Source organism: Kitasatospora sp. NPDC096140, from assembly GCF_040303045.1.
Taxonomy (GTDB): domain Bacteria; phylum Actinomycetota; class Actinomycetes; order Streptomycetales; family Streptomycetaceae; genus Kitasatospora.
In genome coordinates, this window is sequence record NZ_JBEOUW010000010.1 from 1 (window position 1) to 55,279 (window position 55,279).

Consider the following 55,279-nt stretch of genomic DNA (forward strand, 5'->3'; position numbering starts at 1 on the left):
CCGACTTCCCGCGCCACCCGGCCCGGCGCCGCGTGCCCCGTGCCCGGCGCCCGGCGCCCGGCCCGCAGCCCCACGGCTGCCGGCCGCGCGGGCGCCGGCCCCCGGGTCAGAGGAGGGGGGTGAGCCAGCGGCGGAGGAGCTCGGTGTAGTGGTCGGGGGCGCTGTTCCACAGGGTGCCGTGGTCGGCGCCGGGGAAGGCCTGGAGGTTGACCACGTCGGGGCGGGCGGCGGCGAGCCGCTCGGCGCTGTGGAACGGGGAGACCCGGTCGTCCGGACTGTGCAGGAGCAGCGTCGGGACGCGCAGGTCGGCACCCTCGGCGATCCGGGAGAAGTCGGCGAGGTCGACCCCGGTGCGGCCCCGCGCGGCGAGGACACCGAGTTCGGCGGCGGCGCCGCGGAAGCCGAGCCGTTCGGCGTCGCGGCGGGCGGAGCCCGGCAGGTCGAGGACCGGCGAGTCGAGGATCAGACCGCTGATGGCGTGGGCCCAGGTCGAGCGGGCCGCGGTCTGCAGGACCACCGTGGCGCCGACCGACCAGCCGTAGAGGATCACCCGGCTCGCGCCGTTGTCGAGCGCCAGCCGTACCGCCGCCTCGACGTCCCGCCACTCGGTCTCGCCGAAGTGGCTGTACCCGTCCGGGGAGGCCGGGGCTCCCTCGTCGCCGCGGTACGTGACGGCGAGGACGGGCAGGCCGAAGCGGTCGAGGACGGGCAGCACCGGGAGGGTCTGCTGGCGGTCGGCCTCCGGGCCGTGGACGAGGATCACCCAGGTGCCGCGCTTGCCGTCGAGGTGCCAGGCGGGGAGCGCGCCGAGTTCCCCGTCGGCGGAGGTGTCGGTGTAGGCGAGGCCGAGTGCCCGGGTGGGGTCGCCGAGGTGGACGCGGGGGGTGAAGCGGACCTCGGTGCCGGGGGTGAGCGTGCCCTGGTCGGCGCGGACCAGCCGACGGGTGACGCCCTGCTCGTCGCTGTGCAGGACGTCCTCGACGACGGCGTGGCCGTTGTCGCCCCACTCGACCGCCCAGCGGCCGGGGTGCAGGCTCTCCGGACTGCGGGTGAAGGTGACCCGCCCGGCGCCGACGCTCCGGACCACGACCGGCCCGGACTCCCGCCCGGACTCCCGCCCGGCGGTCACCGGACGGACCATCCGCTCGGAAGCCCGACGGCCGATCACCAGGACGACGGCCCCGGTTCCGACGGCGGCGGCCGCCACGACGGCAGCGGTTCCCCAGCGCATATCGTTCCCCGCTCTGTTGGTCTCGGACCGGACGGTGTTCGTGCACCAGTCCACCGGCGCCCCGCCCGCGCGGCCACCGGGCTGACCCGTCCGGGGCACGGCCTCCGGATCCGCACCCGCCGTCGGAGGGCCGGCCGCCTCCCCTTGTTACGCGGTCGGCCCGGTGGTGCCCGTTGTCACGCGGTCGGCCCGGTGGTGCCCGCGGTGTCGAGGAGGTGCCAGAAGCGGGGGGTGAGGGATCCGGCGGCCGGGGGCGGTGCGGTGCGGGCGGTGGCGCCCCAGTGGGTAGGGACGTGGTGCTCCTGGTGGAGGGCGGCGAGGGCGTCGGCGAGGGCGTCGGCGGGGGCGGGGACGATGCGGGCGAGGGCGCGGAGGTGGGGCTGCCAGCGGCCGGTGACGCACTGGCGGAGGAGGTGGTCGAGCGCCTCCCCGCGGCCGGTGGCCTCGACGAGTTCGGGCAGGCCGAGGCCGAGGACGTCGGCGAGGGCGCGGGTCTGTTCCTCGTCGCCCTCCCAGCGGTCGGTCAGTTCGGCCTGCCGGTAGGAGCCGAGGGTGGTGCCGGTGCGCTCGGCGACGGCCGCCTGGCCGAGCTCACGGGCGACGCGGTGGTCGCGCAACCGGACCGGACGGGTGTCCATCAGCTGGGCGGCGGGGCACCAGAGGGCGCGGGCGAGGGCGATGAACTCCGCTTCGCCGGGGCGCAGCTCGCCGCTCTCCCAGGCGAGGACGTGGGCGGGCAGCAGCCGTACGCCGTGCGCGGCCAGGCCCTCGGCGACCTGTTCGGGGGTGAGGCCGAGGGCGGCCCGGTGGGCGCGGGCGGCTGCGGGCGAGAACGGCACCGGGGGCGGGGCGGCGGGGGGCTTTCTGCGACGCATGCCACCGAACGCTAGGCGCGGACCACGGCGCGACCCCAGCGACCGAACCCACGAAGCGGCCGGCCCGGGGGCGGTGCCGCGCTGGGCGATCCCACAGCTCATCGGCCGCCGTCCCGTGTGACCAACCCCTCCGTGACCTCGGTTGACTCCCGGTTCGGCCGCGTGATGGGATCCTGGGGCCAATCGGAGGCATGGAGAGGAAGCCGGTGCGAGTCCGGCGCGGTCCCGCCACTGTCACCGGGGAGCACGCTCGGAAATCTCGCCACGGCGGGCCGTCAGAAGCCGCTGGAAGGCACCGGGGGTGCGTCCGACCCGGAAGCCAGGAGACTCTCGCCCCCGCTACGTCGATCCAGGGCGCGGACCCTGAGTGAGGACACGCACGCGATGCAGGCTGCCCCGCCCGGCCGGACTCCGAACTGCCTTCCGCCGAGCCGTCTCCCGATGAGCCGCCTCTCGATGAGTCGCCTTCCGCTGGGCTCCCTCTCGTTGAGCTGTCCCTCCATGAGCCGCCTTCCGGCGTGCGGCCGGTGACCGTCCGTCCTGCGGCCGGCCGCCGCTGGGGCCGCGCCGCCGCGTTCGCGGTGGGCGCCGTCGTGGGCTACGCCGCCGACGCCCGCTTCGCCGACCCGCGCCGGGGCCACCCGGTGGCCGTCTTCGGCAGCGCCGCCACCCGCCTGGAGCGGCGGCTGTGGCGCGACGACCGGGCGGCCGGGGCCGGGTACACGGCGCTGTGCGTGGGTACGGTCGCGGCGGGCGCCCTCGCCCTGGACCGTACCGTCGGCCGGCGACCGCTGGGCCGGGCCGCACTGGCGGCGGCCGCGACCTGGACCGTGCTCGGCGGCACCTCGCTGACCCGGGAGGCCCGCGCCATCGGCCGCTCCCTGCAGCAGGGCGACCTGCGGGCCGCGCGGGAGCGGCTGCCGCACCTGTGCGGGCGGGACCCGAGCGCGCTGGACGAGCAGCAGATCGCGCGCGCGGTGGTCGAGTCGGTGGCCGAGAACACCGCCGACGCCGTGGTGAACGCCCTGGCCTGGGGCGCCCTGGCCGGCACGCCCGGGCTGCTGGCCTTCCGCGCGGTGAACACCCTGGACGCCATGGTGGGCCACCGCTCGCCGCGCCACGCCCGGTTCGGCTGGGCCTCGGCCCGGCTGGACGACGTGGCGGGCTGGCCCGGCGCCCGGCTGACGGCCCTGCTGACGGTGGCCGCCGCCCCGCAGCCGCGGACGGCCTGGCGGGTCTGGCGGCGCGACGGCTCCTCGCACCCGAGCCCGAACGCCGGTCAGGCGGAGTCGGCGTTCGCCGGCGCGGTGGGCGTGCGGCTGGGCGGGACGCTGCAGTACGGCGAGCGCGTCGAGCACCGGCCGGTGCTCGGCGGGGAGCTGCGGCCGGTCACGGTCGACGACATCGAACGGGCCTGCACGCTCTCCCGGCGGGTGGGCGCGCTGGCGCTGGGTACGACGGTCGCGGGGCACGTCCTGCTGCGCGCGCTCCGTGGGAAGAGGGGAAGGGCATGACGAACGCGCTGCTGGTCGCCGGGACGACCTCGGACGCGGGCAAGAGCGTGGTCACCGCCGGCATCTGCCGCTGGCTGGCCCGCCAGGGCGTGCGGGTCGCGCCGTTCAAGGCACAGAACATGTCGTTGAACTCCTTCGTCACCGCCGACGGCGCCGAGATCGGACGCGCCCAGGCGATGCAGGCGCAGGCCGCCCGGGTGGAGCCGGAGGCGGCGATGAACCCGGTGCTGCTGAAGCCCGGCGCGGACGGCCGCAGCCAGGTGGTGCTGCTGGGCAGGCCGGTCGCCGAGGTGGGCGCGCTGGACTACCGCGAGCGCAAGCCCGTCCTGCTGGAACGCGCCCTGGAGTGCCTGGCCGATCTGCGCAGCCGCTACGAGGTGGTCGTCTGCGAGGGCGCCGGATCGCCCGCCGAGATCAACCTGCGCGACCGCGACATCGCCAACATGGGCCTGGCCACGGCCGCCGGGCTGCCCGTGGTGGTGGTCGGGGACATCGACCGGGGCGGTGTGTTCGCGGCGATGTACGGCACGCTGGCGCTGCTGTCCGCGGAGGACCAGCGGCACGTGGCGGGCTGGTTCGTCAACAAGTTCCGCGGCGACGCGCGGCTGCTCGCGCCCGGCCTGGAGATGCTGCACGGGCTGACCGGCCGTCCGGTGCTGGGCACCCTGCCGATGCTGCCCGGGCTGTGGCTGGACGCCGAGGACTCGCTGGACCTGTCGACCGTGGTGGACCGGGTCGACGGGCGCGGCCCGGTCGGGGCGGACGTGCTGCGGGTGGCCGTGGTGCGCTTCCCCCGGCTGTCCAACTTCACCGACGTGGACGCGCTGGCGCAGGAGCCCGGCGTCCTGGTGCGCTGGGCCACCAGGCCGGAGGAGCTGGCCGACGCCGACCTGGTGGTGCTGCCCGGCACCCGGGCCACCGTGGCGGACCTCGCCTGGCTGCGCGAGCGCGGCCTGGAACCGGCGCTGAAGGCGCGCGCGGCGGCCGGGCTGCCGATCCTCGGGGTCTGCGGCGGCTACCAGATGCTGGCGCGCGGGATCGTCGACGAGGTGGAGTCCAAGGCGGGCGCCGTCGACGGGCTCGGCCTGCTGCCGACGCAGGTGCGGTTCGGCGTCGAGAAGGTGCTGGCGCGGCCGGTCGGCGAGGCGTACGGCCGGCGGGTCGTGGGCTACGAGATCCACCACGGGGTGGTGACCGTGGAGGGCGGCGACAGGTTCATCTCCGATGACCGGGGGCAGAGCCTGGACGGCTGCCGGGCGGGCTCGGTCTGGGGCACGACCTGGCACGGCGTGCTGGAGAACGACGGCTTCCGCCGCGAACTCCTGCGCGAGGTCGCCGACCTGGCCGGGCGGGCGTTCGTGCCGGCCCCGGACACCTCGTTCGCCGAGGCGCGCGAGGCCCGGCTGGACCGGCTGGGCGACCTGATCGAGGAACACGCGGACACCGACGCGCTGTGGAAGCTGATCGAGGGCGGGGTGCCGGCGGCCGGATCGCTGCCGTTCCTGGCGCCCGGGGCACCTGGGAGTGACGCATGACTGACGTCCGCTATCCGTTCACCGCGATCGTCGGCATGGCCGACCTGCGGCTCGGGCTGCTGCTGAACGCGGTCTCCCCCGCTGTGGGCGGCGTGCTGGTGCGCGGCGAGAAGGGCACCGCGAAGTCGACCATGGTGCGCGCGCTGGCCGGCCTGCTGCCGTCCATCGCCACCGTTGAGGGCTGCCGCTTCGCCTGCGACCCGGCCGCGCCCGACCCGCAGTGCCCGGACGGGCCGCACTCCGCCGCCGTGAGCCACGAACGGCCGTCCCAGCTGGTCGAGTTGCCCGTCGGCGTGGCCGAGGACCGGATCGTCGGCTCGCTGGACCTGGAGCGCGCACTGGCCGAGGGCGTCAAGGCGTACGAGCCCGGACTGCTCGCCCGGGCGCACCGCGGCGTGCTGTACATCGACGAGGTGAACCTGCTCCAGGACCACGTGGTGGACCTGCTGTTGGACGCCGCCGCGATGGGCCGCTCGTACGTCGAGCGCGAGGGCGTGTCGGTGCGGCACGCGGCCCGCTTCCTGCTGGTCGGCACGATGAACCCGGAGGAGGGCGAGCTGCGGCCGCAGCTGCTCGACCGGTTCGGCCTGACCGTCGAGATCGCCGCCACCCGGGACCCGGCCGAGCGCGCCGAGGTGGTCCGGCGCCGGCTCGCGTACGACGCGGACCCGGCCGGCTTCGCCGCGCGGTTCGCCGAGGAGGAGCGGGCGCTCGCCGAACGCATCACCGCAGCCCGGGAGTTGCTCCCCAAGGTCGAGCTGACCGATGTGGCGCTGCGTCAGATCACCGCGGTGTGCGCCGCGTTCGAGGTGGACGGCCTGCGCGCCGACATCGTGATGGCCCGCACGGCCGTCGCGCTCGCCGCCTGGGACGGTCGCACCGAGGTGCTGGAGGAGGACGTCCGCCAGGCCGCCCGGCTGGCGCTGCCGCACCGGCGGCGCCGCAACCCCTTCGACGCTCCGGGGCTGGACGAGGAGCAGCTGGAGCGGACGCTGGAGGAGCACTCCCAGGGCGACGACGATCCGGAGCCCGAGGGCGACGGCCCGGGCCCGGAGGGCGGCCCCGAGGGCGGCCCCGACGGCGGCGGCCCGGACGGCGGCGGGGCGCCCGAGCCGTCCGCCGACGGCGCACCGGAGGCGCCCGCGGCGGACGGACCGGACGGACCGGACGACGCGGAGCAGCAGCCGCAGCAGCCCGTCCCGACCCAGCACCCCTCCCCCGCACGGGAGTCGGCGCCGGTCGCGGCCGGGGACCCGTACCGGACCAAGCTGTTCACCGTCCGCGGCACCGGCCACGGCGCCCAGGGCCGCCGCTCCCCCGCCGAGACCAACGGCGGCCACACCATCCGCGCCCGCCGCCCGCAGGGCGCGCTCGGCCGGCTCCACCTGACCGCGACCCTGCAGGCCGCCGCGCCGCACCAGGTGGCGCGCGGGCGCAGCGGCCGGGCGCTGGTGCTGCAGAAGGACGACTTCCGCGAACAGGTGCGCCAGGGGCGGGAGTCCAACCTGGTGCTGTTCGTGGTCGACGCCTCCGGATCGATGGCCGCCCGGCAGCGGATGACCGCCGTCAAGGGCGCTGTACTGTCCCTGCTGATGGACGCCTACCAGCGGCGCGACAAGATCGGCATGATCACCTTCCGCGGCACCGGCGCCGAGCTGGCGCTGCCGCCCACCTCCTCCGTGGAGGTCGGCGCGGCCCGGCTGGAGTCGCTGCCCACCGGCGGGCGGACCCCGCTGGCCGAGGGGCTGCTGCGGGCCCACGAGGTGCTGCGGGTCGAGCGGCTGCGCGACCCGAGCCGCCGCCCGCTGCTGGTCGTGGTGACCGACGGCCGGGCCACCGGCGGGCGCGACGCGCTCGCCCGCTCCCACCGCGCGGCCGCGCTGTTCGCGGCGCAGGGCACGGCGAGCGTGGTGCTGGACTGCGAGTCCGGCCCGGTCCGACTGGGCCTGGCCCGCACCCTGGCCGGGCAACTCGGCGGCACCGCCGTCAGCCTGGACGAGCTGCGCGCCGAGGGCGTGGCCTCGCTCGTCCGCGAGAACCGTCCCACGACCGTCCGCGACAACCGCGCGACCACCCTGCGAAAGGCGGCCTGACCCATGCCCAAGGGCGTCCCCGAGAGCGTCCCCGACGACGGCCTGACGACCCGTCAGCGCCGCACGCTGCCGATCACCGCCGTGCACACCGGCCCCGGCAAGGGCAAGTCCACGGCCGCGTTCGGCATGGCGCTGCGGGCCTGGAACCAGGGCTGGCCGGTCGGGGTGTTCCAGTTCGTGAAGTCCGCCAAGTGGAAGGTCGGCGAGGAGAACGCGCTGCGCGTGCTCGGCGCCTCCGGCGAGGGCGGCACCGTCGACTGGCACAAGATGGGCTCCGGCTGGTCCTGGATCCAGCGCTCCGCCGAGCAGGAGATGACCAGCGAGGAGGCGGCCAAGGAGGGCTGGGAGCAGGTCAAGCGCGACCTCGCGGCCGAGACCTACCGCTTCTACGTGCTCGACGAGTTCACCTACCCGATGCACTGGGGGTGGATCGACGCCGACGAGGTGGTGTCCGTGCTCAAGGACCGCCCGGGCAGCCAGCACGTCGTCATCACCGGCCGGTACGCCCCCGAGGCACTGACCGACTTCGCCGACCTGGTCACCGAGATGACCAAGGTGAAGCACCCCATGGACGCCGGCCGCAAGGGCCAGCGCGGCATCGAGTGGTAGATCGAGTGGACCGTTGAGCACAATCCCCCGCCTCGTCGTCGCCGCACCCTCCTCCGGCGCCGGCAAGACCACCGTCGCCACCGGCCTGATCGCGGCGCTCGCCGCGCGCGGGCTGGCGGTGTCGCCGCACAAGGTCGGCCCGGACTACATCGACCCGGGCTACCACGCGCTCGCCGCCGGGCGCCCGGGCCGCAACCTGGACGCCTTCCTGTGCGGGCCGGAACGGATCGCGCCGCTGTTCCTGCACGGCGCGGCGGGGGCCGACGTCGCGGTCGTCGAAGGCGTCATGGGCCTGTTCGACGGGGCCTCGGGGCGCGGCGAGCTGGCGTCCACCGCGCACGTCGCCAAGCTGCTGCGGGCACCGGTGGTGCTGGTGGTGGACGGCTCCTCGCAGTCCCGCTCGGTGGCCGCGCTGGTGCACGGCTTCGCCTCCTGGGACCCGCAGGTGCGCCTGGCCGGGGTGATCCTCAACCGGGTCGCCTCCGACCGGCACGAGCACCTGCTGCGCGAGGCCCTGGAGGAGGGCTCCGGCGTGCCCGTGCTGGGCGCGCTGCGCCGCTCGGCGGCGGTCGCCACGCCGTCCCGCCACCTCGGGCTGATCCCGGCGGTGGAGCGCTCGGCGGAGGCACTGAAGGCGGTCGCCGACATGGGCGACCTGGTCGCCTCCTCCGTCGACCTGGACGCTCTGCTGGAACTCGCCCGCACCGCGCCCGACTTGGACGCCGAACCGTGGGACCCGTCGGCCGAGGTCACCCCGGTGGCCGGGCGGCCGCGGATCGCGGTGGCGGGCGGCGCGGCGTTCTCCTTCTCGTACGCCGAGAACGCCGAACTGCTCGGCGCGGCAGGGGCGGAGGTCGTCCCGTTCGACCCGCTGAACGCCACCGCGCTGCCGGCCGGGACGGCCGGGCTGGTCATCGGCGGCGGCTTCCCGGAGCTGTACGTACGGGAGTTGAGCGGGAACGCCGCACTGCGCTCGGCCATCGCCGCGTTCGCCGCCTCGGGCGGGCCGATCGCCGCCGAGTGCGCCGGACTGCTCTACCTGGGACGGGAGTTGGACGGCCTGCCGATGTGCGGCGTGCTGGACACCGGCGCCCGGATGACCGAACGCCTCACCCTCGGCTACCGGGAGGCCGTCGCGCTGCACGACTCGCCGCTCGCACCGGCCGGCACCCGGCTGCGCGGGCACGAGTTCCACCGGACGGTGTGCGAACCGGGCGCGGGCGAACACCCCGCCTGGGGCTGGCACTTGCCGACCGGGCCGCGCACGGAGGGCTTCGCCGGGAGCAATGTGCACGCCTCCTACCTGCACCTGCACTGGGCGGGGGCTCCCGCGCTGGCGTCGTCCTTCACGGCCGCGGCGGCCGCCCACGGCGGCAGACCGTAGGATCCGCCCATGCATGTGATCGTCCTCAACGGCGGCTCCAGCTCCGGCAAGTCGAGCATCGCCCGCTGCCTGCAGGAGCTGCTGCCCGAGCCGTGGCTGCACCTCGGCGCGGACACCATGGTCGACGCGCTGCCGCCCGCGCTGCGTGACGGCGGCGAGGGCATCGGCGGCCTGGACGGCGGGGACGGGACGGTCGAGGTCGGGCCGGCCTTCGCCCGGCTGGACGCCGCGTGGACGATCGGGGTGGCGGCGATGGCCCGGGCCGGCGCCCGGATCCTGGTGGACGAGGTGTTCCTCGGCACCACCGCCTCGCAGGCCCGCTGGCGGGCGGCGCTGGACGGCCTGGACGTGCTCTGGGTCGGCGTGCGCTGCGAGCCTGCGGTGGCCGCGGCCCGGGAGGCCGCACGCGGCGACCGGGTGGCCGGGATGGCCGCCGCGCAGGCGGAGGCGGTGCACGCGGGGGTCGCATACGACCTGGTGGTGGACACCTCACGGGCCTCCGCCGCCGAGTGCGCCCGCACCATCGCCGCGCGGGTGGGCGCGGCGCAGGCCTGACGGCGCAGCCCGGACCCGACGGCGCGGCCGCCACGGGGTGGGCCGCCATGGGGTGGACCGTCATGCGGCGGGCCGTCATGCGGCGGGTGGGCGCCGCGCGGGCCGTCGCGGCGTGGGCCGGCGCCGCGTCCGTCCGGTGGCGCCGGATCAGTCCCGGTCGAGCAGCGAGGCGAGGTAGCGCGCCGTCTCCTCGCGCAGTTCCTCCGGCACCGGCGTGCGCAGGTGTCCGCTGCCGGCCGTCGCATTGAACAGCACCCCGTCGCACCAGCGGACCAGCCGCCGGGCGTCGGCCACCGGATCGACCGAGCCGCACCGGGCGAGCAGGGCGGCGGCGATGTCGGCGAAGCGCGCGCCCAACCGGTCGTAGACGGCGCGCAGTTCGGGCCTCCGGGTGGCCTCCAGGGCGAGTTCGAGGCGGGCCAGGGTGACCTGGCGTCCGGTGGTGAGCGCCTGGAGGAGCAGGTCGGCGCCGACCCGTTCGAGCAGTTCCCGGGGCGAGGCGTCGGCCGGGGGCTCGCCGGTGAGGACGGGGTGGTCCTCGGTCTCCCGCGCGACGATCCGGACCAGCGCGACCTCCAGCAGGGCGGCCCTGGTCCGGGCGAGGTTGGAGGTCGATCCGGCAGGCAGCCCGGCCTCCTCGTCCACGGCGCGGTGGGTCAGCCCGCGCAGGCCGCGTTCGGCGATCAGGGTGATGGCGGCGTCGGCGATCAGGGTCGGGCGCGGGGGTGTCATGGGTCCGATCATGGCCTTTCTCCTCGGACGATCCCAACCCACTACGGCAGCAGTCCATCGGAACTACATGTGTAGTACGGTACGCACAGCGGCAACTACAGCCGTAGTGTGAGCGTCGGAGAGGAGCCCATCCATGGGCAGGCACCAGGCGATCGTCATCGGCGGCGGCATCGGCGGGCTGGCCGCCGCCCTCGCCCTCCACCGACAGGGCGTCCCCGTGACCGTCCACGAGCGCGCCGCCTCGCTCGAACCCGTCGGCGCCGGACTCGCCCTCGCCCCCAACGCCCTGCGCGCCCTCGACCGGCTCGGCGTCGGCGCACGCCTGCGCTCCCTCGCGAACAGTCACCCCGCCGTCGGCCTGCGCCACCCCTCCGGCCGCTGGCTCGCCCGCACCGACACCGCCACCTTCGAGGCCTGCTTCGGCGACACCATCGCCGCCGTCGCCCGCGCCGAGGTCATCGCCGCACTGGTCGACGCCCTCCCGGAGGGCACCGTCCGCACCGACTCGCCCGCCTCGCTCGTCAGCCCCGGAAGCGCCACCGAACCCGCCGTCGTCCGGACCCCGGACGGCGAGCGGTCCGCCGCACTGGTCGTCGCCGCCGACGGCATCCGCTCCGCCACCCGCGGCCTGCTCTTCCCCCGGCACCCCGGCCCCCGCTACAGCGGCTTCACCACCTGGCGCACCATCGTCACGCCCGCCCGCCGACCGGCCGCCGTCGGCGAGGTCTGGGGACGCGGACGGCTCGCCGGGGTCGTCCCGCTCGCCGACGACCGGGTCTACGTGTACGGCGCCGCCCTCGCCCCCGCCGGCGCCGCGGCCGCCGACGGCGACGAGAAGGCCGAACTCCTGCGCCACTACGGCACCTGGTGCGCCCCCGTCCCCCAACTCCTCGCGCTCGCCGAGCCCGACCGCGTCCTGCGCCACGACGTCTGGGACCTCGCCGACCCCCTGCCCGCCCACCACCTCGGCCGGGTCGCCCTCCTCGGCGACGCCGCCCACGCGATGTGCCCCTTCCAGGGCCAGGGCGCCTGCCAGGCCATCGAGGACGCCGTCGTGCTCGCCGCCCCGCTCACCCCCGCCACGGACCCCGTCACCACCCTCCCCGCCTACACCGCCGCCCGGCTCCCCCGCACCACCACCATCGTCACCGGCTCCCGCCGCATCGGCGACCTCGTCGCCCTCCGCACCCCCGTCGCCACCCTGCTCCGCAGCACCGCCCTCACCCTCGCCGGCCTCCTCCCCGCCCGCGCCCTGCTCAGCCGCTCCGCCCGGACCTACGACTGGCAGCCGCCCGCCCTGCGCGGAGCGGCCTGAGGAGCGGCCGAGGCGTGGCGGCGACGACGCTCCGCGGTGCACGCGGCCGGGCGGCGTACGGCCCGTGGGCCGGGCGGCGGACCCGGCCGGGGAGCCGTCAGACGCCGTTGCCGAAGGGGCCGCCGCCGACGGTGCCACGCAGGGCGTCGGCGCGGCAGCAGGCGGCGCAGCGGAGGCGGGTGTAGATCGTCACCGCGCCCATGAAGACGTCCTCACGACCGTCGGCCGGGGACGGGGAGGCGGCGGGCCCGCCGCAGTCCAGGCAGGGGCGGTGGGGGCGGGCGGCGACGGAACAGGCCCGGCAGATCAGGTGGGTGGGGCACTCGGCGTGCACGACGACGGGCTGGGGGCCGCCGTCGAGCAGGTGGTCGCACCAGGTGCAGGACCGGTCCTCCTGCGCCGCCAGCATCCGGGCCCGGATCTCCCGCTGCCACGGGGCGGCCTGCTACAGCGGGACGGTCACCGGCGGGCCCCACCCGGCGGCGGCGAGCCACCGGGCGCCCTCCGCACCGGCCGCCCGCAGCTGGTCGCCGACGGCGATGTCCCTGGGCGTCCTGTCCTTCATCGGGCCTCTCCTCCGGTGCGGTTCCGCAGGGTCCGCAGGCGCGGGCTCCGTGGGGTCAACGCAGCCGGGCGGCCACCGGACACGCACCGCTGCCCGACGCCCGGCCCGGGTCGGGTGCCGGGTGCCGGATGTGTGGGTGCCGGGCGGCCGGGGCTCAGTCGAGGAGCGGCTCGGTGTCGCCGTGCGCGACGAGGAGCTTGCGCAGCAGCCCGTCGAGCTGGGCGCGCTCGTCGTCGTCGAGTGCGGCGAGGATGCGTTCCTCGTTGTCGACGTGGCCGGCCAGGGCGCCGTCGATGAGGTCCTTGCCCGCCGGGGTGAGGCGGATCAGGACGGCGCGGCGGTCGTCCGGAGAGGGGTTGCGCTCGACCAGCCCCTTGGCGCTCAGCCGGTCGACCCGGTTGGTGATGGCGCCGGAGGTGACCATGGCGGCCTTGAGGAGGGCGCGGGCGTTGAGCTCGTAGGGCGCACCGGAGCGGCGCAGGGTGGCCAGGACGTCGAACTCGGAGGAGTCCAGGCCGCAGGTGGTGAAGTACTCGCGCAGGGCGTTGTCGACCCGGACGTTGAGCCGCCGCAGTCGGCCGATCAGGCCCATGGCGCCGGGGTTCAGATCGGGACGGGTCCTCGCCCACTGCTCGACGATGTCGTCGACGGTGTCGCGCTGCTGCATGGTCTGCCGCCTTCCTGGCTCTGCTTCCGGGAGACCCCCGCCCGAATATCTTAACCTTCACATACTTGACGTTCACCTACCTCGGCGCGTAGAACTTATCTCAACGTTCAGATAATCAACGTTGAGGGGATGGCCGTCATGGACCGCAAGCGCGCAGGAATCGCCGCCACCGCTGCACTCGCTCCGGCTGCCTGGGGCACGACCTACCTGGTCACCACCCAGCTGCTGCCCGAAGGCCGCCCGCTGCTGCTCGCCGCGCTGCGTGCCCTGCCCGCCGGGCTGCTGCTGCTGGCGATCGGCCGCAAGCTGCCCAAGGGGCGCTGGTGGGGGCGGGCGGCAGTACTGGGGATGCTCAACATCGGGCTGTTCTTCCCGCTCATGTTCGTCGGCGCGTACCGCCTGCCCGGCGGGGTCGCGGCCACCATCGGGGCGATCCAGCCGCTGCTCGTCGCCGGGTTCTCGATCGGCGTGCTCGGCGTACGGCCCGGACGGCGCACACTGTTCGCCGGACTGGTCGGGGTCGCCGGGGTCGCACTCCTGGTGCTCAAGAGCGGCGCCCGGCTGGACGGCATCGGGATCACCGCAATGGTCATCGGGATCGCGCTGATGGCCATGGGCACCGTCCTCACCCGCCGCTGGGGCCGCCCCGAGGGCGCCACCCTGACCGACCTCACCGCGTGGCAGCTGCTCGCGGGCTCGGTCTTCCTGGTCCCGCTCGCGGCGTTCGTCGAGGGCGCGCCGCCCGCGCTGAGCGCCGCCAACCTGGCCGGCTTCGCCTACCTCGGCCTGTTCAGCACCGCGCTCGGCTACGTCCTGTGGTTCCGCGGCATCGCCCACCTCGGCGCCGGCCCGGCCTCGTTCCTCGGCCTGATCAACCCGGTCGTCGCGACCGTCGGCGGCCTCGTCGTCCTCGGCCAGACCCTCACCGGCTGGCAGGTCCTCGGCCTCCTGCTCGCCCTCGGCGCCCTGGTCGTGGGCCAGGCCCCCGCCCGCAGGACCGCCGCCCCGGCCCCGGCCCCGGCCCCCGCCGCCGTTGCTGCTCCCGTCGCGGTCCCGGTCCGGGTCCCGGCAGCCACTCGCTGACCGAGCAGCGCCACCCCCCTCACCGCTGCCCCGTCGAGCACCGCTCGGCGGGGCAGCGGCATGCGCGCGCACGGGAGGTGAGCGCCCTGGGGTCAGCCGGTGGCGCGGATGTAGATGTCGGCAGCGCCGGAGAGGCCGCCGGGGATGGCGGCCACGTAGATACGGCGGGTGGCGGAGGTGCGCGTGGGTGTGGGCGTGGCGGTGGGGGTCGGGGTGACGGTCGCGGTGGGAGTGGGCGCGATGACGGCGGGCTCGCCGTCGGGAGCGGGGGTGACCTCCGGGGTCGGGGTGACCTCCGGGGTGGGGGTGACCTCCGCATCGGGACCGGCGTCCGGATCGGCGTCCGGGTCGACATCGGGGCCCGCCTCGGAGTCCGCCTCGGGGGCGAGGGCGGTGGCATCGCCGGTGGGAGCCGGAGCGGCGGAGGACGACGGGTCGGACGGCCCGGACGGCCCGGACGGCGAGGAGTGCGAGGAGTGCGAGGAGTGCGAGTGCGAGGAGTGCGAGCAGGACCGGGAGGGGGACGGGGACGGAGAGGCCTCGGCCTCAGGGAAGACGGACGGCGAGGGGACCGGAGACGGCGGAACGGACGGCGAGGGGACCGGAGGCGGCGGAACGGACGGCGAGGGGACCGGAGACGGCGGAGTGACCGGTGAAGTGGCCGAAGACGGCAGAGCGGACGGCGAGGAGGTCGGAGACGGCGGAGTGACCGGCCCCTCCGGGAGCTCCGGCGCCTCGGCCGGCTCGTCGCCGCCGAGGGCGGCGACGAGGTCGGGCGGAAGGGGGGCGGCGGGGCCGGGGGCGGGGAGGTCGTAGGCGCTGAGGAAGTCGCCGAGGCCCGGGGCCTTGCCGCCGCCGAGGCGGTAGTGGAGGTAGGCGATGGGGGCGCCGTCGGAGGTGTGGGTGTAGACGGCGCCGACCGGGACGTAGTACCGGCCGACGCCGGGGTGCTGGGAGGGGTGGAGGCCGGCCAGGCGTTCGGCGCGGTCGCGGTCGGTCTCGTGGCCGGGGCTGCCGAGGGTGAGCGCGTTGACGCCGCGCACCACGAGGGCGGCGCCGACGGACACGCACAGCACCAGCCCGACGGCGACGGTGCGCCGCAGGACGGGTCGGCCGTGCAGGGCGGGCCAGGAGTCGGTCACCATGCGCTCGGGTGGGATGCCGTCCACGGGTTGCTGCTCCCCCTCGATCAGGACGTTCGATCCGGTTGTTCGATCAGGACGTCACACTGTGCTCGACGTGGGACCGTAGCCGAGAGTTCCTCAGCCCAGGTAGGCGGGGGCCACCGCAGCCTTGGTGACCGGCTGGGGGCTGCCCGAGCCGTCGGCCGGGACGGCCCACAGGTCGGCGCCGTAGTCGCCGGGCAGGGCGTAGAGCAGGGTGCCGTCGCCGGACCAGAGCGCCTGGTCGTCGATGTTGCGCTGCTCGGCGGTGGCGGTCTCGGTCATGGTGGCGAGGTCGAGCACGTACAGCCGCCACGGGGCGTCGTCGGGGAGGCCGGGGACGCGCTTCTTGTACGCGATGCGGGTGCCGTCCGGGGAGAGGGAGGGGCATTCGACGTTGTCGTGCAGCGCGGTGAGGGTGCGGGCGGCGAGGTCGCCGCGGACGAGGTGGGTCTGTCCGCCGCTGGCGACGGTGGCGTAGAAGGTGTTGTCGTCGGCGAAGGTGACGCCCCAGATGTTGATGTCGTGCGCCTGGGACGGGTGGCCGTCCAGGATGATCGCGAAGTCCTCCAGGTTCTCCCGGAGGTTCCAGTCCCGGACGTCCACGATCGAGGTGCGGGTGGAGAAGTTGCTGCCCGCGTACGAGTCGCCGCTGACGAACACCGTCCAGGCGGCGAGGTGCCCGGACGGCGAGACCCGGGAGCGGGTGGGGATGCCGGCGGCGGGGAAGGAGCGCCGTTCGCGCAGGTGGTCGTCGAGGATGACGGCCCGGTAGGTGTCCTCCAGCGCGCCGCGCTGGGCCTGGAGGCAGATGCCGGTGCCCGCGGCGGCGTGGAAGCGCAGGCACTGGACGCCGGAGGCCGTGCGGGGGCCGTCGGGGTGGTCGGCGGCGACGGTGGTGATCTCGTCCCGGTGCGGGCCCCAGGCCATGTTGCGGAACATCAACTGACGCCCGCTGCTCGGGGCTTGGAGGGAAACGGTGCCGGGCCGGACGGAGGGGCCGCCGGGCTGGGCCTGGTCCCGGCGGGCGGTGCGGTCGGCCGCGTACAGGACGGCCCCGGTGCCGACCGCGCCGAGCAGCACGACGGCGACCAGCAGGATGATCACCCTGGTCCGGTTCTGCAGGTTCACGAACTCTCCTCGACTGCGACGGCGACGGGTCCGGCTTCTGGCGCGGCATCGGATGCGGCATCGGATGCGGCATCGGGTTCGGCTACTCGCCCGGCGACGTGCCCGCCGTCGGGTCCGGCTTCGCGTGCCGCCGCCGGCCCGGCCGGGCGCAGCACCGCCGACGCGCCGAGCACACACAGCGCCAGCGCCCCCGCCGACCAGCCCAGCGCCGTCGGGCCGCCGACCGCGCCCCACAGCGCGCCGAACAGCAGCGAGCAGGCGAACCGGGCCAGCGCCTGCCCGGTGCCGACCAGGGCGAGTCCGGCGCCGCGCTGCTCGGCCGGCACGGCGTCGGCGGCCGCGGCGGCGAGCACGCCGTCGGTGGCCGCGTAGAACGCGCCGTGCAGCACCAGGACGCAGATCACCGCCGGCAGTCCGCGCAGCGGCGAGAGCAGCACCCCGTACGCGAGGAGCAGCACGCCGTGCCCGGCGAGGAAGAGCCGGTGGCGGCCGATCCGGTCCGCGAGCGCCCCCAGCGGGACGGCGAGCAGCAGGAAGGCGGCGGCGGTGCCGAGCGGCAGCAGCGGGAAGAGGGTGACGGACAGGCCCAGTCGGCGCTGGACGAGCAGGTAGAGGAAGGAGTCGCTGACGGTGGTCAGTCCGAGCAGGACGGCGCACAGGGTGAGGCGCCGGAGTCCGGGCAGCCGCAGCAGGGTGAGGCTGTCGCGCAGCGAGGGAGCGGGAGTTGATGGTTCGTCAGCACGTTGCTGCCGCTTCGGCACGAACAGCAGCAGGATCAGCACGCCGAGGGCGGCGACGCACGAGCTGACCGTGAACACCGCGTCGTAGCCGTGCCGTTCGCCGCCGTCGGCGAGCAGCGGGCCGCCGGCCAGCCGCAGCACCAGGAAGGCGGTGAGCGGGCCGAGCAGGGCGCCGGCCGTGTCCATCGCCCGGTGCACGCCGAACGCCCTTCCGCGGTGGGCGGGTTCGGTGGCGAGGGAGATCATCGCGTCCCGGGGTGCGGTGCGCAGGCCCTTGCCGGTGCGGTCGACGGCGATCACGGCGCCGATCATCGGCACGGAGTGGACGAGCAGCAGCAGCGGGCGGCACAGCGCCGAGAGCCCGTACCCGACGGCCGCGACGGCCTTGTGGCGGGCGGCGCCGTCGCGGCCGCGGCGGTCGGCGAGGTGGCCGCCGACGAGCCGGACGAGGGCGCTGAAGCCGTTCTGGATCCCGTCGAGCAGGCCGAAGCCGAGCGGGGAGAGGCCGAGCCCGGTGAGCAGGTAGAGGGGGAGGACGGCGGTGACCATCTCGGAGGAGACGTCGGTGACCAGGCTGACGGCGCCGAGGGCGAGCACCGTTCCGGGGACGGCGGCCCGTCGCGCCGGTCCTGCGGCCGGGGCGACGGGTGCCTTCGAACTGCGGGAGTCCGCGACGTACACGGGCGTCAGTTCCAGATGCCGGTGATGTCGGTGGCGCCGGCCGAGTTGCCCGCGTGGGTGTCGAGGCCGGCCAGGTCCTCCAGGGTGTGCAGAACGTCGTAGTGGCTGTAGGTGGTGGCGGTGCTGCTGCCCGGGGTGACGTGGGCGCCGTAGAGCAGGGTCGGGATGCGGTTGCCGGCCATCCCGTCGTTCTCGTCGAAGGTGACGACGAGCAGGCTGTTGTTGCTCTTCGCCCACTGCGCGTAGGCGTCGAGGTTGCTCTGCAGCCAGGAGTCACCGGTGCCGACGGAGCAGTCGTGCATGTCGTCGCAGAGGTCCGGGACGACGAAGGAGACCTTGGGCAGGGTGCTGAAGTCGGTGGGGAACGCGTCCATGGTGTTCGCGCTGCCGGTGGGCACGTTGCCGAAGCCGAACCACGGGTTGTGCTTCTGCGCGTAGTTGTCGACGCGGCAGTCGGTGGCGCCCTGCTGGGGCAGGCCCTCGTTGTAGCTGGCCCAGGTCTGCCCGGCGGCGAGCAGTTCGGAGGCCAGGTTGGGTGCCTGCAGCGCGCCGACGTGCACGCAGCTGTCGTCCACGATGCCCTGGGTGCTGCCGGAGAACAGCGCGTAGTAGTTGGGCTGGCTGGGGTGGGTGAGCGCGTGGGACTGGGTCAGCTGTGCGCCGCCGGCCACCAGGGTGTCGTTGATGTACGGGGCGTCGGGGCTGCCGATGACCTGCGAGTAGGCGTGGTTCTCCAGCACCACGACGACCACGTGGTCCGGCGCGGGCAGGCCGGCGGCGGTGTCAGCGGCCGCGCTGCCGCCCGCGGACCAGAGGCCCAGCGAGCCGGCGGCCAGGCCGAGCCCGGCGGCGAGGGTGGTCAGCGGGCGGATCCTGCGGCGGCGGGCGGGGCGCGGCGCGGCGGACCGAGCCGGGGTGGCGCCGGCCGTGGGGGCGGAGTCGGGGGCGGGGACGCCGGGGGTGCGCGGTCGTGCGATGGCCATGGGGTCCTCCGGAGGTCGGGGCTGCCGGGGCAGGAGCGCCGAAAACAGTAGGAGCGCGCGGGTGTCGTGTACGGCACAAGACAAGTGAAGAACAGACGAACAGCTGCCGCGACCGGGCCGTCCGGTTCGTGGACGTGCAGCGTTCCGGCCGGCGAGCCGAAGTCCCGGCCGGAGCGGCCGAGGTCCCGGCCGAAGCGGCCCAGGTCCCGGCCCGCGCACCGCCCGGCGGCGGACGTCACACCGGTCGCGATTGACCCCCTCCGGCCGCCCGTGGTGGGATCGCGGGGGCCGCTGCCGAGGGGCCGGGAACGGCAAGGAGCGCGGTACGTGATCGGACTGGTCGCCATCGACGGGCCGGGCCATCCGCTCGCCGACGAGCTGCACGCCCTCTGGCCGGAGGGCAGCCGCGTCCACCACGCCTCGCGCGGCAACTGCTTCCAGCCGCCCGACGCCCTGGACTACGCGCTCCGCCGCTACCGGGCCGTGGTCGCCGTCGCCGCGCTCCCGACCGTGATCTCCCTGCTCACCGGCGGGCTCGTCGACCTTCCGCGCGGCACGGCCCTGCTCTGCGTGGACCCGCAGCGGCGCTGGGTGATCCCGATGGCCGGCGGGGAGACGGCGGAGGAGCTGTCCGTCGAGGTGGCGGCCGCCCTCGGCGTCACTCCGGTTCCCACCGGCCACGCACCGTGGGCCGGGGCGCCCGTCGCACCCGTCGCGCCCGGGGCATCCGAGGCCCCCGAGGACGCCCCGATCCTGCGGGTCACCGACCGGGAGGACCCGGGCTACAGCGATCTGCTGGTGCTCCCGCGCACGCTCGTCGTCGGGGTCGGCGCCGCCGGCGGCGCCGGGCGGACCGAGCTGGTGCGCCTGCTGGACGCCACGCTCAAGGAGGCCGGCCTGGCCCGCGCCGCGGTGGCCCGGCTGGCCACCGTGGCCGGCAAGGCGGACCACCCGGCGGTGCGCTGGGCCGCGTTCTGCCTGGGCGGGGTACCCGTGGAGGAGCACCCCGCGGAGGAGCTGGCGGGCGTCCCGGTGCCGAACCCGTCCGCGGCGGTCGGGGCGGCCGTCGGTACGGCGAGCGTCGCCGAGGCGGCGGCGCTGGCGAGCGCGCCGGGCGGGCGGCTCGTGGTCGCCAAGCGGAAGTCGGCGATGGCGACGGTGGCGATCGCACGCGCGACGGCGGTGCGTGGCCGACTCGTACAGGTCGACCTCGGGACCGGCCGGCCCGGCCTGCCGGGGGCGGGCACCCCGGGGGCCGGCGCCCCGGGGGCGGGCCGGCCGGGAACCGACGCGGCGCAGCCGTACGTACCGGCCGAACTGCGGGACGCCTCCGCGGTGGTGGGGACTCCCGAGGCCCTCGACGCACTCGCGGCGATCGAGGCGGCGGCCGGGCCGCTCCGGCCGACGACGCGGCGGATCGCGGTGGACGTCGCCGCCGGGACGACGGCGGACGGCTCCGGGGCGCCGCTGGACCCGGCCGGAGCCGCCGCACACCTCGCCGCCCACGGACACACCGTCGCCCTGGTCACCCTCGGCGACGGCGCCGGACTCGCCGTGCCGCCCGGCCCGTACGAGCTCCGCCACGTGCCCGCACCGGCCACCCGGGCCGCCCCGGCCGACACCGACAGCGACACCGACGCCCACCCCGCCGACCCCGCCCAGCACCAGGGAGACCCCGCGTGACCGCCCCCGAACCCGACCTGCGCCACCACGGCGACGCCGAGGTCCGCGCCGACGGGCTCGGCCTGATCGACCTCGCCGTCAACGTCCGCACCGGAACGCCCCCGAGCTGGCTGCGCGAGCGCCTGGCGGCCACCCTCGGGGACCTCGCCGCCTACCCCGACCAGAGCGTCGCCCGCGCCGCGGTGGCCGCCCGGCACGCCCGCCCGGTGGACGAGGTGCTGCTCACCTCGGGGGCCGCGGAGGCCTTCGTCCTGCTGGCGCGCACCCTGACGGCCCGTCACATCGTCGTCGTTCACCCGCAGTTCACCGAGCCCGAGGCGGCCCTGCGGGATGCCGGACACCGGGTGCACCGGGTGCTGCTCTCCCCCGGGGACGGCTTCCGACTGGGCGCCGTCCCCGAGGAGGCGGACCTGGTCGTCCTCGGCAACCCGACCAATCCGACCTCGGTGCTGCACCCCGCCGAGGCCGTGGCCGCGCTCGCCCGGCCGGGGCGCACCCTGGTGGTGGACGAGGCGTTCATGGACACCGTGCCGGGTGAACGGGAGTCCCTCGCCTCCGTACGGGACCTGCCCGGCCGGGTCGTCGTCCTGCGCAGCCTCACCAAGACCTGGGGACTGGCCGGGCTGCGGATCGGCTACGTGCTCGGACCGGCGCCGCTGATCGCCGAACTCGCCGCCGCCCAGCCGCTCTGGCCGGTCTCCACCCCGGCCCTGGCCGCCGCCGAGGCCTGCAGCACCCCGGCCGCACTCGCCGAGGCCGACCGGGCCGCCGACGAGCTCGCCCGCCGGCGCGACCACCTGCTGACGGGCCTGGCCGCCTTCCCGCAGGTGCGGTGGTACGGCGAACCGGCCGCCTCCTTCGTCCTGGTCCGGCTGCCGGACGCCGCCGCCGTCCGGGGGCGCCTGCGCGAGCACGGCTTCGCCGTCCGGCGCGGGGACACCTTCCCGGGCCTGGGCGAGGAATGGCTGCGGATCGCCGTCCGGGACGAGGAGACCACCGACCGGTTCCTCAAGGCCCTTGCGGCGGTGCTCAGTCCAGCCTGAGCCGGTCGCCCGTCCGGATCCGCCCGGGCGCCAGCACCTGCGCGTACACCCCCACGCAGGGCAGTGCCGGCATGCCCTCCAGCGGGACCACCCGGTTCCGCTCGGCCGGGATGCGCAGGGCCTCCGGACGGCCGGGCAGCGGGCCGTGCCGCAGGGTGGGGACGGCGCAGCGCGGGGTGGCCGCCACGACGCGCAGGCGCAGCGTCGGACCGACGGCCAGCTCGCGCCCCACCCAGGCGTTCTCGACGAAGCCCTCACCGTCGGTGCGGATCACCAGGTTCGGCCGGTAGCGCTCGGCCTCGCAACCGGTGGCGTGCAGCGTCGAGGTGGTGATCAGGTGCAGCGGAGCGAAGTCGAAGAAGCCGCCCTCGGGCGCGGCACGCCCCAACTCGTTGACGGTGAAGCCGACTTCGGCGGCGATGCCGCGCGCCAGCACCTCCTCCGGCACGGCCCGCTCGACCGTCGCACCGGGCGGGCGTCCGGCGACCAGCGCGACCTTGCGGCCGAGCGCCTCGGACAGCTCCGCCTCGTCCGCGGCGTGCCCGTCCGGACCGGTGATCGTCACGCCGCCGTCCGCCGTGGCCGCCGCCGCATACCCGAGCAGGCCCGCCCAGAGCCGGGGGTGCTTGGCACTGGCGACCCGCCCGGTCGCCGGGTCGAGCAGCGCCCGCTCCCGGTCCCCGGCCAGGCCGCGGCCGGTGACGTCGGCCGCGTCCAGCTCCTCCCCCAGCAGGGACTTCACCGGGTAGCGCCGCAGCCGCTCGACCGGGCCCACGTCGACGCCGGAGCCGGCGCGCGCGTCGGCCCCGCTCAGCACGCCTCCTCCACCCATGCCCGGAGCGCCTCGAAGTGCAGCTCCCGCAGGCCGAACCGGGGATCGACCCAGAGCGCCACGGCCGGGGCCGGGTGGTTCGCCTCGATCCACTCGATGTCCTGCGGGCCGAGCTCGTCGTCGACCCAGACGAACGGCCGCCCGGCCGCCCAGGCGACCAGGTCCCGGGTCTTCCAGTGCAGCCCGTCCGGGTCCGTGCCGAAGATCTCCGTCCAAGGGACGTAGGGGAGTTCGGGCAGCCCGATGTTCGGGCCGATGAGGGCGTTCGCGTCGTCCGTCCAGGTGGTGGCCCACACCAGCTCGTACGGCAGCGCCAGCAGCTCCGGCCCGTGCACCGGGTTCAGCCACACCCGCAGCGGCTCCACCTGCTCCCGAGGCTGCGGCGCGTGGCGGGCCACCCACGTCTCGGGGAGCAGCCGGTGGGTGCGGTAGCCGTCCGGCTGACGGGCCCCGGGCGCGGCGTAGGGGTTGAGCGGTCCGTCCACGTCCAGGAAGAGCAGCGGCTGTCCGTTCATGCGGCGGCCGCCCACTCCCGCAGGGTCGCGAAGTCGTCGGCCAGCAGGCCTGTTCGGGGGTTGACGTGCAGGGTGAGCGCCGGCCCGGCGTGGTTCGCCGCGATCCACTCGGCGTCCTGCGGGCCGAGCTCGTCGTCGACCCAGACGAACGGCCGCCCGGCCGCCCAGGCGACCACGTCCCGGGTCTTCCAGTGCAGCCCGTCCGGGTCCTCGCCGAACATCTCCGTCCAGCGGATGTACGGCAGTTCGGGCAGTCCGATGTTCGGCCCGATGTGGGTGTTCGCCTCACTCATCCAGCCGGTGGCCCACACCAACTCGTAGGGCAGCGCCAGCAGTTCGGGGCCGTGCGCCGGGTTCAGCCAGACCCGCAGCGGCTTGACCCGGCCGACCGGGCGCTTGGCGTGCTTCGCCCGCGTCGCCAGCCTGGCCTGTGCCGCCGCCAGCCGCTCCTGCTTCGCGATCCACCAGGTGGGCCGCAGGCGGAAGGTGCCGTAGCCGTCCGGGCGCCGCTTCGGCGCGGCGAAGGGGTTGAGTGGTCCGTCCACGTCGAGGAGGAGCAGGGGCTGCTGGGTCATGTCATGAATTCTCGTTCCGGCGCCGACAGTTGACCAGCGATTTGCCGGTCGCGGTCGGGCCTCTCCCCGGGCCCCGGCGAGGCGCTCGGCGCAAAGCCCGCAGGCCCCTCCCCGGTGCGGGGAGGGGCCTGCGGGCGTTGCACGCACACCACGGGGGCGTCGGATCAGACCTGGCCGGCCTTCTCCAGGGCCTCGCAGCAGGTGTTGATCAGGAGGCGGGTGACGACGTAGGGGTCGACGTTGGCGTTCGGGCGACGGTCCTCGATGTAGCCCTTCTGCTCCACCTCGACCTGCCACGGGATGCGGACGGAGGCACCGCGGTTGGAGACGCCGTAGCTGTAGACGTTCCACGGGGCGGTCTCGTGCTTGCCGGTGAGGCGGGACTGGATGTCGTCACCGTACTGGCTGACGTGCTCCAGCACCTTCTCCTGGGAGGCGCCGAGCGACTCGCAGGCGGTGATGATGGCCTCGTAGCCCTCGCGCATCGCCTTGGTGGAGAAGTTGGTGTGCGCACCCGCGCCGTTCCAGTCGCCACGGGCCGGCTTGGCGTCGAGGGTGGCGTCGATGCCGAACTCCTCGGCGGTGCGGTAGAGCAGGTAGCGGGCGATCCACATGTCGTCGGAGACGGTCAGGGCGTCGACCGGGCCGATCTGGAACTCCCACTGGCCGGGCATGACCTCGGCGTTGATGCCGCAGATGGCCAGGCCGGCGTCGATGCAGCGGTCCAGGTGCAGCTCGACGATCTCGCGGCCGAAGACCTCCTCGGCGCCGACGCCGCAGTAGTAGCCGCCCTGCGGGGCCGGGAAGCCGCCCTCCGGGAAGCCGAGCGGGCGGGAGCCCTTGAAGAAGGTGTACTCCTGCTCGATGCCGAAGATCGACTCCTGGGAGGCGTACTTCTCGGCGACCTCGCGCAGCAGGGCGCGGGTGTTGGACTCGTGCGGGGTGCCGTTCGTCTCCAGGACCTCGCAGAGGACCAGGATGTTGTCGCCGCCGCGGATCGGGTCCGGAACGACCTTCACCGGCTCCAGCACGCGGTCCGAGGCGTGGCCCTCGGCCTGGTTGGTCGAGGAACCGTCGAAGCCCCAGGTCGGGATCTTGTCGGCGTTGGGCAGGACGCGAGTCTTGGAACGGAGCTTCGCGGTCGGCTTGGTGCCGTCGATCCAGATGTACTCGGCCTTGATTGCCACGGCTTGTCCCTCGCATTGCTGGGTGGTGGGTGCCCGCGTAGCGTCGCAAGCCGCCGTTTCCCGGTTGTTCCTCTCATGTAACGCGCATGTGAACCAACCGTCCGCATTGGCACGGTCACGGTGCGGGAGTGCCGGGGGTGGCACTCCCGCCTCGCGCGGTGCACGCGCCCCTCCCCCGGGGCCCTCCGCGGACCGGCCGCCGAGGCCGGGGCCGGTCACCGCAGCAGTCGGCGGCCGGCCCCGGTCACGACGTCGCCTCAGTGCCGGCGGGCGTGCGCGGCCCGGCGGCGCCGGGTGGCCCACAGCGCCGCCGCCCCGCCCGCGACCAGGGCGGCGGCCCCGGCGGCCAGCGGGCCGGTGGCGCTGCTGCCGCCGGTGGTGGCCAGCCGCTCCGGCTGCGCGGACTTCCCGGCCCCGGCCGGCGGGACGGCGGCGTGCGAGGTGGTGGTGTCGGCCACCGGCTGTGCGGCGGGCGGGGTGCTCGGGGCGTTCGTCGCGGACGGGGCGGCCGACGGCGCGGAGGGCTTCTCGCAGCCCACCGAGGCGACGGTGACCTTGCCGCTGACCTTGGCGACGTTCAGGTTCAGCGGGTTCACCTCGACCTGCACCTCCAGGGCCGAGGCGGCGGCGGTGGTCGAGGTGGTGGTCTTCTTGGAGAACTCCACCGTGACGCTGCCGATCAGCGGCACGTCCACCTTGGTGGGCCCGTACAGGCCGACGGTGACCGGCTTGCCGAGCACGGTCAGCTTGGCCGGCGCGACCACGTCCGCGGTGGGCTGCCCGTCCACCGGGCAGGTCGCCTCGGCGCTCATGGCCTCCAGGCCGAGCAGCGCGGTGGCGGGCAGGCCGGGGGCGTGCACGTCGGCGTTGACCAGCTTCACGGAGGCGGTGGCGCCCTTGGCGTCGACGCGGGTCACGGACTTGCCGACGTCGGCCTTGACCAGGGTGACCGGGCCCTGCTGGTCGACACCGTCCACCGCGGCGGTGAGGACGGAGCCTCCCCCGGCCTCCGGCCGGGGGGACCCCGATCGCTGTGCGGGCGACTCCACCTTGTTCAGGGCGATGTTCACCGGGACGTCCACGGCGTTGTTCAACAGCTTGACGTCCAGCGCGACTTCGGCGGTGACGGCGCGGGCTTTGCCCGGGGAGGGCTCGGCCGACGGGGCGGCCGGAGCGGCCTGGACGGGCCCGGCGGTGAGCAGCGTGCCCGCCGCCATCACGGCGGTGGCGGCGGCGACGGCGGTTGCAGAAACGATTCGGCGAGCAGACAAGGCGGTACCCCCACACAGATGGAACGATGAGCCGCCAGTCTTCTCGAACAATCCGTCACATGAGCAACACGGAACGTCATTTCACCCGTTGGAGTGAGATTGACGTTCCGCGCTGACCTGACTCTGCTACGAACGGGCCTCAGGCCAGCCGCCAGTCCACCGGCTGCGCCCCCTGCCGCACCAGCAGCTCGTTCGCCCGGCTGAACGGCCGGGAGCCGAAGAAGCCACCGCTCGCCGAGTACGGGCTCGGGTGCGCCGACTCGATCGCCGGGACGGCTCCCAGCAACGGCCGCAGGTTACGGGCGTCGCGCCCCCACAGGATCGCCACCAGCGGGCCGCCGCGCGACACCAGCGCCCGGATCGCCTGCTCGGTGACCTCCTCCCAGCCCTTGCCGCGGTGCGCGGCGGGCTTGCCCGGCGCGGTGGTCAGCGCGCGGTTGAGCAGCAGCACGCCCTGCTGCGTCCACGGGGTGAGGTCGCCGTTGGACGGCTGCGGCAGGCCCAGGTCGGTGCCGTACTCCTGGTAGATGTTGATCAGGCTCGCCGGGATCGGGCGCACCTCCGGCGCCACCGAGAAGCTGAGCCCGACGGCATGGCCGGGGGTCGGGTACGGGTCCTGCCCGACGATCAGCACCCGCACGTCGGCGAACGGCTGCTGGAAGGCCCGCAGCACGTTCGGGCCGGAGGGCAGGTAGGTGCGGCCTGCGGCCAGCTCGGTGCGCAGGAAGTCGCCCATCGCGGCGACCCGTCCGGCGACGGGTTCCAGGGCGGTGGCCCAACCGGGCTCGACGATCTCATTCAGTGGACGCGGTGCCATGGTCGCCACCCTATCGGCCTACACCGACAGGGCGTTCCGGCGGATGATCATGGGATCGGGGGCCGTCGGGAGGCCCGTTCCGCGGGCCCGGCAGCGGCCCCGGCGGACCCGACAGCCCGGCGGCCCCGACGGACCCGGCGGACCCGAACCGCGCACCCGACCCGCCGTCAGCCGACCGGCCTCCCCCGCAGCACCACCAGCTGCGGGTCCGCGAGCACCCGGACGTCCGCCCGCGGGTCCTGCGCGTACACCACGAAGTCCGCCGGCGCGCCCTCCTCCAGGCCTGGCCGCCCCAGCCACCGCCGCGCGCCCCAGCTCGCCGCCGACAGCGCCTCGGCCGGGCTCAGGCCCGCCTTCACCAGCTCCGCCACCTCGTCCGCGACCAGCCCGTGCGCGAGCGAGCCGCCCGCGTCCGTGCCGACGAACACCGGGATGCCCGCGTCGTGCGCCGCGCCGACGGTGTCGTACCGGCGCTCGTGCAGCCGCCGCATGTGCGCCGACCAGGCCGGGAACTTGGCCTCGCCGCCGGCCGCGAGGTCCGGGAAGGTCGCGATGTTGACCAGGGTCGGGACGATGGCGACGCCGCGCTCGGCGAAGACCGGGATCAGCTCCTCGGTCAGCCCGGTGGCGTGCTCGACGCAGTCGATCCCGGCCGCCAGCAGGTCCGGCAGCGACTCGGCGGAGAAGCAGTGCGCGGTGACCCGCGCGCCCTCCTCGTGCGCCGCCGCGATCGCCTCGGCCAGCGCGTCGCCGGGCCAGCAGGCGGCCAGGTCGCCGCGGTCCCGGTCGATCCAGTCGCCGACCAGCTTGACCCAGCCGTCCCCGCGCCGGGCCTCGGCCCGGACGTACGCGGCCAGGTCGCCGGGCTCGATCTCGTGCGCGTAGTTGCGGATGTAGCGGCGGGTGCGGGCGATGTGCCGCCCGGCGCGGATGATCCGGGGCAGGTCCTCGCGCTCGTCGATCCAGCGGGTGTCGGCGGCCGAGCCGGCGTCGCGGATCAGCAGGGTGCCGGCGTCGCGGTCGGTGAGCGCCTGCTTCTCGCTGGTCTGCGCGTCCACCGCGCCGTGCGCGTCCAGGCCGACGTGGCAGTGCGCGTCCACCAGGCCCGGCAGCACCCAGCCGGTCACCGTCCGGACGTCCCCGGCGGTCGGCGGGCGGGTGAAGCTCACCCGGCCGTCCACCACCCAGAGTTCGTCCCGGACGTCCTCCGGACCGACCAGCACCCGACCCCGCACGTGCAGCACCGCGCCATCGCTCATGGCCGCACTCTACCGACGGAGACGTTCCGTGTAAGTAGCGAAGATGCGGCAGACTCGTTCCCGCACCGACCGTCCCTTGCAGCGAGAGGCCATCAACGACGTGAGTCCCTTCCTCGACCTCCCCCCGCTCAGCGCCGCCGAGTTCGCGGCGATCGAGGACCAGGTGGCCGCGCTGCTGCACACCGAGGCCGACGTGATCGTCACCCAGGGCGAGGCGCTCCTCCCCCTGGAGGCCGCGATCCGCGGCGCCGCCCACCCGGGCTCCACCGCGCTCAACATCGTCACCGGCCCGTACGGGCAGACCTTCGGCAACTGGCTGCGGTCCTGCGGCGCCACCGTCATCGACCTCGCCGTCCCCTTCGACAGCGCGGTGAGCGCGGAGCAGGTCGCCGAGGCCCTCCGGGCCGACCCCGGGATCGACTTCGTCTCGCTGGTCCACGCCGAGGCGGCGACCGGCAACACCAACCCGGTCGCGGAGATCGGCGCCGTCGTCCGCGAGCACGGCGCCCTGCTGATGCTCGACGCGGTCGCCTCCGTCGCCGCCGAACCGCTGCTCACCGACGAGTGGGGCATCGACCTGTGCGTGATCGGCGGCCAGAAGGCGATGGGCGGGCCCGCCGGGGTCTCCGCCGTCTCGGTCTCCGAGCGCGCCTGGGAGCGGATCACCGCCAACCCGGCCGCCCCGCGCCGCTCCTACCTGTCGCTGCTCGACTGGAAGGAGCGCTGGACGGACGCCGGCCGCGCCGTGCTCCCGCACGCCCCGGCCCAGTTGGAGATGCTCGCCCTCGGCGCCTGCCTGGACCGGATCGCCGCCGACGGCCTGCCCGCCGTCATCGCCCGCCACCGCGCCGCCGCGGCCGCCACCCGGGCCGGCGTCCGCGCGCTCGGCGGCCTCTCCCCCTTCGTCACCGAGGACGCCCACGCGGCGCCGGTCGCCACCACCCTGCGTACCCCGGACGGGCTGCACGCGGGCGAAATCGCCGCCCGCCTCGACCCGGCGCTGCCCGTCCAGCCGGGCGGCGGCGCACTGGCCGCCTCGATGCTCCGGGTCAACCACTACGGCGCCGCGGCCTCGCTGGACACCGTCCGCGCCTGCCTCGCCGGTCTGGCGGCGGCCACGGACGCCGACGCCGAGCCGGCCCTGGCCGCCGCCGGGGCGGCCTGGAAGGCGAACGTCGAGGCGTAGGGACACGCGGAGCGGCCCCCGGGAACGGTTCCCGGGGGCCGCTTCCGGTTCGCCGGGCTCAGTGCCCGCCCGCGTCCACCACCTCGACGCCGCGGATGTTCCGCTCGATCTCCTCCGCCGGCAGCGCGACCGCCAGCGCCCAGTAGTAGACGACCAGCGAGAACACCACCACGACGAGGATGTCCCACCACAGCGGCAGGTTCCCCTTCGCGCCCGCGCCGAAGCTGCCCTGCCAGGAGATCAGGCCCATCCCGACCAGGTAGGGCGGCAGCCACTGCCCCGCCTTGAAGTCCATCCGCGGCGCGTTCGGCACGCCCTTCGAGACGGCGTACGCGGAGTACCCGCCGAGCAGCACGTACCCGATCACGATGGCCAGGCCCAGGCGCCACAGGGTGTCCCAGCCGGACCAGTAGATGATGAGGCTCGCCACCACGAAGGCCACCGGCGAGATGATCGTGCCGCCGGGCAGGTGGTACGAGCGCTCCATCCCCGGCAGCCGCTTGCGCAGCACGCCGAACGCCAGCGGGGCACCGGCGTACATCAGCACGACGGCCGAGGTGATGAAACCGACCAGCCGCTGCCAGCTGGGGAAGGGGAGGAAGCAGATCACGCCGGCCACCCAGGCGATGATCAGGCCCAGCCAGGGCACCGAGCGCTTGTCGGTGAACTGCAGGGCCTGGGGCGCGTAGCCGTTGCGGCTCAGGCCGTACGTCACCCGCGAGCTGGAGGTCATGTAGACCAGGCCGGTGCCGGCGGGCGAGATGATCGCGTCGATGAACAGGATGGTGGCCAGCCAGCCCAGGCCGATCAGGGTGGCGAGGCCCGCGAACGGCCCGCTGATGCCGGGGTAGGTGAGCGTGCCCCAGCCGCCGGCGAAGGTCTCCGGCGGCAGGGCGCCGATGAACACCACCTGGAGCATGATGTAGATGACCGTGCCGATCACCACCGACCCCAGGACGGCCCGGGGGATGTCCCGGCGGGGGTTGCGGCTCTCGCCGGCCCACTGGATGGCCTGTTCGAAGCCGAGCAGCGCGAAGATCACCCCGCTGGTGCTGATCGCCGCGAGCACGCCCTTGGCGCCGTCCGGTGCGAAGCCGTGGACGTTGAAGTTGGAGCCGTGGAACTCGGTGATCCCGAGGGCGAAGATGGTCAGGATCGGGACGGCGACCTTCCAGACCGTCGCCACGCTGTTGGTGTGCGCGAGCAGCCGGACGCCGAGGAAGTTGATCGCGACGAAGACGCCCATCAGCGCGGCTGCGACGACGAAGCCCGCGCCGGTGAGCGTCAGGTCCTTGTTCAGCAGGCCGTCCGCCCAGGACCAGTGCTGGGAGTAGTTGATCATCGCTTGCACCTCGATCGGTGCGATGGTCGCCGCCTGCAGCCAGGTGAACCAGCCGAAGGACATCCCCGCGAACCCGCCGAAGGCGTAGTGCGGGTACCGCGCCGTCCCGCCCGCCACCGGGAACAGCCCGCCCAGCTCGGCGTGCACCAACGCCAGCAGGATGATCGCCACCGAGCCGATCGCCCAGGACACCAGTGCCGCGGGCCCCGCCGCCACCGCGGCCTTCTGCGCACCGAACAACCAGCCGGACCCGATGATCGCCCCGACCGAGGCCCACAGCAGCCCGGCGACCCCGACCTCACGCTTGAGCCCGGTGTGCCCCGAGGCGATCGGCCCCGTGTTCGTATCGGAATGAGCCATGCCCGGCCGCCTCTCGCTTCAGGGGAAAATCCACCCCGACAGTGCCGCAGCCGCAGCCCCTCGCTCGCCCCGAAACGCGCTGCACCCCGCCCCCGTCAGCCAGACGGACGAAGCGGCCGCCGATGACGGCCGCTCCCCCTCCGCAGTAACGCCACCGGCGTATCGTCCTGCGCCTCGACCGGCTCCCCGTCGCGTCGCATGATCAGCGGATAGGCCTCCGAGAAGTCGGCCGCGACGGCGACCGGCCGCCAGTCCCGCCCGTCCCACTCGACCACGAGCCGCGGGAGATCGTGGAACGGATGCAGTCCCTGCCGGTCCTCGGGTACCAACACGATCGCGTCCCTGGTCCCTGGCGGCCTGTCCCGATCAGCCCGTGCGGCGTACCACTCCGTGAGAGATTCGTCCTCGGGAAAAACCACGGTCCGGCACCTCCGACTCGGCATCACCCCGAGGCTAGCCCGTCGTGCTACCTCGGCTCCTGGTTGAGCACCGACAGTCGCTGAGCGGATCGCAGTCGAAGCGCGGGCGTCTCGACCGACTGCTCGGCCACCCAGCCGACCAACATCGAACGGAGGCGTACCGAAAGCTCCGCGAAATCCCTGCCGCCGAGGTCCGGTGGCAGAGCGGCACGTAGTTCCTCTGACTCCTCGCCCAACTCCAGCAGCTTCCTCAAAGCCCAGTGCACAGTGAGGAGCTGCACGCCGAGAGTGATGTTCCGATCTTCGACCAGTTGTGGTGTTCGAGTGGATTGACGAACACCGGGTGGGGCACCAGCTGCACTCCCTGTCCGGCACGCTGCACTCCCATCTCGGGTGGATCGAGTTCGACGCAGGCCGCCCGGCGCAAGCACGGGCGGCCTGCACGGAAGCACTCACGTCGGCACGCCTGATCGGCGATCCGTTGCTGGAAGTGAGATCACTGGACAAGCTGTCCATGCTGGCCGTCGAACGGCGGCGCCCGTGGGAAGCCCTGGCTGCGGCTACCGCGGCCGAGCACCTGGCTCAGACGCACGGCGGCCCCAGGGTGAGATCAGTGGTGGCCCTGAGACTGGCGCGGGCCTTGTCGTCGGCCGGAGATCACGCGGGCGCCCGTCGCGCGCTCTCGCTGGCACTGACCTGGCACGACCGTTCCGACAAGGACACCGACGCGCCCCGGTGGACAGCGTTCGCCGGTCAGGTCGAAGTCGACTACGCCACTGCGGTGTGGCATGTGGAGACCGGTCACCCGGTCCATGCGATCCCCTTCTTGCGGTCCGCCGTGAACCGGCTCGGGCCGACGTACGGCCGCAACGCGGCGCTCTACCGGGCACGTTTGGCCGAGGTGCTCATGAAGGCCGGGGAGGTGGAGGAGGCTTGCACGGAGGCATCGGCGAGCGCCGACGCAGCCCAGGGCATGACTTCTGCCCGGTTGGTGACGCGGCTGCGAACCGTGGCGACCTCTGCCGAGCTCATCGATACGGCGTCGACACGGGACTTCCTGGAACGGATGCGGGAACTCGGGGTGACGACGAAGAAGGGAAGGCCGGCGTGACGATTGCGATCCTGGTTCTGAACGGTGACCGAGCAGTCGACTCGGAAGAGCAGCTGAAGGCCGTTTTCTCCGAGGCCTTCGCGGAACCGCCGTACGGGGAGGGTCCGCCCGATGTCGAGCGGGCGTTCCGGCGCTTCCGGTCGCAGGTGCGGCGGCGCGGGTTCCGGGCAGCAGTGGCGATCTACGGCGAAACGGTGGTCGGGATGGCCTACGGCCACCCGCTGGCGGCGAACACGGGCTGGTGGGACACCCTCATCGAGGCTGTCCCCGAGGACCTTCGTCACGAGGACGGAAACCGGACCTTCGGCCTGTTCGAGCTGGCCGTACGCCCCGCCTGGCGCAGGCGGGGTGTCGCCACCGCGATGCACCGCGCCCTGGTGGACGGGTTGGACAACCAGAGGGTGATGCTCAACAGCCGCCCGGGGGCCACGGCGGCCCAGGCCGCGTACCGGGCGTGGGGCTATCGACGTGTGGGGGCGGCCGTCCCGTGGGAGGGCGCGGCCGAGCACGACGTCATGCTGCTGAATCTCGGATGAGCGGCCGGGCTCAGGAGGGGGCCTCGGCGAGCCGGCGGAAGTCGCGGGCGTGGCGGGCGGCGGCGTCGACGTCCTGCTCCGTGCCCCGGACGTACTCGCCGTAGATGCCCAGCATGCTGCCGTCGCTCCAGAGGCAGAGCGCGCTGACCGTGCTGCCGTCGGCGCCGAAGGAGCCGCAGCGCATCACACCGCCACGCTCGCCCGGGTCGGCTTCCGTGAATCCGGCGCGCAGTTCCGGCTTGGGAAGCTCCTTCGCCATCAGTTCGTCCAGGGCCGCGGCCGGGTCGGTGTTGTGCTGCGGCATCACGCGGACGGTGATGTTCCGGGCCCGGTCGGCGCTGATGTAGCTGGTGCCCACGGCGGTGGCGGGCAGGTCCCCCTTGGCGACCCCGCTGCGGATGAGCTTCACGAAGGCGGAGTCCGGGACGGACGGCAGGCCGTCGAACTCCTGGGGCGGGCGGTACTGCCGGTCCGCCGCCGCCCCGGTGGCGGCCTGCGCGGCGGTCGGCACGGAGGCCTGCGCGGCGGTCGGGGTGGCGCCGTTGCCGGTGCAGGAGACCGCCAGTGCGGCCAGCGCCGTCAGTGCGACGGTTCTCGGGAGTCGATCGTTCACCGGCACATCCGAGCAGGTCCGGACCGCGCCGCGCAACCGGCTTCGGGGGCTGCCCCCCGCACAGTTCGCGCAGCGTTCACCCACGGGGCACGCGGAGCTCACCGCGGGCAGGCAGGCTCCCGCAAGGGGGGAAGTTGGCTATACAACTTCGCGCCGGAAGCCACCGAACAGGAGACCACCCCATGACCGAGCCGTCGCCGTACTGGCTGCGCGACAACTGCCCGTGCGCCGAGTGCCGGGACCCGCGCAACGGGCAGAAGCTGTTCCAGATCAACGACCTGCCGGAGGATCTGACGATCGCGGCGAGCACCGAGTCCGACGGTCGGCTGGAGGTGCTCTGGTCGGACGGGCACCGCTCCCGCTACCCGCTCGACTGGCTGGCGGAGGAGGACGAGGGGGACGGCCGCACCGAGCAGGGCAAGCGGCTCTGGGCGGCCGCGGACTTCGCCCGCGGCATCCCCGAGGCGGAGTGGGAGACCTACCTGACCGACCCGGCCGAGCAGGCCGCGGTGCTCGCCGCCGTCCGCCGCAGCGGGTTCGCGGTGCTGCGCGGGGTGCCGGCCGTGGAGCGGCAGGTGCTGCGGGTGGCGGAGAGCTTCGGGTACGTGCGGGTCACCAACTACGGGGAGCTGTTCGACGTCCGGGTCGAGCCGGACCCGAACAACCTCGCCTTCACCAGCGCCGCCATCGCGCCGCACACCGACAACCCGTACCGCGACCCGGTGCCGACGCTGCAGCTGCTGCACTGCCTGGAGAACTCGGCGACCGGCGGGGACTCCGGTCTGGTGGACGGCTTCAAGGCCGCGGCGGTCCTCCGCGCGGAGGCGCCGGCGGACTTCGAGACGCTGACCCGCACGCCCGTCCCCTTCGTCTTCCGCGACCGTCGCACCGAGCTGCGCGCCGACCGTCCGCTGATCGACGTCGACGCCCTCGGCCGGATCCGCGAGGTGCGGTTCAACAACCGCTCGATCGGCACCCTGCGCGGGAGCGGCGAGCAGCTGAGCGCCTTCTACGCCGCCTACCGCCGCTTCGCCGCGATCACCCTGCGCCCCGAGCTGCAGCTCACCTTCCGCCTCGGCCCCGGCGACTGCCTGGTCTTCGACAACACCCGCCTGCTGCACGCCCGCACGGCCTTCCGGCAGGACGGCCACCGGCACCTCCAGGGCTGCTACGCCGACCTGGACTCGCTGTCGAGCACCCTCGCCGTGCTGCACCACCGCGCCGCCGCCCTGGACGCGGTCGCCGGGCTGTTCGCGGGCGAGGGCGCCGGGGAGTACCTGGGCGAGGAGGTCACCATGGCCGAGCACATGCTGCAGGCCGCCGCTGCCGCCGAGGCCGCCGGAGCGCCGGACCACCTGGTCGCCGCCGCCCTGCTGCACGACGTCGGCCACTTCCAGGGGGCCCTGCACGGACGGGACCTGATGCAGGCGAACGACAACCGGCACAGCGACACCGGCGCCGACTGGCTGGCCCGTTGGTTCGGCCCGGAGGTCACCGAGCCGGTCCGGCTGCACGTGGCGGCCAAGCGCTACCTGTGCGCGGTCGAGCCCGGGTACCGCGACCGGCTCTCCGCGGCCTCCGAGTACACGCTGAGCGTCCAGGGCGGCCCGATGTCCGACGCCGAGGCCGCCGCCTTCGCCGAACTCCCCGGCGCGGTCGACGCGGTGGCCGTACGGCGCTGGGACGAGCAGGCGAAGGTGGCCGGCGCGCCGACTCCCGGCTTCGACCACTACCGGCCGCTGCTCGCCGCCCTCATGCGGTAGCGCACCGGGACGCGCGGGGGACGGCTCAGTCCATCTCCCGCGCGTGCCGCGAAAGCGCCGAGGTGGCAAGGGAGTTGTGCACGCTGAACGCCACCGTCCCGGGCAGGTAGCGGTCCTGGGACCACTCCACCGGGGTCCCGGTCGGGTCGGTGGTCCGGCGCCGCTCGCGCAGCAGCGGGCCGCCGCGGCGGCAGCCGAGCAGCCGGGCGTCCTCGGCGTTGGCGGCGACGATGTCGATGGTGTGGTCGGCGTCGGTGAACAGGATGCCGTGCTCGCGCAGCACCTCGGTGTGCGAGACCACGTCCGGCGGCAGTTCGGCGACGATCTCGCCGACCCGCGGCGGGTAGACGGTGCGTTCGACCATCACCGGCGTGCCGGACAGCGTCCGCAGCCGGACCGTCACGTACACCTCGGCGCCCGGTTCCAGGCGCAGTTGCTCGCGCTCGGCGGCGTCCGCCGGGCGGCGCACCAGCGAGTCCAGGATGCCGCCGGGCTCCTCGCCCATGGAGTACGCCCAGTGCGTGAAGCTGAGCAGTTCGGAGAAGCTCTGCACCCGCGCGCCGCCGAGCACCACCCGGCGGGTGCCGCGGCGGGAGGTGACCAGCCCGTCGGAGCGGAGCACCGCGAGCGCCTGACGGACCGTGCCGCGCGAGACGCCGTACTGCTCGGCCAGCGCGCCCTCGGCGGGCAGCCGGCCGGCCTCGCCGAACGCGCCGGTGGTGATGGCCTCGCGCAGGTCGGCGGCCACCTTCCGGTACAGCGCGCCGGAGGCCCGCTCCCCGGTCGCGGCGGGGCGGTCCCCGCCGACGGGACGCTCCTCGGTGCCGGCGTGCTCTCTCGCGGCCGGGCGCCCCTCGGCCTCGGGGCGCTGGGGCTCGGTTGCCACGTCAGTCAATGTCCCTCCTGGGGCGGTGTCCTGCGCAGCGGTACCGGCGCGGACAGCCAGACCCTATCCCGCTACGCCTTCGAAGCATCGCACCGAACGGATCACGCTCCGATGGCCGGATTCCACCGTTCCCGTAGCCGACCCCGGTTCTGGGCCGTCCGTTCACCTTCCCGTCACCGGGCTCCGGCGTACTTACCTCCGTCAGCGAAGTTGGCTAGTCAACTCGGACGGTTCCGAACAGCCCCCGAAGCCGGACGACTCCGGACCGCCACTCGCCAGATCCCCCGATCGAGACGCCCACTCGCAGTTCCCCCTTCTCAGGAGACTGACCCGTGTCCGTGCACCGCGCCCGTACCGCCGCCTTCGCGGCCGTCCTGACCGCCGCCGCGCTCTCCCTCACCGCCTGCGGTTCCGCCGGCTCCTCCGCGAAGTCCGGCGACGCCGCGGGCGGCAAGAACGCCAAGACCGCCACCTCGGTCGCCGACTTCGGCGGCATGGACGCGCTGGTCGCCGCCGCCAAGAAGGAGGGCAAGCTGCACGTCATCACGCTGCCGCGCGACTGGGCGAACTACGGCAAGCTGATGGACGACTTCAAGGCCAAGTACGGCATCGAGATCGAGGACGAGAACCCGGACGGCTCCAGCCAGGACGAGATCAACGCGGTCACCTCCCGCAAGGGCCAGGACCGCGCACCCGACGTCGTCGACCTCGGCTCCGCCTTCGCGCTGAGCGCCGCCAAGCAGGGCCTGCTGGCCCCGTACAAGGTGACGGACTTCGACAAGATCCCGGCCACCATGAAGGACGCCGACGGTCGGCACTACAACGACTACGGCGGCTACATGTCGATCGGCTGCGACGCCAAGAAGGTGTCCGTCTGCCCGAAGACCTTCGCCGACCTGCTGAAGCCCGACTACAAGGGCATGGTCGCCCTCAACGGCAACCCGACCAAGGCCGGCGCCGCCTTCGGCGCCGTGTACGCGGCCGCGCTCGCCAACGGCGGCTCGCTGGACAACATCCAGCCCGGCATCGACTTCTTCGGCAAGGTCAAGCAGGCCGGCAACTTCAACCCGGTCGAGGTCACCCCGGCGACCATCGAGAAGGGCGAGACCCCGATCTCGATCGACTGGTCGTACCTGAACGCCGGCTACGCCGACAAGTTCAAGGACAAGGGCATCGACTGGCAGGTGGCCATCCCCTCGGACGGCTCCTACGCCCAGTACTACAACCAGGCGATCAACAAGGACGCCCCGCACCCGGCCGCCGCGCGCCTGTGGGAGGAGTACCTCTACAGCGCCCAGGGCCAGAACGGCTTCCTCGGTGGCTACGCCACCCCGGCCCTGTTCGACGCCATGAAGGCCGCCGGCACCCTGGACGCGGCCGCCGCCGCCAAGCTCCCGCCGGTCGAGAAGCCCTTCACCACCTTCCCGACCCAGGACCAGACGGACGCGGCCAAGAAGACCGTGACCGAGAACTGGGCCAAGGCGATCGCGGGCTGACCTGAGATGACCACGGCTCCCACCCCGGTGCCGGCCACCGCCTCCGCCGCCCAGAGCGGCGGGGGCGCCCCCGGCCCCGCAACCCCCACCACGGCCTCGGCCCGCACGGCCAAGGCCCCCCGCTCCGGCAAGCGCCGGGGCGGCGGCGGCCGAGCGTGGCTCGCCGCCCTCCCCCTGCTGCTGTTCTTCGTGATCGGCTTCGGCCTGCCCGCCGTCGCGATCGCCATCGGCGCGTTCACCACGTCCTCGGACGCACCCGATGGCGGCGGCACCTTCACCACCGACAATCTCACCGGCTCGCTCCAGGGCGCCTACTGGACGGCCCTGTGGGGCAGTGTGAAGCTCTCGCTGCTGACCGCGCTGATCGCCACCGTGGTCGGCCTGCCGCTGGCCCAGGCCGTGGCGACCTCCCGGTTCCGGATGTTCCGCGAGGCGGTGATGTCGGCCTCCGGCGTGCTCGCCAACTTCGGCGGCGTGCCGCTGGCGTTCATGTTCGTCGCCACCCTCGGCAACTCCGGCGAGGTCACCAAGAAGCTCGGCCTGACCGCGCACGGCTGGAGCCTCTACACCTTCTCCGGTCTCTCGGTGGTCTACCTCTACTTCCTGGTCCCGCTGATGGTCATCACCATCACGCCGGCCCTGGAGGGCCTGCGCGTGCAGTGGCGCGAGGCCGCCCAGAACAACGGCGCCACCTCGCTGCAGTACTGGCGGCACGTCGCGCTGCCCGTCCTGCTGCCCTCGCTGCTCGGCGGCTTCGTGCTGCTGTTCGGCGCCTCCTTCGCCGCGTACGCCACCGCCGAGGCCATGGTGGGCAGTTCGGTGCCGCTGATCTCGATGCAGATCGGCGACGCGCTGTCCGGCAACGTCCTGGTCGGCCAGGGCAACCTCGCCCTCGCCCTCGGCCTCGACATGATCGTGGTCGCCTGCCTGGTGATGGCCGTGTACCTGCCCCTTCAGCGCCGGAGTGCCAAGTGGCTCGCCTGATCGATCGCATCCGTTTCGGCCGCGGCCTGGTCCTGCTGCTCTGCGGCGTCTACTTCGCCGTGCCGATGGCCGCCTCGCTGTGGTTCAGCATCGACGACAACAAGGGCGGCACCACCTTCCGCGCCTACACCGAGCTGCTGAACGCCCCCGGCTTCACCGACAGCCTGGTGCTCAGCCTCGAACTGGCCGGCGTCACCGTCGCGGTGCTGCTGCTCCTGCTCGTCCCGGCGATGCTCGCCGCCCGGCTCGGCGCGCCCAAGCTGCGCCCGGTGATCGAGGTGATGTGCTCGATGCCGCTGGTCGTCCCGGTGGTCGCGCTCACCACGGGCATCATCGGCGTGCTGCGCTGGGGCCCGGACTACCTGCAGGACACCCCGCTGTTCCAGACCATCGTGGCGATCCAGGACCCGCAGTTCCCGATCGTCCTGGTCATCGCGTACGTGCTGATGGCGCTGCCCTTCGCCTACCGGGCGATCGACGCCGGCCTGCGCGGCGTGGACGTCGTGACCCTGGTCGAGGCCGCCCGCAACTGCGGCGCCGGCTGGCTGCGCGCGGTGTTCACCGTCGTCCTGCCGAACCTGCGCAGCGCGCTGCTGAACGCGGCCGTGCTCACCGTCGCCCTGGTGCTCGGCGAGTTCACCACCGCCTCGATCCTGGGCTTCGCCCCCTTCTCGGTGTGGATCAACTCCAACGGCAAGAGCGACGGCCAGATGTCCGTCGCGGTCTCCATGCTCAGCCTGTTGATCGTCTGGCTCGTCCTGCTGTTGATGTCCGCCGTCGGCCGCGGCCGCAAGACCGCGCGCTCCTGAGCGCACCGCCCGTACGGTCCTGAACCACCCCCCGCTTTCCAGGAGTTCCCTGCCATGACCACGGCCCCCGCCCCCGTCACCGGCGTCGCGCTCGCCCCCGGCAGCGCCACCGTCGAGTTCCGCTCGCTGCGCCGCTCGTTCGGCGCCACCACCGCCCTCGACGGCCTGGACCTCACCGTCCACCCGGGCGAACTGCTCGCCCTGCTCGGCCCGTCCGGCTGCGGCAAGACCACCGCGCTGCGCATCCTGGCCGGCTTCGAGCAGCACGACTCCGGCGAGGTCCTGGTCGACGGCCGGGACATCACCGCGATCCCGGCGCACAAGCGCGACGCGGGCATGGTGTTCCAGTCGTACAGCCTCTTCCCGCACCTGACCGCGCTGGACAACGTCGCCTTCGGGCTGCGGATGCGCGGCACCGGCAAGGCCGACCGCCGCAAGCGCGCCCAGGAGCTGCTGGAGCTGGTCGGCCTGCCGCACCGCGCCGAGCACTACCCGCACCAGATGTCCGGCGGTCAGCAGCAGCGCATCGCGCTGGCCCGCGCGCTCGCCCTGCAGCCGCGGGTGCTGCTGCTCGACGAGCCGCTGTCCGCGCTGGACGCCAAGGTCCGGCTGCAGCTGCGCGAGGAGATCCGCCGCCTGCAGCAGGAGCTGGGCATCACCACCCTGTTCGTCACCCACGACCAGGAGGAGGCGCTGTCGATGGCCGACCGGGTCGCGGTGCTGCGCGCGGGCCGCCTGGAGCAGTGCGCCACGCCGTCCGAGCTGTACGGCCGGCCGGCCACCGCCTTCGTCGCCGAGTTCGTCGGCACCATGAGCCGCATCCCGTGCACCCGCACCTCGGACGGCGTCGAGGTGCTCGGCCGCCGCCACGCGGTGGACGGCGAGGTCCCGGCCGACGGCGAGCTGCAGGTGCTGGTCCGCCCGGAGAACGTCGACCTGACGCCCGCCGAGAACGGCCCCGCCCTGGTGGTCAACGCGTCCTTCCTGGGCGCCGTCACCCGGCTCACCGTCCGCCTCGACGACGGCACCGAGGTGAAGGCCGACCTGCCGACCGAGGCCACCGCCGCGCTGCCGGCCGGTTCGCGCGCCGAGCTCACCCTCCCCGAGCGCCCCGTGCTGGTGGACCGCCGCCCGGCCTGAGAGCCTTGCACGTCCCTGCTCCGACTTCGAGAACCACCGAAGGTACCGCCATGCCTGAACCCGTAGTGACCGGAACCGCGGCCCCCGCCGGGGCCGCCCTGCCCGCCGCCGTCCTCTTCGACATGGACGGCACCCTGGTCGACACCGAGCAGCTGTGGTGGCAGACCGCCGTCGAGATCGCCGCGGAACTCCACCACCCGCTCACCGACCAGGACGCCCCCGAGGTGCTCGGCCAGGCCGTCGAGCACACCGCCGCCCACCTCCACCGGGTCAGCGGCACCACCCTCGACGAGGCCGAGGTCGCCGCCCGGCTGGGCGAGTCCTTCGCCGGCAAGGTCGCCGCCGAAACGGTGCCGCGCCCCGGCGCGCTCGCCCTGCTGGCCTCGCTGCGGGACGCGGGGGTGCCCACCGCGCTGGTCTCCGCCTCCCCGCGCCGGGTCGTCGACCTGGTGCTGTCCGCCATCGGCCGCGACTGGTTCGCCGTCACCCTGGCCGCCGAGGACACCGAGCGCACCAAGCCCGCCCCCGACCCGTACCTCGCCGCCGCCGAGCGGCTCGGCCTGGACCCGGCCGTCTGCCTCGCCGTCGAGGACACCCCGACCGGGGTCGCCTCCGCCACCGCGGCCGGCTGCGCCGTGCTCGCCGTGCCGTCCACGGCCACGCCGATGCCGGACGGGGAGCGGATCACGCTGCTCGCCAGCCTGGAGCAGGCCGATCTCGCGCTGCTCGGGAAGCTCACCGCCGCTCCGGCGGTTTGATCCCGACATGCCTTACGTCCTGCTCGCCCTCGCCATCCTGAGCGAGGTCTGCGCCACCAGCTGCCTCAAACTCACCGACGGGTTCACCCGCCTCTGGCCGAGCCTGGGGGTCGGCCTCGGGTACGCGCTCTCCTTCCTGCTGCTCGGCCGCGCGCTCAAGCACATCCCGGTCTCGGTCGCGTACGCGGTCTGGTCGGGGGCCGGCACGGCGGCGGTCGCCGGGATCGGTGTGGTCGCCTTCGGCGAGTCGCTCGGCCGGCTGCAGTGGGTGGGGATCGCGCTGGTGATCGTCGGGGTGGTCGTGCTCAACCTCAAGGGCAGCCACTGACGACCGCGTCCCGACGGACCGTCGGCTGACTGACGGGCTGCTCGACTCGCCCACCGGAGCGGGAAGTCGGAAGTACCGACTTCCCGCTCCGCGGCGTTCCCGGCGCCGGGACCGGATCAGGGGGCCTGCGCACGCTGGCAGAGGCGCAGAGGCTCGGGGCGCGGACGGCGAGGCGCGGACGGCGAGGCCCGGCGTGCCTAGGACCGGACCACCCGGGCCCGCAGGTAGTTGCGGCGGCCGAAGTTCGGCTCGTCCACCGCCGTCAGCTCCTCCACCTGGAAGCGGTACAGCGCCGCCGCCCCGCCCCCGGTGAGGAACTGCCGCCGGACGTCCTCGTCCTGCGCGAAGGACGGGTAGCGCCCCTGGTACGCGGCCAGCGCCGCCTCCGCCTGCCGCCCCCAGGCCTCGCCCGCGCCGCCGGTCAGCTGCAGCCCGCGCAGCTGCTCGCCGAAGACGGGCGGCGGCAGGAAGACGGTGGCGGCGGCCCGGGCCTCCTCGGCCAGGTGGTGGCTGTGCCGGGTGGAGCGCTCGCTGACGAAGTAGAGGACGAGGTCGTCGTCGTACGCGAAGAAGGCCAGGTTGGCGTGCGGCCCGTGCTCGTGGCCGGCGGTGGCGAGGGTGAGCACCATGGCCTCCCCGAGCAGCCCCTCGACGCCCTTGTGCAGCAGGTCGCCCGGCCAGTCCCCCTGCGCGATGTCGAGTCTGTACGGCATACGGCACTCCCTCCGCTGGCACGCCCGGCGCCTTCGCGCCCCGAGCACGACTGAGCCGGGCGGGCGCCTCCGAGGAGGCCCCACGCCCGGCTCACATGCTCTACCCGCCGCCCCGGCCGGACAAGGGCCGCGGAACGGGTGGAATCAGCGGAATCGGCGCCGCCGCACCGGCGTCATCGGCAGCCGCCGCATCCGGCGGGAGCGACGCCGTCGGGTGCTCAGTGCCGCGGCGCCCCGTACCCCGCGTATTCGGGGCTCGCCAGCGGCGGCTGTCCCGGTCCGAGCAGCGGCCGCAGCGCGCCGGAGCGCATCCGGTCCACGAGCGGTCCGCAGCGCCCGGCGACCGGCGCCAGCACCACCGCGACCAGCAGGCCGACCAGTGCGCCGACCGCCACGTCGTGCGGGTAGTGCACGCCGACCCAGACCCGGGAGGCGGCCATCAGCGCCGCGAACAGGACGGCCACCGAGCCGAGCCTGCGGTTGACGAACCAGAGCGAGACCGCGGCGGCGAAGGCGATCACCGAGTGGTTGCTCGGGAAGGACCAGTCGCCGGTGCCCGGGCAGGTCTCCAGCGAGATGCTGCCGGGGATCTGCGCGCAGGGCCGGACCTCCTCGACGATCCCCTTGAACACCGAGTTGACGGCGTACGCGAGGACCACGATCACCGGCGAGGCCAGCACCTTGGCCATCACCGCGGAGTCGGCGCCGCGTGCGCGCCACCACGCCCAGAGCATGAAGAGTGCGAACAGTCCGAGGCCGAGCGCCGACCAGACCTTGATCAGCTCGTCCAGCCAGTGCGGTGCCGACTGCGCCCACCCGTTGACCCGGGTGTAGAGGCTGCCGTCGATGCCGCTGCCGTCGTAGACGGCCAGGGCCCGGGTGGGCATCACGCGTCACCTCCGTGACGTGGCGCCTTACGGGCGCGGAACAGTTCGAGAACAATGGGGAACACGGAGACAACTACTACCAGACCGATGACGGGCAGCAGATATCGGTCGATCCCGGGTACGGACGATCCGAGCGCGTACCCGGCGAGAACCACGCCGATCGTCCACACCGCACCGCCGAGGACCTGCCAGCGGGTGAACGAGCGGACGGGCACCTCCAGCACGCCGCACAGCGGATTCAGCACCGTTCGGACCACCGGGATGAAGCGCGCGAGCACGATCGCCTTGCCGTGGCCGTACTTCGCCAGCAGTTCCTCGGCCCGTTCGACGCCCTGCAGCAGGCTCTTGCGCCGGGTGCGGCGCAGCAGCGCCCGGCCGCCGCGCCGGCCGATCAGGTAGCCGAGCTGGGCGCCGCCCAGCGCCCCGACCAGGGCGGCGGGCAGCACCTGCCAGAGCTCCAGCTGCGGCCCCCGGGTCGCTCCGGGCACGCAGAGCAGTCCGGCGGTGAACAGCAGCGAGTCGCCGGGCAGGAAGAAGCCCACGAGCAGGCCGGTCTCGGCGAAGAGCACGACGGCGATGCCGAGTGCGCCGAAGGCGGCGAGCAGTGAGGACGCGTCCAGCGGGTTCACCGCGAGGTGAACGGCCGGATCGCCGGGGAACTGAAGCAAGGCTGGCGGACCTCCCGTACGTTGGAGGGCGGTTCACGGCGGAATCCGCCCGGAACCGATCGGTTCGCAGCGGATCCGCCCGGGTCGGCCGTGCACCGCGGACCCCGCCCGGTCGGCGGTTCACTGGGAGCGCCCGGACCGGTGGGTTCACGAGCCGGACCCCCGCCCGACCGTCTACAGTCACGTAGACGGTCTACATGACTGTAGACGAAACTTGGAGGAAACGCCGCCATGTCCGACGTAACGTCCGCCCGCCGGCCCGCCGGGGAGCTGGAGGCCGAGGTGCTGGCCGCCCTCTGGTCGGCCCGGCAGCCGATGACGCCGCAGGACGTCCAGGCGGCGCTCGGCGGGGACCTCGCCCGCACCACGATCGCGACGATCCTGGCCCGGCTGCACGACAAGGGGACGGTCGAGCGCACCCGGGCCGGCCGCGCCTACGCCTACACCCCGACCGTCCAGGACACCGCCGGACTGGCGGCCCGCCGAATGCACACCGAGCTGGGCCGCGAGGCCGACCGCTCCACCGTGCTGGCCCGCTTCGTGTCCGACCTCTCCGCCGAGGACGAGCAGCTGCTGCGCGACCTGCTCGGCGACGGTGCCGCCGGCGACGACCCGCGACCGGACCCCCGGGGGTCGGCCGGCCGATGATGATCGCCGTCTGGGCCCCGCTGCTGCTGCCCCTCCTGGCCGCACCCCTGGCCCGCCGCCTCGCCGAGTCCCTGCCCCCGCGGGCCGCCGCCTGGACGCTGGCGGGCAGCACCGCCGTGCTGGCCGGCGGCACCCTCTGCTCGCTCGGCCTGCTCGCCACCGCCGGGCTGCTCCAGCTGCCGCCGGTCGCCGCCCTCGGCCACCTCTCGCTGCGGTGGCTCACCGCGGCCGCGCCGGACGCCCCGCTCGCCGCCGCGGCGGCCGCCCTGGCACTCGTCGTGCTCGCCGCGCTGGCGGTGCGCACGGCCCGCCGCCGCCGGCTGGAACTGCGGACGGCCCGGGCCGCCCTCCCGCCCGGTGACCGGCATCCGGACGTGCGCCCCCGAGGCGCCACCGTGCGCCGGGCGCGCACCCCGGAACGCTTCACCACCCCGACGCCGGGGCTTGCCGAACCGTCGGCCGCGACTCCCCCGCGCCCCGCCCGATCGACGGTGGCGACCCTGCTGTGGCCCGCCGAGCCCCTGCTCAGCGTCCTGGACGACGAGCGCGCCGACGCCTTCGCCCTGCCCGGCCGCCTGCGCCGCCCCGGCCGCCCCGGCGAACCGGGCCGGATCGTGGTCACCTCCGGCATGCTACGCGCCCTGAACGGGCCCGAGCGCTCCGCCCTGCTCGCCCACGAACGCGCCCACCTGGCCGCCCGCCACCACGTCTTCCTCGCCGTGGCCGAGCACGCCGCTCACGTCCATCCGGCGCTCCGGGCACTGCGCGCGCCCGTCGGGTACCACCTGGAGCGCTGGGCCGACGAGGTGGCGGCGGCCCGGGTCGGCGACCGCACCGTGACCGCCCGCGCGGTCGGCCGGGCCGCCCTGGCCGCGAGCCGCTCCCCCTGGCCGGACCGGCCCCGGGCGGCCGCCGCCGCCCACTCCGGACCGGTCCCGCGCCGGGTCGCCGCGCTGCTCCAGCCCCGTCCGGCCGCCACCCCCGGCGCCCGGCTGCGGGCCGTCGCGCTGGCTCTGGCCGCCTGCCTGGCGCTGAGCACCGGCGCCACCCTGGAGGCCACCGCCGACCTGCACCACACCGTCGAGGCGGCCGAGCTGGGCACGGGCGCGCGGCACTGACGCCGCCCGCGCCCCGGGGCCGCTCCGCCGTACCGCCCGGTATGCCGAGTTGGCAGACCCCATCCCCACGCGCCCACCTCACCCGTACGCTTTCGTCAGCGCGTCGGCCCCGGCGCGACCTCGAACGGCGGCGAGGAGCGGAACGAGTGCGGCAGACCGGACGGCAGTCCCGACGACCAGAGCGCCGCACCCCGCCGACCGCGACGGAGCTGGCCAAGGTCCACGAGCGGACCCTCACCGACGCCGCCGCCCGGGAGCTCACCGGACCGTCCCCGGAGGAGGGCGGCGCCCCCGGCCTGCTCGAACCCCGCCCGGAGATCGGCGACTCCTGGGCCCGGCTGCGCCGGCTCGGACTCGACCCCGACACCGGCGCCGCCACCGTCCTGCTCGGCCCGGCCGAAGTCGAACAGCGCCGCCGCGCCAGCGGGCTTGACGCAGTCATGCCAGTCCTGCGGCAGACCCTGCTGGAACCGACCGGCGCCGTCCCGCTGATCCTCGCCATCGCCGACGCCGAGGGCCACGTGCTCTGGCAGGAGGGCGAGCGCGGCCTGCGCCGCAGCGCCGACCGGATCGGCTTCATCACCGGCGCCCGCTGGGTCGAGGAGAGCGTCGGCACCAACGGCATCGCCGTCGCCCTGCGAGCCCGGCGCCCGATGCACGTCCACTCCGCCGAGCACTACCTGCGCAGCCACCACTCCTGGACCTGCGTGGCCGCACCCGTGCACGACCCCGGCACCGGACGTCTCGTCGGCGCCGTCAACCTGAGCGGCCCCGCGCACAGCATCCGCCCCTACCTGCTCCAGCTCACCGCCACCGCCGCCCGGCTCGCCGAGACCGAGCTGCGCGCCCACCGGCTGGAGGCGCTGCACCAGCTGCGCACCCTGGCCGCCCCGATGCTCGCCCGGGTCGGCGGCCCGGCCCTGGTCGTGGACGCGGCCGGGTGGACCGCCGCCGCGGCCGGGCTGCCGCCACCCGACCGGCTGCGGGTGCCCAGCGAGGGCTGGGCACCGGCCGCGGTGCACTGGGTGCCCGGCCTCGGCGAGTGCGTGCTGGAACCGCTCGCCGACGGCTGGCTGGTGCGCCCGGTCCGGCCACCCGGCGAGGACGGCACCGGCCCGGTCGACGCCGAACAGTCCGAGGGCGCCCGGCTCCGGCTCGACCTGCGCCGGCCGGACCGCCCCGAGCTGTCCGTCCGCGGCGCGGCCGGCAGCTGGTCCCACCCGCTCAGCCCGCGCCACGCCGAACTGCTGCTCCTGCTCGCCACCGGACGCGAGGGCAGCACCGCCGCCCAGCTCGCCGAGGCGCTGTTCGGCGACGCGGGGCGGACAGTGACGGTCCGCGCCGAGCTGTCCCGGCTGCGCCGCTACCTGGGCGGGCTGCTGGCCCACCGGCCGTACCGGATCGCCGAGTCGGTGCTGGTCACGGTGGAGGGGCCGGACGACCCGTACGACCTGCTGCCGTCCTCCTCGGCCCCGGCCGTCCGGAGGCTGCGGACCGCACTGGCGGCAGGGAGCGCACGGCTGCCCGGCGCGGCACCCGTCCCGCCGCCGCGCGCCCCCGGGGACGCCCCGCTCGGCTGCTGAGGCCCGCCACCGGCTGCCGACCGCCGACCGCCGACCGCCCGTCAGCCGCCCGCGAGCAGCGCGGCCAGGTCGGCGTCGGTGGGGCCGCAGTCGCGCTCCTGCGCTTCGGAGACCAGCGCGTACGTCCGGTCCAGCCAGGCCTGCACCCGGGGCTTGGAGGCCTCCAACAGGGCACTGCCGTGCGGGGATTCGAGCGCCAGGTGCAGGGTCGAACCGTGGCAGGGGCAGTACGCCGGCCACAGCTTGACGTCGCCCTGGCCGCTCAACGAGCGCAGGCCGTCGCGCAGCAGCTCGCGCGAGAACACCCAGTCGGCCTCGTCCGGCCGCCCCAGGTGGAACGTCAGCAGCACCTCGTACGGCCGGACGGCGTCGAACCGGAACCGGGTGCGCACCTCGCCGACGACCTCCTCACCCAGCGAGATCCGCAGGGTCAGCACCTCCTCCACCGCCGCCGGAGCGGCGGTGGAGCCGTCCCCATCGCCGCCCGTGGGGGTGGCGGCGAGGGGTGCACTGGAGGCTGCGGACAGCGGGTCGGGCGGCATGACGGTCTCTCCGGGACGGCGTGGGATGCACTCAGCCTGCGCCACCCCGGGCCGGGCGGCAAGGGTTGCAAGGGGGTTGCAATAACCCCCGTCCGGGGCAACCGGCCCTTACGGCGCTTGTCGGACGGAGCGTCAACTTCCGTACATCGAACGGATGTCCACGAAATGGATGGAAGCCGTCCACGGTGTGACCGCCCGCTGGTACGCTCTCCCCCTCCCCGACGCGGGCCCGCGGCGGAAACGGCCCCCCGCGGCGGCCGGAGCCGGGCCCGGCGGTCGCGCGTGGGAGAATACGGCGACGCGACGGCGACTTCGGGGAGGGAGGGGTCCGGTGGCTGTGCGCGAGGACACCACGCAGGACGTGCGGCACGAGCCCGAGCGGCACGGCCGGAACGGCCGGCACGGTAGACCGCGTCCGTTCGGCGGCCGGCTCCGCCTGCCCACCCTGCGCTTCTCCGGCGCCGCGATGGCGATGTCCACCGTCGTCGGCATCAGCATCGCCACCACCCTCCTGCTCAACGAGCAGCAGGGGATCGGCCGTCGGGCCGGCGTGGCCCGGGTCGGCTCCACCCCGCCGCCCACCCCGGGGGCCACCGACCAGGCCGAGGCGGTCTCCGCGTCGACGCCCACGGCCGGCCCGGCCTCCGGCGGGCCGTCCGCCGCCCGGCAGCCGGCGCACCCGCCCACGCGCCCCTCGGCCCACCCCTCGGGAGCGGCACCCGTCCTGGCCACCCCCACCGAGCGCTCCGCACACCCGGGCGACCCGACCGGTGGCCGGACCGCCGCCGGACAGGACGCGCAGCCCTCCGGCACCCAGCTCGCGGGCAGCGAGCCGAGCGGTCAGCCCGGCGCACCGGCGCCGGGCGGACCCTCGCCCGTCGCCCCGACCCCGCCCACCGAGCAGCCCGTCGGCGGGCCCACCGACGACCGGCCGCCGAACCGGCCCGGCCTCAAGCCCACCGGACCGACCCACCCCGTGCCGCCCACCGCGACCGACCCGGGCGGCGACACCGGCACGGCGACGGGTGCCCCCGGCCCCACCGCGCCCGACCCGACCGCACCCGCTCCCACGGCGCCCGTTCCCGTCGTGCCCGACCCGGTCGACCCGGACCCGAGCGCCGACCACGCCCTGTCCGGCGTCGCCCTGGTCTCGCCGCTCGGCCGCGACGGCCTGCGGCACGAGCTGGGGCTCACCGTGACCGAGTCGGTCACCGCCCTGCAGGCCGAGTTCCGGCTCGTCCCCGGCGACTCGGCCGCCGGCCCCGGCACCGCCTGGACCGACCTGCCCGGAGCCGTGGTCACCGTCCAGCAGGAACGCGGCACCCTGGTGTACCGCTTCACCACGCCGCCCGGCACCGACGTCCGACCGGGCCACTACACCTTCGGGGTGCGCGGCGCCCGTCCGGCCGCGGCCGACCCGTCGGCGGTCCGCAAGTCGGCCCCGACGGAGAGCTGGAGTGCCTCCGCCTTCGCCCTCGGCCACCCGCGCGCGGTCGCCACGCTCGGCACCTTCGGCCCCGCCCTTCCCCTGCCCGCCGCACCTCGGCCTCCGGGCACTCCGGCCGGTCCGCAGGTCCCCGCGCCCCGCTGACGCCCCGCCCTCGGCCCGGTCCGGCCGGTCGCCGCGGCCGCCCGGCCGACAGCCCGTTGTTACAACGTTCCAACAGTCCGACGATCCGACAGCTGACCTGCCCGGACGGGCGCATCCCCGCACCCTCGTTCGTTACTGTGGGCACCACCCGGCCGGGCGCCCCCAACGGCCCCCGCCCGGGGCCGTCGTTCCGCACCCGAGGAGGAGTCCGTGCCCACCGTCCTGACCCAAGGCGGCAACGCACCGCTGACCGCCGCGCGAGTGACCGTCGAGGTCACCGCGCCCAAGGCGCTGGACGTCTCCGGCCTGCTGCTGACCGACGCCGGGAAGGTGCGCTCGGACGACGACTTCGTCTTCTTCAACGCCCCGAACGGCCCCGGTGTCAGCCACCGCCCGGCCGCCGCCGGGACCCCCGACGCGATCACCGTCGACACCCGGGCCGTCCCGGCCGGCATCACCAAGATCGTGGTCACCGCCAGCCCCGCCGACCAGGTCTCCACCTTCGCCGGGACGGAGCCCACCGCCACCGTCCGGGACGCCGACAGCGGCGAGGTCCTGGCCACCTTCACCCCGCCCCCGCTCGGCGTGGAGACCGCGCTGATCGTGGTCGAGGTCTACCTCCGCAACGGCGCCTGGAAGGTCCGCGCCGTCGGCCAGGGCTACGCCAACGGCCTCGCGGGCATCGCCACCGACTTCGGCGTCAGCGTCGAGGACACCCCGGCCGCCGAGGCCGCCCCGGCCCCCCCGGCCCCCGCGGCCCCCGCGGCCCCCGCCCCGAGCACCCCGCAGGCTGCGGACCCGACCGTCCAGCTCCCCACCCCGCCGACGGCCCCGCCCGCTCCCCCGGCGGCGCCCGCAACGCCGCCCGCCGCCGCGGTCGACCCGCGGATCGCCATCGCCACCGGCTCCCACGCGCTGCCCCCGCTCCCGCCGGCGCCGCCCGCCACGCCCCCGGCCCCCGCCCCGGCCGCGCCGGCGAAGATCACCCTGGACAAGGGCCGGGTCAGCCTGGTCAAGGGCAGCTCCGTCTCCCTGATCAAGAACGGCCGCCCCTTCCTCTCCTCCGTCCGGATGGCCCTCGGCTGGGAGCCCGCCGGCCGCGGCCGCAGCGTCGACCTGGACGCCTCCTGCCTCGCCTTCGACGCCCGCCACAAGCGGCTGGAGACGGCCTGGTTCATGAAGCTGAACATCTTCAACGGCGCCATCGCCCACTCCGGCGACAACCTCACCGGCGGCGGCGACGGTGACGACGAGATGATCACCGTGCACCTGGAGGGCCTGCCGGCCGAGGTCCACGGGCTGGTCTTCGTCGTCAACTCCTTCTCCGGCCAGAAGTTCACGGACGTGAAGAACGCCTACTGCCGCCTGCTGGACGCGGGCACCAACGAGGAACTGGTCCGCTTCGACCTCACCCACTCCGAGCCCCGCACCGGCGTGGTGATGTGCAAGCTGGTCCGCCGCCCGGGCGGCGAGTGGGAGATGACCGCGCTCGGCGAGTACGTCGACGGCAAGACCGCCCGCGCGATGATCGAGCCCGCCGCCGCGCTGCTCTAGTCATGCCCGCGCCCGCGAATTCACCCTCCTGAGGCATCAAGTCGTCCACGCACCGGCTCGATTGACTCTCAGGGGGGTGAATCGCACTCTCCCCCGCACTCGCTGAGGAGAGACCGTGCCACGCTTCCCGTCCCGCCTCGCCGTCGCCGGCACCGCCGTCGTCCTCGCCGCCGGACTGACCACGCCCACCGCCGTCCAGGCCGCCGCCAAGCCGTCCGCCCGCGCCCGGGCCCTGAGCTGGGTGGCGATGGGCGACTCGTACACCGCCGGCGTCATCGAGGCCACCGGCGCCGAGACCGAGCCGGTCGACGGCTGCGCCCGCACCGTCGGGTCCTACCCCGAGATCGCCCGTCGCGACCTCGGCTCCCTGGTCGACCAGCACAACGTCAGCTGCAGCGGCGCCACCACCGAGAACGTCGACGCCACCAAGCTCTCCCCGCTCGGCCGCCCGCTCCCGCCGCTCGGCTCCGACCCGAACGCCCCCTACCCGCCCGTCCCGCCGCAGATCGACGCCGCGGGCCCGGCCACCGACCTGATCACCGTCGGCATCGGCGGCAACGACCTCGGCTTCGCCGAGATCCTCAAGAACTGCATCGAACTCGGCGCCACCCACCTCGGCCAGGGCACCCCCTGCAAGGACGCGTACGACGCGAGCCTGCCCGGCCGCCTCGCCGGGCTCCGCGACGCCTACTACCGGATGCTCACCGCGCTGCACGCCAAGGCCCCGTTCGCCAAGGTCCTCACCGTCGGCTACCCGCACCTCGTCCCCGAGGACATCAACCTCTGCACCTACGGCGACCTGCGCCAGTTCGCCACCCTCACCACCGGCGACCTCGCCTGGGCCCGCACCGCGATCGTCGAGCCGCTCAACGCGGCCATCGCCCGCACCACCGCCGCCCACGGCGACACCTTCGTCGACCTCTACCCCACCACCGCCGGCCACAGCGTCTGCGACGCCGACCACTGGCTGGACGGCGTGCTGACCAGCATCCTCCCCCTGAAGTACGCGCTGGTGCACCCGAACGCCCGGGGTCAGGCCAACGCCGCCGCCGTCGTCGAGAACGCCGTCCTCGGCGGCTGACCCGCCGGCCGCCGGGCGGGGCCCGGGCATCCCGCGGAAAACCACTGGCCCGGCCCGGTGCTGTGGATCATGCTTGTCGGATGCTCATCCGCGAAGCCACCCCCGAGGACTGGCCCGAGATCTGGCCGTTCTTCCGGACCGTCGTCGCCGCCGGCGAGACCTTCCCCTACCCCCTCGACATGCCCTCCGAGCTCGGCCGGAAGTGGTGGCTGCTCGCCGCCCCCAACCGGACGGTGGTCGCGGTGGACGACGACGGGCGGATCGTCGGCACCGCCAACATGAACCGCAACCGGCCCGGCAACGGCTCGCACGTCGCCAGCGCCAGCTACCTGGTCGACCCGGCCCACCACGGCAGGGGCATCGGGCGGGCCCTGGTCGAGCACACCCTCGACTGGGCCCGCCGGGCGGGCTTCCGCGCCATGCAGTTCAACGCGGTGGTCGCCAACAACCACCACGCCGTGAAGCTCTACGAGTCGCTGGGCTTCGAGATCGTCGGCACCGTCCCCGAGGCCTTCCGCCACCCGGTCGACGGCTACGTCGGCCTGCACGTCATGTACCGCCCCCTGTAAGGGACTTGTCCCGGGCTCGGCCCCGCCGCCGCTACTCCTCGATCGCCCCGCCGACCCGCCGCAGGTGCTGCCGGAAGCTGTACGACGGGTCGGCGGCGCGGCGCTCCAGGTAGTCGTCGAAGGCGGTCTGCCGGCGCAGCGTGTCCCCGGAGGCGATCCGATCGGCCTGCGCGCGCTCGGTCCGGGCGATCGCGCCCGCCACCTCCAGCACCTCCTCGACCCGGCCGGCCGGGACGAACAGCACCCCGTCCGGGTCGGCGAACACCACGTCCCCGGCGGTCACCGCGTGCGGCCCGACCCGCGCCGAGAGCAGCGCCTCCGGCTCCCGCTCGTCCAGCCGCATCGGCCCGAGCGGCAGGGCGCCGTAACTGAACACCGGCAGCCCGATGTCCAGCAGCTCGGGCGTGTCCCGGTGCAGCCCCCACACCACGATCCCGGCCACCCCGGCGGCCCGCGCCTCCAGCACCGCGAGGTCCCCGATGCAGGCCTCGTCGGTCCGCCCGCCGTTGTCGATCACCAGGACGTCCCCCTCCCGGGCGGTCCCGTACGCCTCCAGGAAGACGTCCACGCTCCCGTAGTGCCGCACCGGCAGCACCCGTCCCGCCGCCCGGCTCCCCTCGGCCACCCCGCGAACCCCCACCGGCGCCGCCCGCAACCCCACCCCGAGCCGCACACACGCATCCGCCACCAACGGCGTCGACAGCCCCGCGAACTCCTTCAGCATCCCCAACTCCTCCCACCAAAAGCCCAGTTCACCAGAAAACCACGCCATCGAGTGATCTTCACGCGAACCCGCCCGACACATCATCGAACCCAATAGGCTGCGCGCAAGCCGGAACGAGAGGACTTCCATGGACGCGACCGATAGCGCCATCCTCCTCGAACTGTTTCTCGATCTCGACACCCCTGAAGGACTCCGCGCCGAACTCCTCGAAGGCGAGATCCTCATCGAACCACCCGGTGACGGCCATCACGCCCACCTCCGCAGCGAGTTGGCCGATCAGGTGTGGCACGAGTCGGCCACCGAGATGCAGATGTCGCAGCACAAGGGCCTTCGCCTCGCCGCCGGCACTCCCCACCCGCCGAATCACGTCATCCCCGATGTCACGTTCGCCCCCGAGGAGCTTCGCCTCTTCCGCGGCGCCGCGCCGTGGATGGAGCCCGACGGCGTCGCCATGGTCGCCGAGGTCACGTCGAGCAGGCCCGACCAGGACCGCATCACCAAGCGGCACTGTTACGCCCGCGCCGGCATCCCGCTCTATCTCCTGATCGACCGCGAGAAGTCCCAGGTCAGCCTCTTCAGCGCCCCTCACCGCGAGGAGTACACCGAGGTCCACCTCGCCGCGTTCGGCGAACCGCTCACGATCCCCGCCCCCTTCGGGTTCGACCTGGACACCAAGGACTTCCTCTAGAACCACGGACTCCGGAAACCACGAAAACGGCCCGCACCCCCCGTCAGGGGTGCGGGCCGTCCGTTCGGTGGCGCCGGGGTCAGCTGCGGGTGGCCATGGCGCGCAGGAAGAAGGTCAGGTTGGCCGGGCGCTCGGCGAGGCGGCGCATGAAGTAGCCGTACCACTCCTCGCCGTACGGGAGGTACACGCGCATCGTGTTGCCCTCGCCGGCGAGGCGCAGCTGCTCCTCGGGGCGGATGCCGTAGAGCATCTGGTACTCGAAGGAGTCCCGGGTGCGGTGGTTCCACTCGGCCAGCTGACCGGCGATCTTGATCATGTTGGGGTCGTGCGAGGCGATCATCGGGTAGCCCTCGCCGGCCATCAGGATCTTCAGCGCGCGGACGTACGCGAGGTCGACCTCGTGCTTGCCCTGGAAGGCGACCGCCTCGGGCTCCTTGTAGGCGCCCTTGCACAGGCGCACGCGCGAGCCGGGGCCGGAGAACTCGCGGCAGTCGGCCTCGGTGCGGCGCAGGTAGGCCTGGAGCACGACGCCCAGCCAGGGGAAGTCCGCCCGCAGCTCGCGCGCGATGCCGAGGGTGGAGTCGGTGGTGGTGTGGTCCTCCATGTCGAGGGTCACCGTGGTGCCCGCGTCGGCGGCGGCCTCGCAGATGCGGCGGGCGTTCTCCAGCGCGATCTTCTCGCCGTCCACCGGGAGGAACTGGCCGACGGCCGACAGCTTGACCGACACCTCGGCACCGGCCGCCAGGCCGGTCTCCTTGAGGGCCTTGAGCAGGTGCTCGTACGCCTCGGCGGTGCCGGCGGCCTGGGCGGCGTCCTGGGTGTCCTCGCCGAGGTGGTCCAGGGTGACCTTGCGACCGGTGGCGACCAGGTCGTCGCAGGCGGTGACCGCGTCGTCGAGGGCCTCGCCCGCGACGAAGCGCTCGACTATCGCGTGGGTCGGGGGGAACTTCTCGACCACGGTGCGGACCTGCGGGGACCGGGAGGCCGCGAGAAGGGCGGAACGGAGCATCGTGACTCCTGGAGCTGGTGTTTCCAAGGGTGGCAGAAGGGCCGGGGCGGCGGTTCGGGTGGGTGGGGCCGCCGCCCCGGCGGGGGGGGGGGCGGCGGCGCGGGGGGGGGGGGGCGGGGGCGCGGGGGCGGGGCG

Annotated in this window: 54 protein-coding genes and 1 riboswitch; of the genes, 28 read left to right on the top strand and 26 right to left on the bottom strand. The window is 74.6% G+C overall.

The window, feature by feature from the left end:
• Positions 1 to 106: 106 nt before the first annotated feature.
• Both ABT048_RS12415 and ABT048_RS12420 read right to left on the bottom strand, forming a co-directional pair.
• Positions 107 to 1,231 carry an alpha/beta hydrolase family protein gene (locus ABT048_RS12415; protein ID WP_350521308.1) on the bottom strand — a complete coding sequence of 375 codons (1,125 nt, stop codon included), beginning with the start codon at positions 1,229 to 1,231 and terminating at the stop codon, positions 107 to 109.
• 176 nt (positions 1,232 to 1,407) lie between these two features.
• A complete protein-coding gene (locus ABT048_RS12420) occupies positions 1,408 to 2,106 on the bottom strand; it encodes a helix-turn-helix domain-containing protein (protein WP_350521309.1) in 699 nt (232 codons plus the stop codon).
• 197 nt (positions 2,107 to 2,303) lie between these two features.
• A riboswitch (cobalamin riboswitch) is annotated at positions 2,304 to 2,435 on the top strand.
• A 198-nt stretch (positions 2,436 to 2,633) separates the two neighbouring features.
• On the opposite strand from ABT048_RS12420, the gene ABT048_RS12425 reads away from it, so the two are divergent.
• From ABT048_RS12425 to cpt, 6 genes are read left to right on the top strand one after another with little or no spacing between them, the layout of a single operon-like run.
• The gene (locus tag ABT048_RS12425; protein ID WP_350521310.1) at positions 2,634 to 3,620 is read left to right on the top strand and encodes a cobalamin biosynthesis protein; all 987 of its coding nucleotides are present in this window, start codon (positions 2,634 to 2,636) and stop codon (positions 3,618 to 3,620) included.
• A complete protein-coding gene (locus tag ABT048_RS12430) occupies positions 3,617 to 5,155 on the top strand; it encodes a cobyric acid synthase (RefSeq protein ID WP_350521311.1) in 1,539 nt (512 codons plus the stop codon). Before ABT048_RS12425 ends, ABT048_RS12430 begins: the two co-directional genes overlap by 4 nt.
• The gene (locus tag ABT048_RS12435) at positions 5,152 to 7,248 is read left to right on the top strand and encodes a putative cobaltochelatase (RefSeq protein WP_350521312.1); all 2,097 of its coding nucleotides are present in this window, start codon (positions 5,152 to 5,154) and stop codon (positions 7,246 to 7,248) included. The genes ABT048_RS12430 and ABT048_RS12435 overlap by 4 nt, the downstream gene beginning before the upstream one ends.
• Positions 7,249 to 7,251: 3 nt before the next feature.
• Positions 7,252 to 7,857 (top strand): cob(I)yrinic acid a,c-diamide adenosyltransferase, encoded by a 606-nt coding sequence (gene cobO / locus ABT048_RS12440; protein ID WP_350521313.1) that lies wholly within the window; start codon positions 7,252 to 7,254, stop codon positions 7,855 to 7,857.
• A gap of 13 nt (positions 7,858 to 7,870) precedes the next feature.
• Positions 7,871 to 9,241, top strand: a complete 1,371-nt coding sequence (locus ABT048_RS12445) for a cobyrinic acid a,c-diamide synthase CobB (protein ID WP_350521314.1) — start codon at positions 7,871 to 7,873, stop codon at positions 9,239 to 9,241.
• 15 nt (positions 9,242 to 9,256) lie between these two features.
• Positions 9,257 to 9,796 carry a chloramphenicol phosphotransferase CPT gene (gene cpt / locus ABT048_RS12450; protein ID WP_350521518.1) on the top strand — a complete coding sequence of 180 codons (540 nt, stop codon included), beginning with the start codon at positions 9,257 to 9,259 and terminating at the stop codon, positions 9,794 to 9,796.
• 147 nt (positions 9,797 to 9,943) lie between these two features.
• On the opposite strand, the gene ABT048_RS12455 is transcribed toward cpt, so the two are convergent.
• A complete protein-coding gene (locus ABT048_RS12455) occupies positions 9,944 to 10,540 on the bottom strand; it encodes a TetR/AcrR family transcriptional regulator (RefSeq protein ID WP_350521315.1) in 597 nt (198 codons plus the stop codon).
• A gap of 121 nt (positions 10,541 to 10,661) precedes the next feature.
• Here ABT048_RS12455 and ABT048_RS12460 point away from each other — a divergent pair, with 121 nt between their 5' ends.
• Positions 10,662 to 11,843: an FAD-dependent monooxygenase gene (locus ABT048_RS12460; protein WP_350521316.1), complete on the top strand. Its 1,182-nt coding sequence runs from the start codon at positions 10,662 to 10,664 to the stop codon at positions 11,841 to 11,843.
• Positions 11,844 to 11,940: 97 nt separating this feature from the next.
• On the opposite strand, the gene ABT048_RS12465 is transcribed toward ABT048_RS12460, so the two are convergent.
• Both ABT048_RS12465 and ABT048_RS12470 read right to left on the bottom strand, forming a co-directional pair.
• A complete protein-coding gene (locus ABT048_RS12465; RefSeq protein ID WP_350521317.1) occupies positions 11,941 to 12,252 on the bottom strand; it encodes a hypothetical protein in 312 nt (103 codons plus the stop codon).
• Between the two features lie 310 nt (positions 12,253 to 12,562).
• The gene (locus ABT048_RS12470; RefSeq protein ID WP_350521318.1) at positions 12,563 to 13,075 is read right to left on the bottom strand and encodes a MarR family winged helix-turn-helix transcriptional regulator; all 513 of its coding nucleotides are present in this window, start codon (positions 13,073 to 13,075) and stop codon (positions 12,563 to 12,565) included.
• Between the two features lie 138 nt (positions 13,076 to 13,213).
• Between ABT048_RS12470 and ABT048_RS12475 the strand changes: the two genes are divergently transcribed.
• Entirely contained in the window at positions 13,214 to 14,158 is a 945-nt protein-coding gene (locus ABT048_RS12475; protein WP_350521319.1) for an EamA family transporter, read from the top strand.
• Between the two features lie 92 nt (positions 14,159 to 14,250).
• Here the strand turns inward: ABT048_RS12475 and ABT048_RS12480 are convergent, their stop codons facing one another.
• From ABT048_RS12480 to ABT048_RS12495, 4 genes are all read right to left on the bottom strand, one after another.
• Positions 14,251 to 15,327 carry a hypothetical protein gene (locus tag ABT048_RS12480; protein ID WP_350521320.1) on the bottom strand — a complete coding sequence of 359 codons (1,077 nt, stop codon included), beginning with the start codon at positions 15,325 to 15,327 and terminating at the stop codon, positions 14,251 to 14,253.
• 93 nt (positions 15,328 to 15,420) lie between these two features.
• Positions 15,421 to 16,446 carry a TolB family protein gene (locus ABT048_RS12485; RefSeq protein WP_350521519.1) on the bottom strand — a complete coding sequence of 342 codons (1,026 nt, stop codon included), beginning with the start codon at positions 16,444 to 16,446 and terminating at the stop codon, positions 15,421 to 15,423.
• 2 nt (positions 16,447 to 16,448) lie between these two features.
• A complete protein-coding gene (locus tag ABT048_RS12490; protein ID WP_350521321.1) occupies positions 16,449 to 17,873 on the bottom strand; it encodes an MFS transporter in 1,425 nt (474 codons plus the stop codon).
• Positions 17,874 to 17,878: 5 nt separating this feature from the next.
• Entirely contained in the window at positions 17,879 to 18,856 is a 978-nt protein-coding gene (locus ABT048_RS12495; protein ID WP_350521322.1) for an alkaline phosphatase family protein, read from the bottom strand.
• A 327-nt stretch (positions 18,857 to 19,183) separates the two neighbouring features.
• On the opposite strand from ABT048_RS12495, the gene ABT048_RS12500 reads away from it, so the two are divergent.
• Positions 19,184 to 20,539 (top strand): cobalamin biosynthesis protein, encoded by a 1,356-nt coding sequence (locus tag ABT048_RS12500; RefSeq protein WP_350521323.1) that lies wholly within the window; start codon positions 19,184 to 19,186, stop codon positions 20,537 to 20,539.
• Complete coding sequence (gene cobC, locus ABT048_RS12505; RefSeq protein ID WP_350521324.1) at positions 20,536 to 21,582, top strand: Rv2231c family histidinol phosphate aminotransferase CobC; 1,047 nt, start codon at positions 20,536 to 20,538, stop codon at positions 21,580 to 21,582. Before ABT048_RS12500 ends, cobC begins: the two co-directional genes overlap by 4 nt.
• On the opposite strand, the gene ABT048_RS12510 is transcribed toward cobC, so the two are convergent.
• From ABT048_RS12510 to ABT048_RS12540, 7 genes are all read right to left on the bottom strand, one after another.
• Complete coding sequence (locus tag ABT048_RS12510; protein ID WP_350521325.1) at positions 21,569 to 22,399, bottom strand: MOSC domain-containing protein; 831 nt, start codon at positions 22,397 to 22,399, stop codon at positions 21,569 to 21,571. The genes cobC and ABT048_RS12510 overlap by 14 nt on opposite strands.
• The gene (locus tag ABT048_RS12515; RefSeq protein ID WP_350521326.1) at positions 22,393 to 22,929 is read right to left on the bottom strand and encodes a hypothetical protein; all 537 of its coding nucleotides are present in this window, start codon (positions 22,927 to 22,929) and stop codon (positions 22,393 to 22,395) included. Before ABT048_RS12515 ends, ABT048_RS12510 begins: the two co-directional genes overlap by 7 nt.
• Positions 22,926 to 23,504 (bottom strand): hypothetical protein, encoded by a 579-nt coding sequence (locus ABT048_RS12520; protein ID WP_350521327.1) that lies wholly within the window; start codon positions 23,502 to 23,504, stop codon positions 22,926 to 22,928. Before ABT048_RS12520 ends, ABT048_RS12515 begins: the two co-directional genes overlap by 4 nt.
• 164 nt (positions 23,505 to 23,668) lie before the next feature.
• A complete protein-coding gene (gene glnII / locus ABT048_RS12525) occupies positions 23,669 to 24,691 on the bottom strand; it encodes a glutamine synthetase GlnII (protein WP_350521328.1) in 1,023 nt (340 codons plus the stop codon).
• 257 nt (positions 24,692 to 24,948) lie between these two features.
• Positions 24,949 to 25,962, bottom strand: coding sequence for an SCO1860 family LAETG-anchored protein (locus ABT048_RS12530; protein ID WP_350521329.1), 1,014 nt, complete (start codon positions 25,960 to 25,962; stop codon positions 24,949 to 24,951).
• A gap of 139 nt (positions 25,963 to 26,101) precedes the next feature.
• Positions 26,102 to 26,779 carry a uracil-DNA glycosylase gene (locus ABT048_RS12535; protein WP_350521330.1) on the bottom strand — a complete coding sequence of 226 codons (678 nt, stop codon included), beginning with the start codon at positions 26,777 to 26,779 and terminating at the stop codon, positions 26,102 to 26,104.
• Between the two features lie 167 nt (positions 26,780 to 26,946).
• Positions 26,947 to 28,038 carry an amidohydrolase family protein gene (locus ABT048_RS12540; protein ID WP_350521331.1) on the bottom strand — a complete coding sequence of 364 codons (1,092 nt, stop codon included), beginning with the start codon at positions 28,036 to 28,038 and terminating at the stop codon, positions 26,947 to 26,949.
• Between the two features lie 76 nt (positions 28,039 to 28,114).
• On the opposite strand from ABT048_RS12540, the gene ABT048_RS12545 reads away from it, so the two are divergent.
• Complete coding sequence (locus ABT048_RS12545; RefSeq protein WP_350521332.1) at positions 28,115 to 29,224, top strand: pyridoxal-phosphate-dependent aminotransferase family protein; 1,110 nt, start codon at positions 28,115 to 28,117, stop codon at positions 29,222 to 29,224.
• A 58-nt stretch (positions 29,225 to 29,282) separates the two neighbouring features.
• Here ABT048_RS12545 and ABT048_RS12550 read toward each other — a convergent pair whose 3' ends face one another.
• Both ABT048_RS12550 and ABT048_RS12555 read right to left on the bottom strand, forming a co-directional pair.
• Positions 29,283 to 30,926, bottom strand: coding sequence for an APC family permease (locus ABT048_RS12550; protein WP_350521333.1), 1,644 nt, complete (start codon positions 30,924 to 30,926; stop codon positions 29,283 to 29,285).
• 95 nt (positions 30,927 to 31,021) lie between these two features.
• On the bottom strand, positions 31,022 to 31,369 hold the full coding sequence (locus ABT048_RS12555; RefSeq protein ID WP_350521334.1) for a DUF6087 family protein: 348 nt from the start codon (positions 31,367 to 31,369) through the stop codon (positions 31,022 to 31,024).
• Between the two features lie 292 nt (positions 31,370 to 31,661).
• Between ABT048_RS12555 and ABT048_RS12560 the strand changes: the two genes are divergently transcribed.
• Both ABT048_RS12560 and ABT048_RS12565 read left to right on the top strand, forming a co-directional pair.
• Positions 31,662 to 32,456, top strand: coding sequence for an NsdA family TPR-like regulatory protein (locus ABT048_RS12560; protein WP_350521335.1), 795 nt, complete (start codon positions 31,662 to 31,664; stop codon positions 32,454 to 32,456).
• Positions 32,453 to 32,992: a GNAT family N-acetyltransferase gene (locus tag ABT048_RS12565; protein WP_350521336.1), complete on the top strand. Its 540-nt coding sequence runs from the start codon at positions 32,453 to 32,455 to the stop codon at positions 32,990 to 32,992. The genes ABT048_RS12560 and ABT048_RS12565 overlap by 4 nt, the downstream gene beginning before the upstream one ends.
• Positions 32,993 to 33,002: 10 nt before the next feature.
• Here ABT048_RS12565 and ABT048_RS12570 read toward each other — a convergent pair whose 3' ends face one another.
• Positions 33,003 to 33,605, bottom strand: a complete 603-nt coding sequence (locus ABT048_RS12570; protein WP_350521337.1) for a hypothetical protein — start codon at positions 33,603 to 33,605, stop codon at positions 33,003 to 33,005.
• A 182-nt stretch (positions 33,606 to 33,787) separates the two neighbouring features.
• Here ABT048_RS12570 and tmpA point away from each other — a divergent pair, with 182 nt between their 5' ends.
• Positions 33,788 to 35,368 carry a 2-trimethylaminoethylphosphonate dioxygenase gene (gene tmpA, locus ABT048_RS12575; protein ID WP_350521338.1) on the top strand — a complete coding sequence of 527 codons (1,581 nt, stop codon included), beginning with the start codon at positions 33,788 to 33,790 and terminating at the stop codon, positions 35,366 to 35,368.
• A 25-nt stretch (positions 35,369 to 35,393) separates the two neighbouring features.
• Here the strand turns inward: tmpA and ABT048_RS12580 are convergent, their stop codons facing one another.
• Positions 35,394 to 36,128 carry a GntR family transcriptional regulator gene (locus ABT048_RS12580; protein ID WP_396547018.1) on the bottom strand — a complete coding sequence of 245 codons (735 nt, stop codon included), beginning with the start codon at positions 36,126 to 36,128 and terminating at the stop codon, positions 35,394 to 35,396.
• A gap of 458 nt (positions 36,129 to 36,586) precedes the next feature.
• Between ABT048_RS12580 and ABT048_RS12585 the strand changes: the two genes are divergently transcribed.
• From ABT048_RS12585 to ABT048_RS12610, 6 genes are read left to right on the top strand one after another with little or no spacing between them, the layout of a single operon-like run.
• A complete protein-coding gene (locus tag ABT048_RS12585; protein WP_350521340.1) occupies positions 36,587 to 37,750 on the top strand; it encodes an ABC transporter substrate-binding protein in 1,164 nt (387 codons plus the stop codon).
• Between the two features lie 6 nt (positions 37,751 to 37,756).
• Entirely contained in the window at positions 37,757 to 38,734 is a 978-nt protein-coding gene (locus ABT048_RS12590) for an ABC transporter permease (protein WP_350521341.1), read from the top strand.
• Positions 38,734 to 39,543, top strand: coding sequence for an ABC transporter permease (locus ABT048_RS12595; protein ID WP_402804125.1), 810 nt, complete (start codon positions 38,734 to 38,736; stop codon positions 39,541 to 39,543). Before ABT048_RS12590 ends, ABT048_RS12595 begins: the two co-directional genes overlap by 1 nt.
• Positions 39,544 to 39,597: 54 nt before the next feature.
• Entirely contained in the window at positions 39,598 to 40,683 is a 1,086-nt protein-coding gene (locus tag ABT048_RS12600; RefSeq protein WP_350521342.1) for an ABC transporter ATP-binding protein, read from the top strand.
• A gap of 50 nt (positions 40,684 to 40,733) precedes the next feature.
• Positions 40,734 to 41,441: an HAD family hydrolase gene (locus tag ABT048_RS12605; RefSeq protein ID WP_350521343.1), complete on the top strand. Its 708-nt coding sequence runs from the start codon at positions 40,734 to 40,736 to the stop codon at positions 41,439 to 41,441.
• Between the two features lie 7 nt (positions 41,442 to 41,448).
• A complete protein-coding gene (locus ABT048_RS12610) occupies positions 41,449 to 41,769 on the top strand; it encodes a DMT family transporter (RefSeq protein WP_350521344.1) in 321 nt (106 codons plus the stop codon).
• A 197-nt stretch (positions 41,770 to 41,966) separates the two neighbouring features.
• On the opposite strand, the gene ABT048_RS12615 is transcribed toward ABT048_RS12610, so the two are convergent.
• The 3 genes from ABT048_RS12615 to ABT048_RS12625 all read right to left on the bottom strand — a co-directional run bounded on the left by ABT048_RS12615 (position 41,967) and on the right by ABT048_RS12625 (position 44,037).
• Complete coding sequence (locus tag ABT048_RS12615) at positions 41,967 to 42,482, bottom strand: pyridoxamine 5'-phosphate oxidase family protein (protein WP_350521345.1); 516 nt, start codon at positions 42,480 to 42,482, stop codon at positions 41,967 to 41,969.
• 218 nt (positions 42,483 to 42,700) lie between these two features.
• On the bottom strand, positions 42,701 to 43,369 hold the full coding sequence (locus ABT048_RS12620) for a phosphatase PAP2 family protein (protein WP_350521346.1): 669 nt from the start codon (positions 43,367 to 43,369) through the stop codon (positions 42,701 to 42,703).
• Positions 43,369 to 44,037 (bottom strand): DedA family protein, encoded by a 669-nt coding sequence (locus ABT048_RS12625; RefSeq protein WP_350521347.1) that lies wholly within the window; start codon positions 44,035 to 44,037, stop codon positions 43,369 to 43,371. Before ABT048_RS12625 ends, ABT048_RS12620 begins: the two co-directional genes overlap by 1 nt.
• A 231-nt stretch (positions 44,038 to 44,268) precedes the next feature.
• Here ABT048_RS12625 and ABT048_RS12630 point away from each other — a divergent pair, with 231 nt between their 5' ends.
• The 3 genes from ABT048_RS12630 (at position 44,269) to ABT048_RS12640 (ending at position 47,386) form a co-directional block, all read left to right on the top strand.
• On the top strand, positions 44,269 to 44,685 hold the full coding sequence (locus ABT048_RS12630; protein ID WP_350521348.1) for a BlaI/MecI/CopY family transcriptional regulator: 417 nt from the start codon (positions 44,269 to 44,271) through the stop codon (positions 44,683 to 44,685).
• Positions 44,682 to 45,803, top strand: coding sequence for a M56 family metallopeptidase (locus tag ABT048_RS12635; RefSeq protein ID WP_350521349.1), 1,122 nt, complete (start codon positions 44,682 to 44,684; stop codon positions 45,801 to 45,803). Before ABT048_RS12630 ends, ABT048_RS12635 begins: the two co-directional genes overlap by 4 nt.
• Before the next feature lie 146 nt (positions 45,804 to 45,949).
• Entirely contained in the window at positions 45,950 to 47,386 is a 1,437-nt protein-coding gene (locus tag ABT048_RS12640) for a GAF domain-containing protein (protein WP_350521350.1), read from the top strand.
• Positions 47,387 to 47,427: 41 nt separating this feature from the next.
• Here the strand turns inward: ABT048_RS12640 and ABT048_RS12645 are convergent, their stop codons facing one another.
• Entirely contained in the window at positions 47,428 to 47,928 is a 501-nt protein-coding gene (locus ABT048_RS12645; protein WP_350521351.1) for an SsgA family sporulation/cell division regulator, read from the bottom strand.
• A gap of 331 nt (positions 47,929 to 48,259) precedes the next feature.
• Here ABT048_RS12645 and ABT048_RS12650 point away from each other — a divergent pair, with 331 nt between their 5' ends.
• The 4 genes from ABT048_RS12650 (at position 48,260) to ABT048_RS12665 (ending at position 52,723) form a co-directional block, all read left to right on the top strand.
• Entirely contained in the window at positions 48,260 to 49,519 is a 1,260-nt protein-coding gene (locus ABT048_RS12650; protein ID WP_350521352.1) for a hypothetical protein, read from the top strand.
• Positions 49,520 to 49,741: 222 nt separating this feature from the next.
• The gene (locus ABT048_RS12655; protein ID WP_350521521.1) at positions 49,742 to 51,073 is read left to right on the top strand and encodes a TerD family protein; all 1,332 of its coding nucleotides are present in this window, start codon (positions 49,742 to 49,744) and stop codon (positions 51,071 to 51,073) included.
• Positions 51,074 to 51,188: 115 nt separating this feature from the next.
• Positions 51,189 to 52,154, top strand: coding sequence for an SGNH/GDSL hydrolase family protein (locus ABT048_RS12660; protein ID WP_350521353.1), 966 nt, complete (start codon positions 51,189 to 51,191; stop codon positions 52,152 to 52,154).
• A gap of 80 nt (positions 52,155 to 52,234) precedes the next feature.
• Positions 52,235 to 52,723: a GNAT family N-acetyltransferase gene (locus ABT048_RS12665; protein WP_350521354.1), complete on the top strand. Its 489-nt coding sequence runs from the start codon at positions 52,235 to 52,237 to the stop codon at positions 52,721 to 52,723.
• A gap of 31 nt (positions 52,724 to 52,754) precedes the next feature.
• Here ABT048_RS12665 and ABT048_RS12670 read toward each other — a convergent pair whose 3' ends face one another.
• On the bottom strand, positions 52,755 to 53,447 hold the full coding sequence (locus ABT048_RS12670) for an RraA family protein (RefSeq protein WP_350521355.1): 693 nt from the start codon (positions 53,445 to 53,447) through the stop codon (positions 52,755 to 52,757).
• A gap of 127 nt (positions 53,448 to 53,574) precedes the next feature.
• On the opposite strand from ABT048_RS12670, the gene ABT048_RS12675 reads away from it, so the two are divergent.
• Positions 53,575 to 54,135, top strand: coding sequence for a Uma2 family endonuclease (locus ABT048_RS12675; protein ID WP_350521356.1), 561 nt, complete (start codon positions 53,575 to 53,577; stop codon positions 54,133 to 54,135).
• 79 nt (positions 54,136 to 54,214) lie between these two features.
• Here ABT048_RS12675 and ABT048_RS12680 read toward each other — a convergent pair whose 3' ends face one another.
• Positions 54,215 to 55,144 carry a proline dehydrogenase family protein gene (locus ABT048_RS12680; RefSeq protein ID WP_350521357.1) on the bottom strand — a complete coding sequence of 310 codons (930 nt, stop codon included), beginning with the start codon at positions 55,142 to 55,144 and terminating at the stop codon, positions 54,215 to 54,217.
• Positions 55,145 to 55,279 lie beyond the last annotated feature (135 nt).

What these genes read in the sequence shown, in the direction of transcription:
- ABT048_RS12415 (WP_350521308.1), bottom strand. Translation starts at nt 1,231, where the DNA reads ATGCGCTGGGGAACCGCTGCCGTCGTGGCGGCCGCCGCCGTCGGAACC.
- ABT048_RS12420 (WP_350521309.1), bottom strand. Translation starts at nt 2,106, where the DNA reads ATGCGTCGCAGAAAGCCCCCCGCCGCCCCGCCCCCGGTGCCGTTCTCG.
- ABT048_RS12430 (WP_350521311.1), top strand. Translation starts at nt 3,617, where the DNA reads ATGACGAACGCGCTGCTGGTCGCCGGGACGACCTCGGACGCGGGCAAG.
- ABT048_RS12435 (WP_350521312.1), top strand. Translation starts at nt 5,152, where the DNA reads ATGACTGACGTCCGCTATCCGTTCACCGCGATCGTCGGCATGGCCGAC.
- cobO (WP_350521313.1), top strand. Translation starts at nt 7,252, where the DNA reads ATGCCCAAGGGCGTCCCCGAGAGCGTCCCCGACGACGGCCTGACGACC.
- ABT048_RS12455 (WP_350521315.1), bottom strand. Translation starts at nt 10,540, where the DNA reads ATGATCGGACCCATGACACCCCCGCGCCCGACCCTGATCGCCGACGCC.
- ABT048_RS12460 (WP_350521316.1), top strand. Translation starts at nt 10,662, where the DNA reads ATGGGCAGGCACCAGGCGATCGTCATCGGCGGCGGCATCGGCGGGCTG.
- ABT048_RS12465 (WP_350521317.1), bottom strand. Translation starts at nt 12,252, where the DNA reads ATGCTGGCGGCGCAGGAGGACCGGTCCTGCACCTGGTGCGACCACCTG.
- ABT048_RS12470 (WP_350521318.1), bottom strand. Translation starts at nt 13,075, where the DNA reads ATGCAGCAGCGCGACACCGTCGACGACATCGTCGAGCAGTGGGCGAGG.
- ABT048_RS12475 (WP_350521319.1), top strand. Translation starts at nt 13,214, where the DNA reads ATGGACCGCAAGCGCGCAGGAATCGCCGCCACCGCTGCACTCGCTCCG.
- ABT048_RS12495 (WP_350521322.1), bottom strand. Translation starts at nt 18,856, where the DNA reads ATGGCCATCGCACGACCGCGCACCCCCGGCGTCCCCGCCCCCGACTCC.
- ABT048_RS12515 (WP_350521326.1), bottom strand. Translation starts at nt 22,929, where the DNA reads ATGAACGGACAGCCGCTGCTCTTCCTGGACGTGGACGGACCGCTCAAC.
- ABT048_RS12520 (WP_350521327.1), bottom strand. Translation starts at nt 23,504, where the DNA reads ATGACCCAGCAGCCCCTGCTCCTCCTCGACGTGGACGGACCACTCAAC.
- ABT048_RS12535 (WP_350521330.1), bottom strand. Translation starts at nt 26,779, where the DNA reads ATGGCACCGCGTCCACTGAATGAGATCGTCGAGCCCGGTTGGGCCACC.
- ABT048_RS12540 (WP_350521331.1), bottom strand. Translation starts at nt 28,038, where the DNA reads ATGAGCGATGGCGCGGTGCTGCACGTGCGGGGTCGGGTGCTGGTCGGT.
- ABT048_RS12550 (WP_350521333.1), bottom strand. Translation starts at nt 30,926, where the DNA reads ATGGCTCATTCCGATACGAACACGGGGCCGATCGCCTCGGGGCACACC.
- ABT048_RS12555 (WP_350521334.1), bottom strand. Translation starts at nt 31,369, where the DNA reads ATGCCGAGTCGGAGGTGCCGGACCGTGGTTTTTCCCGAGGACGAATCT.
- tmpA (WP_350521338.1), top strand. Translation starts at nt 33,788, where the DNA reads ATGACCGAGCCGTCGCCGTACTGGCTGCGCGACAACTGCCCGTGCGCC.
- ABT048_RS12590 (WP_350521341.1), top strand. Translation starts at nt 37,757, where the DNA reads ATGACCACGGCTCCCACCCCGGTGCCGGCCACCGCCTCCGCCGCCCAG.
- ABT048_RS12600 (WP_350521342.1), top strand. Translation starts at nt 39,598, where the DNA reads ATGACCACGGCCCCCGCCCCCGTCACCGGCGTCGCGCTCGCCCCCGGC.
- ABT048_RS12605 (WP_350521343.1), top strand. Translation starts at nt 40,734, where the DNA reads ATGCCTGAACCCGTAGTGACCGGAACCGCGGCCCCCGCCGGGGCCGCC.
- ABT048_RS12610 (WP_350521344.1), top strand. Translation starts at nt 41,449, where the DNA reads ATGCCTTACGTCCTGCTCGCCCTCGCCATCCTGAGCGAGGTCTGCGCC.
- ABT048_RS12615 (WP_350521345.1), bottom strand. Translation starts at nt 42,482, where the DNA reads ATGCCGTACAGACTCGACATCGCGCAGGGGGACTGGCCGGGCGACCTG.
- ABT048_RS12620 (WP_350521346.1), bottom strand. Translation starts at nt 43,369, where the DNA reads ATGCCCACCCGGGCCCTGGCCGTCTACGACGGCAGCGGCATCGACGGC.
- ABT048_RS12630 (WP_350521348.1), top strand. Translation starts at nt 44,269, where the DNA reads ATGTCCGACGTAACGTCCGCCCGCCGGCCCGCCGGGGAGCTGGAGGCC.
- ABT048_RS12635 (WP_350521349.1), top strand. Translation starts at nt 44,682, where the DNA reads ATGATGATCGCCGTCTGGGCCCCGCTGCTGCTGCCCCTCCTGGCCGCA.
- ABT048_RS12645 (WP_350521351.1), bottom strand. Translation starts at nt 47,928, where the DNA reads ATGCCGCCCGACCCGCTGTCCGCAGCCTCCAGTGCACCCCTCGCCGCC.
- ABT048_RS12665 (WP_350521354.1), top strand. Translation starts at nt 52,235, where the DNA reads ATGCTCATCCGCGAAGCCACCCCCGAGGACTGGCCCGAGATCTGGCCG.
- ABT048_RS12670 (WP_350521355.1), bottom strand. Translation starts at nt 53,447, where the DNA reads ATGCTGAAGGAGTTCGCGGGGCTGTCGACGCCGTTGGTGGCGGATGCG.
- ABT048_RS12675 (WP_350521356.1), top strand. Translation starts at nt 53,575, where the DNA reads ATGGACGCGACCGATAGCGCCATCCTCCTCGAACTGTTTCTCGATCTC.
- ABT048_RS12680 (WP_350521357.1), bottom strand. Translation starts at nt 55,144, where the DNA reads ATGCTCCGTTCCGCCCTTCTCGCGGCCTCCCGGTCCCCGCAGGTCCGC.